Annotated in this window: 53 protein-coding genes and 1 pseudogene (2 of these 54 only partly in view); 30 read left to right on the top strand and 24 right to left on the bottom strand. The window is 61.9% G+C overall.

Annotated elements, in window-relative coordinates; all coding sequences use genetic code 11:
- The 3 genes from BRAGE_RS0115530 to BRAGE_RS0115520 form a co-directional block, all read left to right on the top strand.
- Positions 1-408 carry the end of a sugar phosphate isomerase/epimerase family protein gene (locus BRAGE_RS0115530; protein WP_028146292.1) on the top strand. Its footprint begins 411 nt before the window's first position, so only the last 408 of its 819 coding nucleotides appear in the window; its start codon lies off the left edge, out of view; the stop codon is at positions 406-408.
- 16 nt (positions 409-424) lie between these two features.
- Positions 425-2,137 (top strand): FAD-dependent oxidoreductase, encoded by a 1,713-nt coding sequence (locus tag BRAGE_RS0115525; protein ID WP_028146291.1) that lies wholly within the window; start codon positions 425-427, stop codon positions 2,135-2,137.
- Between the two features lie 86 nt (positions 2,138-2,223).
- Positions 2,224-3,039, top strand: coding sequence for a hypothetical protein (locus tag BRAGE_RS0115520; protein WP_027558073.1), 816 nt, complete (start codon positions 2,224-2,226; stop codon positions 3,037-3,039).
- Between the two features lie 202 nt (positions 3,040-3,241).
- On the opposite strand, the gene BRAGE_RS0115515 is transcribed toward BRAGE_RS0115520, so the two are convergent.
- Both BRAGE_RS0115515 and BRAGE_RS0115510 read right to left on the bottom strand, forming a co-directional pair.
- Positions 3,242-4,438: a M24 family metallopeptidase gene (locus BRAGE_RS0115515; RefSeq protein ID WP_027558074.1), complete on the bottom strand. Its 1,197-nt coding sequence runs from the start codon at positions 4,436-4,438 to the stop codon at positions 3,242-3,244.
- Between the two features lie 141 nt (positions 4,439-4,579).
- The gene (locus tag BRAGE_RS0115510; RefSeq protein ID WP_027558075.1) at positions 4,580-5,557 is read right to left on the bottom strand and encodes a LysR family transcriptional regulator; all 978 of its coding nucleotides are present in this window, start codon (positions 5,555-5,557) and stop codon (positions 4,580-4,582) included.
- A 227-nt stretch (positions 5,558-5,784) separates the two neighbouring features.
- On the opposite strand from BRAGE_RS0115510, the gene BRAGE_RS0115505 reads away from it, so the two are divergent.
- The 3 genes from BRAGE_RS0115505 to BRAGE_RS0115495 are packed head-to-tail and all read left to right on the top strand — an operon-like array spanning position 5,785 to position 8,257.
- Positions 5,785-6,993 (top strand): ABC transporter substrate-binding protein, encoded by a 1,209-nt coding sequence (locus BRAGE_RS0115505; protein ID WP_027558076.1) that lies wholly within the window; start codon positions 5,785-5,787, stop codon positions 6,991-6,993.
- Entirely contained in the window at positions 6,990-7,739 is a 750-nt protein-coding gene (locus BRAGE_RS0115500; protein WP_035729746.1) for a nitroreductase, read from the top strand. The genes BRAGE_RS0115505 and BRAGE_RS0115500 overlap by 4 nt, the downstream gene beginning before the upstream one ends.
- Positions 7,718-8,257 carry a DUF4863 family protein gene (locus BRAGE_RS0115495; RefSeq protein WP_027558078.1) on the top strand — a complete coding sequence of 180 codons (540 nt, stop codon included), beginning with the start codon at positions 7,718-7,720 and terminating at the stop codon, positions 8,255-8,257. Before BRAGE_RS0115500 ends, BRAGE_RS0115495 begins: the two co-directional genes overlap by 22 nt.
- Positions 8,258-8,506: 249 nt before the next feature.
- Here the strand turns inward: BRAGE_RS0115495 and BRAGE_RS0115485 are convergent.
- Positions 8,507-8,691 (bottom strand): annotated as a pseudogene (locus BRAGE_RS0115485) (3'-5' exonuclease); the annotation flags it as partial.
- Between the two features lie 136 nt (positions 8,692-8,827).
- On the opposite strand from BRAGE_RS0115485, the gene BRAGE_RS0115480 reads away from it, so the two are divergent.
- From BRAGE_RS0115480 to BRAGE_RS48690, 5 genes are all read left to right on the top strand, one after another.
- A complete protein-coding gene (locus tag BRAGE_RS0115480) occupies positions 8,828-10,603 on the top strand; it encodes an adenylate/guanylate cyclase domain-containing protein (RefSeq protein ID WP_027558080.1) in 1,776 nt (591 codons plus the stop codon).
- 681 nt (positions 10,604-11,284) lie between these two features.
- On the top strand, positions 11,285-12,316 hold the full coding sequence (locus tag BRAGE_RS0115475; RefSeq protein WP_027558081.1) for a TRAP transporter substrate-binding protein: 1,032 nt from the start codon (positions 11,285-11,287) through the stop codon (positions 12,314-12,316).
- Between the two features lie 16 nt (positions 12,317-12,332).
- Entirely contained in the window at positions 12,333-14,222 is a 1,890-nt protein-coding gene (locus BRAGE_RS0115470; protein ID WP_027558082.1) for a TRAP transporter large permease, read from the top strand.
- Between the two features lie 20 nt (positions 14,223-14,242).
- Complete coding sequence (locus BRAGE_RS0115465; protein ID WP_027558083.1) at positions 14,243-15,904, top strand: acyl-CoA synthetase; 1,662 nt, start codon at positions 14,243-14,245, stop codon at positions 15,902-15,904.
- Positions 15,905-16,141: 237 nt separating this feature from the next.
- Positions 16,142-17,587, top strand: coding sequence for an autotransporter outer membrane beta-barrel domain-containing protein (locus BRAGE_RS48690; protein WP_051377891.1), 1,446 nt, complete (start codon positions 16,142-16,144; stop codon positions 17,585-17,587).
- Between the two features lie 51 nt (positions 17,588-17,638).
- Here the strand turns inward: BRAGE_RS48690 and BRAGE_RS0115455 are convergent, their stop codons facing one another.
- The 6 genes from BRAGE_RS0115455 to BRAGE_RS0115430 form a co-directional block, all read right to left on the bottom strand.
- Positions 17,639-18,436 carry an MBL fold metallo-hydrolase gene (locus tag BRAGE_RS0115455; RefSeq protein ID WP_027558084.1) on the bottom strand — a complete coding sequence of 266 codons (798 nt, stop codon included), beginning with the start codon at positions 18,434-18,436 and terminating at the stop codon, positions 17,639-17,641.
- A 13-nt stretch (positions 18,437-18,449) separates the two neighbouring features.
- Positions 18,450-19,226 carry a TatD family hydrolase gene (locus tag BRAGE_RS0115450; RefSeq protein ID WP_027558085.1) on the bottom strand — a complete coding sequence of 259 codons (777 nt, stop codon included), beginning with the start codon at positions 19,224-19,226 and terminating at the stop codon, positions 18,450-18,452.
- A gap of 12 nt (positions 19,227-19,238) precedes the next feature.
- Entirely contained in the window at positions 19,239-21,248 is a 2,010-nt protein-coding gene (gene metG, locus BRAGE_RS0115445; protein ID WP_084334145.1) for a methionine--tRNA ligase, read from the bottom strand.
- 109 nt (positions 21,249-21,357) lie between these two features.
- A complete protein-coding gene (locus tag BRAGE_RS0115440) occupies positions 21,358-22,404 on the bottom strand; it encodes a DNA polymerase III subunit delta' (protein WP_027558087.1) in 1,047 nt (348 codons plus the stop codon).
- Positions 22,401-23,087 (bottom strand): dTMP kinase, encoded by a 687-nt coding sequence (gene tmk / locus BRAGE_RS0115435; protein ID WP_027558088.1) that lies wholly within the window; start codon positions 23,085-23,087, stop codon positions 22,401-22,403. The genes BRAGE_RS0115440 and tmk overlap by 4 nt, the downstream gene beginning before the upstream one ends.
- Positions 23,088-23,089: 2 nt before the next feature.
- Complete coding sequence (locus tag BRAGE_RS0115430) at positions 23,090-24,352, bottom strand: D-alanyl-D-alanine carboxypeptidase family protein (RefSeq protein ID WP_027558089.1); 1,263 nt, start codon at positions 24,350-24,352, stop codon at positions 23,090-23,092.
- Positions 24,353-24,505: 153 nt separating this feature from the next.
- Here BRAGE_RS0115430 and BRAGE_RS0115425 point away from each other — a divergent pair, with 153 nt between their 5' ends.
- Complete coding sequence (locus BRAGE_RS0115425; RefSeq protein WP_027558090.1) at positions 24,506-25,462, top strand: alpha/beta fold hydrolase; 957 nt, start codon at positions 24,506-24,508, stop codon at positions 25,460-25,462.
- On the opposite strand, the gene BRAGE_RS0115420 is transcribed toward BRAGE_RS0115425, so the two are convergent.
- Complete coding sequence (locus BRAGE_RS0115420; RefSeq protein ID WP_051377889.1) at positions 25,456-26,382, bottom strand: septal ring lytic transglycosylase RlpA family protein; 927 nt, start codon at positions 26,380-26,382, stop codon at positions 25,456-25,458. The two genes, BRAGE_RS0115425 and BRAGE_RS0115420, sit on opposite strands and share 7 nt — an antisense overlap.
- A gap of 969 nt (positions 26,383-27,351) precedes the next feature.
- Positions 27,352-27,642, bottom strand: a complete 291-nt coding sequence (locus tag BRAGE_RS0115405) for a hypothetical protein (protein ID WP_027558092.1) — start codon at positions 27,640-27,642, stop codon at positions 27,352-27,354.
- Positions 27,643-27,802: 160 nt separating this feature from the next.
- Between BRAGE_RS0115405 and BRAGE_RS0115400 the strand changes: the two genes are divergently transcribed.
- On the top strand, positions 27,803-28,384 hold the full coding sequence (locus BRAGE_RS0115400; protein WP_027558093.1) for a TIGR00645 family protein: 582 nt from the start codon (positions 27,803-27,805) through the stop codon (positions 28,382-28,384).
- 16 nt (positions 28,385-28,400) lie between these two features.
- Here the strand turns inward: BRAGE_RS0115400 and BRAGE_RS0115395 are convergent, their stop codons facing one another.
- Together BRAGE_RS0115395 and BRAGE_RS0115390 are read right to left on the bottom strand one after the other, a co-directional pair.
- Positions 28,401-28,721: a DUF1476 domain-containing protein gene (locus BRAGE_RS0115395; protein ID WP_027558094.1), complete on the bottom strand. Its 321-nt coding sequence runs from the start codon at positions 28,719-28,721 to the stop codon at positions 28,401-28,403.
- 404 nt (positions 28,722-29,125) lie between these two features.
- Entirely contained in the window at positions 29,126-29,317 is a 192-nt protein-coding gene (locus tag BRAGE_RS0115390) for a hypothetical protein (RefSeq protein WP_027558095.1), read from the bottom strand.
- A gap of 585 nt (positions 29,318-29,902) precedes the next feature.
- On the opposite strand from BRAGE_RS0115390, the gene BRAGE_RS48685 reads away from it, so the two are divergent.
- The 4 genes from BRAGE_RS48685 (at position 29,903) to BRAGE_RS0115375 (ending at position 32,929) form a co-directional block, all read left to right on the top strand.
- The gene (locus tag BRAGE_RS48685; RefSeq protein ID WP_035731236.1) at positions 29,903-30,190 is read left to right on the top strand and encodes a DUF3551 domain-containing protein; all 288 of its coding nucleotides are present in this window, start codon (positions 29,903-29,905) and stop codon (positions 30,188-30,190) included.
- 311 nt (positions 30,191-30,501) lie between these two features.
- Positions 30,502-30,945 carry an SxtJ family membrane protein gene (locus BRAGE_RS0115385; protein ID WP_035729744.1) on the top strand — a complete coding sequence of 148 codons (444 nt, stop codon included), beginning with the start codon at positions 30,502-30,504 and terminating at the stop codon, positions 30,943-30,945.
- Entirely contained in the window at positions 30,945-31,097 is a 153-nt protein-coding gene (locus tag BRAGE_RS55855; RefSeq protein WP_092217276.1) for a DUF5989 family protein, read from the top strand. The genes BRAGE_RS0115385 and BRAGE_RS55855 overlap by 1 nt, the downstream gene beginning before the upstream one ends.
- Before the next feature lie 2 nt (positions 31,098-31,099).
- Complete coding sequence (locus tag BRAGE_RS0115375; RefSeq protein WP_027558097.1) at positions 31,100-32,929, top strand: carbamoyltransferase family protein; 1,830 nt, start codon at positions 31,100-31,102, stop codon at positions 32,927-32,929.
- A 4-nt stretch (positions 32,930-32,933) separates the two neighbouring features.
- On the opposite strand, the gene BRAGE_RS0115370 is transcribed toward BRAGE_RS0115375, so the two are convergent.
- Positions 32,934-33,911 carry an SGNH/GDSL hydrolase family protein gene (locus BRAGE_RS0115370; protein WP_141263139.1) on the bottom strand — a complete coding sequence of 326 codons (978 nt, stop codon included), beginning with the start codon at positions 33,909-33,911 and terminating at the stop codon, positions 32,934-32,936.
- Between the two features lie 987 nt (positions 33,912-34,898).
- On the opposite strand from BRAGE_RS0115370, the gene BRAGE_RS0115365 reads away from it, so the two are divergent.
- Positions 34,899-35,120 (top strand): hypothetical protein, encoded by a 222-nt coding sequence (locus tag BRAGE_RS0115365; RefSeq protein ID WP_027558099.1) that lies wholly within the window; start codon positions 34,899-34,901, stop codon positions 35,118-35,120.
- The gene (locus BRAGE_RS48680; protein WP_027558100.1) at positions 35,117-35,482 is read left to right on the top strand and encodes a hypothetical protein; all 366 of its coding nucleotides are present in this window, start codon (positions 35,117-35,119) and stop codon (positions 35,480-35,482) included. Before BRAGE_RS0115365 ends, BRAGE_RS48680 begins: the two co-directional genes overlap by 4 nt.
- Before the next feature lie 140 nt (positions 35,483-35,622).
- Here BRAGE_RS48680 and BRAGE_RS48675 read toward each other — a convergent pair whose 3' ends face one another.
- Positions 35,623-36,771 (bottom strand): serine hydrolase domain-containing protein, encoded by a 1,149-nt coding sequence (locus BRAGE_RS48675; RefSeq protein ID WP_051377887.1) that lies wholly within the window; start codon positions 36,769-36,771, stop codon positions 35,623-35,625.
- A 547-nt stretch (positions 36,772-37,318) separates the two neighbouring features.
- Between BRAGE_RS48675 and BRAGE_RS0115350 the strand changes: the two genes are divergently transcribed.
- Positions 37,319-38,104 (top strand): hypothetical protein, encoded by a 786-nt coding sequence (locus tag BRAGE_RS0115350; protein WP_027558101.1) that lies wholly within the window; start codon positions 37,319-37,321, stop codon positions 38,102-38,104.
- A gap of 1,441 nt (positions 38,105-39,545) precedes the next feature.
- Entirely contained in the window at positions 39,546-39,794 is a 249-nt protein-coding gene (locus BRAGE_RS0115340; protein WP_028146289.1) for a hypothetical protein, read from the top strand.
- A 626-nt stretch (positions 39,795-40,420) separates the two neighbouring features.
- On the opposite strand, the gene BRAGE_RS48665 is transcribed toward BRAGE_RS0115340, so the two are convergent.
- On the bottom strand, positions 40,421-40,603 hold the full coding sequence (locus BRAGE_RS48665; RefSeq protein ID WP_035729741.1) for a hypothetical protein: 183 nt from the start codon (positions 40,601-40,603) through the stop codon (positions 40,421-40,423).
- A gap of 759 nt (positions 40,604-41,362) precedes the next feature.
- Here BRAGE_RS48665 and BRAGE_RS48660 point away from each other — a divergent pair.
- Together BRAGE_RS48660 and BRAGE_RS54555 are read left to right on the top strand one after the other, a co-directional pair.
- Entirely contained in the window at positions 41,363-41,623 is a 261-nt protein-coding gene (locus BRAGE_RS48660) for a hypothetical protein (protein WP_141263143.1), read from the top strand.
- 117 nt (positions 41,624-41,740) lie between these two features.
- The gene (locus tag BRAGE_RS54555) at positions 41,741-42,016 is read left to right on the top strand and encodes a hypothetical protein (RefSeq protein WP_141263145.1); all 276 of its coding nucleotides are present in this window, start codon (positions 41,741-41,743) and stop codon (positions 42,014-42,016) included.
- A gap of 1,211 nt (positions 42,017-43,227) precedes the next feature.
- On the opposite strand, the gene BRAGE_RS52830 is transcribed toward BRAGE_RS54555, so the two are convergent.
- A complete protein-coding gene (locus tag BRAGE_RS52830) occupies positions 43,228-43,437 on the bottom strand; it encodes a hypothetical protein (RefSeq protein ID WP_231164025.1) in 210 nt (69 codons plus the stop codon).
- A gap of 98 nt (positions 43,438-43,535) precedes the next feature.
- Between BRAGE_RS52830 and BRAGE_RS0115305 the strand changes: the two genes are divergently transcribed.
- Positions 43,536-43,754, top strand: a complete 219-nt coding sequence (locus tag BRAGE_RS0115305; RefSeq protein ID WP_027558105.1) for a hypothetical protein — start codon at positions 43,536-43,538, stop codon at positions 43,752-43,754.
- Between the two features lie 948 nt (positions 43,755-44,702).
- Positions 44,703-44,912 carry a hypothetical protein gene (locus BRAGE_RS48655; RefSeq protein ID WP_036055559.1) on the top strand — a complete coding sequence of 70 codons (210 nt, stop codon included), beginning with the start codon at positions 44,703-44,705 and terminating at the stop codon, positions 44,910-44,912.
- A 19-nt stretch (positions 44,913-44,931) separates the two neighbouring features.
- On the opposite strand, the gene BRAGE_RS0115290 is transcribed toward BRAGE_RS48655, so the two are convergent.
- On the bottom strand, positions 44,932-45,114 hold the full coding sequence (locus tag BRAGE_RS0115290) for a hypothetical protein (protein ID WP_027558106.1): 183 nt from the start codon (positions 45,112-45,114) through the stop codon (positions 44,932-44,934).
- A gap of 2,154 nt (positions 45,115-47,268) precedes the next feature.
- Positions 47,269-47,511, bottom strand: a complete 243-nt coding sequence (locus BRAGE_RS0115275) for a hypothetical protein (RefSeq protein WP_027558108.1) — start codon at positions 47,509-47,511, stop codon at positions 47,269-47,271.
- 450 nt (positions 47,512-47,961) lie between these two features.
- Here BRAGE_RS0115275 and BRAGE_RS0115270 point away from each other — a divergent pair, with 450 nt between their 5' ends.
- Positions 47,962-48,207, top strand: coding sequence for a hypothetical protein (locus BRAGE_RS0115270; RefSeq protein ID WP_027558109.1), 246 nt, complete (start codon positions 47,962-47,964; stop codon positions 48,205-48,207).
- 473 nt (positions 48,208-48,680) lie between these two features.
- The gene (locus tag BRAGE_RS54550) at positions 48,681-48,896 is read left to right on the top strand and encodes a hypothetical protein (protein ID WP_027558110.1); all 216 of its coding nucleotides are present in this window, start codon (positions 48,681-48,683) and stop codon (positions 48,894-48,896) included.
- 421 nt (positions 48,897-49,317) lie between these two features.
- Here BRAGE_RS54550 and BRAGE_RS0115250 read toward each other — a convergent pair whose 3' ends face one another.
- From BRAGE_RS0115250 to BRAGE_RS0115235, 4 genes are all read right to left on the bottom strand, one after another.
- The gene (locus BRAGE_RS0115250) at positions 49,318-49,611 is read right to left on the bottom strand and encodes a hypothetical protein (RefSeq protein WP_141263147.1); all 294 of its coding nucleotides are present in this window, start codon (positions 49,609-49,611) and stop codon (positions 49,318-49,320) included.
- 179 nt (positions 49,612-49,790) lie between these two features.
- Positions 49,791-50,000 carry a cold-shock protein gene (locus tag BRAGE_RS52810; RefSeq protein WP_018321049.1) on the bottom strand — a complete coding sequence of 70 codons (210 nt, stop codon included), beginning with the start codon at positions 49,998-50,000 and terminating at the stop codon, positions 49,791-49,793.
- 593 nt (positions 50,001-50,593) lie between these two features.
- On the bottom strand, positions 50,594-50,959 hold the full coding sequence (locus BRAGE_RS0115240; RefSeq protein WP_231164027.1) for a response regulator: 366 nt from the start codon (positions 50,957-50,959) through the stop codon (positions 50,594-50,596).
- Between the two features lie 15 nt (positions 50,960-50,974).
- Positions 50,975-51,964, bottom strand: a complete 990-nt coding sequence (locus tag BRAGE_RS0115235) for a sensor histidine kinase (RefSeq protein WP_027558113.1) — start codon at positions 51,962-51,964, stop codon at positions 50,975-50,977.
- A gap of 487 nt (positions 51,965-52,451) precedes the next feature.
- Between BRAGE_RS0115235 and BRAGE_RS0115230 the strand changes: the two genes are divergently transcribed.
- From BRAGE_RS0115230 to BRAGE_RS54545, 3 genes are all read left to right on the top strand, one after another.
- Positions 52,452-52,835: a DUF1330 domain-containing protein gene (locus BRAGE_RS0115230; protein WP_027558114.1), complete on the top strand. Its 384-nt coding sequence runs from the start codon at positions 52,452-52,454 to the stop codon at positions 52,833-52,835.
- Between the two features lie 378 nt (positions 52,836-53,213).
- Positions 53,214-54,416 (top strand): ABC transporter substrate-binding protein, encoded by a 1,203-nt coding sequence (locus tag BRAGE_RS0115225; protein ID WP_027558115.1) that lies wholly within the window; start codon positions 53,214-53,216, stop codon positions 54,414-54,416.
- A 745-nt stretch (positions 54,417-55,161) separates the two neighbouring features.
- Positions 55,162-55,329 carry a hypothetical protein gene (locus BRAGE_RS54545; RefSeq protein ID WP_156950859.1) on the top strand — a complete coding sequence of 56 codons (168 nt, stop codon included), beginning with the start codon at positions 55,162-55,164 and terminating at the stop codon, positions 55,327-55,329.
- 38 nt (positions 55,330-55,367) lie between these two features.
- Here BRAGE_RS54545 and BRAGE_RS48640 read toward each other — a convergent pair whose 3' ends face one another.
- Positions 55,368-56,243: the 3' portion of a hypothetical protein gene (locus tag BRAGE_RS48640; protein ID WP_141263149.1), read on the bottom strand. Its footprint extends 294 nt past the window's final position; 876 of the gene's 1,170 nt are visible here — the last part of the coding sequence; its start codon lies beyond the right edge, outside the window; the stop codon is at positions 55,368-55,370.

The following is a 56,243-nucleotide window of genomic DNA, read 5'->3' as shown; positions in this document are numbered from 1 at the left end:
ACCTGCGTCCCGGACCTGAAGACCGCAATGCGGATCGTCGCCGAGGTCGATCATCCCGCAGCCGGCATCCTGGTCGATGCCCTGCATTTCGATCGGTCGCAAAGCTCTCTCGCGGATCTTCGCACCATCGAGATCGAGCGGCTTCACTACTGGCAACTCTGCGACGGCCCTGCCGAACGTCCGGCGACGGCTGAGCAGCTCATCCATGCCGCGCGCGAGGAGCGGATGTTTCCGGGCGAGGGCGGCATCGATCTCGTCGGCTTGACGAAGGCGATGCCGGAGGGCCTGACCATCAGTATCGAGGTGCCGACCGTTCAACTGGCGAAGACCGTCGATGCCGAAACGCGGGCGCGCCGGGCTCTCGCGGCGGGCAGGGCCGTGGTCGAAAGGGCGCGCGCGGCGGCGTGAGAGAAGGTGGCTCGGGATGGCGCAAGCCGATCGCTCCTGGGACGTTGAAACCGATCTCTTGGTCGTCGGCGCCGGTGCGGCCGGCATGACCGCCGCGCTGGTTGGTGCCCTCGAAGGGCTCAACGTCATCCTCTGCGAGAAGTCGGACATGGTGGGCGGGACCACCGCGACCTCCGCCGGGACAGTCTGGATTCCGGGCAACCGGCAGGGACAGCGCGCCGGAACGCCTGATACGGTCGAGGCCGCGCGTACCTATCTTGCCGCGATGCTCGGCGAGCAAGCGACCGACCAACGCGTGGACAGGTTCCTCAAGATGGGTCCGGTCGTTCTCGACTATCTCGAGCAAAAGACGAGCGTCCGGTTCGCGGCGCCCCCGGTCCACCCCGACTACAAGCACCTTCCGGGCGCCGCGATCGGCGGCCGCGCACTCGGAGCCGTTCCGTTCGACGGCCGCAAGCTCGGCGACGATTTTGCCCGCATCAGGCCACCACGCCGCGAGTTCATGGTTCTCGGCGGCATGATGATCGGCAAAGCCGACATTCCCGCGCTGCTCGCTCCCTTTCGCAGCTGGGCGAATTTTCGGCACGTCGCCGGTCTGCTCACCCGGCATGCGCTGGATCGCATCAACCACAAGCGCGGAACGCGCCTGATCATGGGCAATGCGCTCGTCGCGAGGCTCTTTGACAGTGTGCGCCGGGCCGGCGTCACTGTGCGGTTTGAGACCGGGCTTCGCGAGCTCATATGCGACGGCGACGAGATCGTCGGTGCGGTTCTTTCGTCTCCGGCGGGAGAGCTGAGGATACGCGCCCGCAGAGGCGTGGTACTGGCAAGCGGAGGCATCGGCTGGAGCCGCGAGCTTCGCGAACGGCTGTTTCCGGAACCGGCGCGCCGCTTTTCGCTCGCGCCGACGTCGAACACGGGCGACGGTATCCTGGCAGCCGAGCGCATCAACGCCGCCATCACGCGTGACCTCGACAGTCCGGCCCTGTGGATGCCGAGCTCGGTGATGGCGCAGGCGGACGGCCATGTGTCGGTATTCCCGCACATCATGCTCGATCGGGCCAAACCGGGACTGCTGGCCGTCAACAGATCGGGCCGCCGCTTCGTGAACGAGGCCGATTCCTACCACGACTTCGTGGCCGCGATGCTGCGATCGAACGCACCGTCTTCAATTCCAGCCTTCCTGATCTGCGATCGGACCTTCATCAGGGATTTCGGCATCGGGCTCGTTCACCCCGGCACCCGGAACCTGAATGAGTTCGTACAAGCCAATTATTTGGTCGAGGCGGAGACGATCGCGCAGCTGGCGCAAAAGATCGGCGTCGATGCCGGGCAGCTTGCTGCGACGATGGAGCGATACAATCGCTACGCCGACTCCGGGGTCGACGAAGATTTCGGTCGCGGTTCAAGCCCGCTCAATCGCTTCAACGGCGATCCCCTGGCCGGCCCCAATCCCTGCCTGCGGCGGATCGGCCCGGGTCCGTATTATTCGGTCGCCGTGTGGCCGTCGGATCTTGCCAGCAGCGCCGGCTTGCGCACGGATTCGAGCGCACGGGTGTTGTCTCGCGATGGGAAGATCCTGTCCGGACTATACGCGGTCGGGACCGATGCTTCCTCGATCTTCCGCGGCACGTACCCGGGGCCCGGCACGATGATCGGGCCCGCCATCGTGTTCGGCTGGTGTGCTGCGATGGATGCGGCCGGAGGCAGCTGTGCTACGCCGGAGTAGGGCTCCTGCAATTCTTTGCCGGATGAACCTTCGCGCCCGGCGCCGGCACAAAGACTGGAGATCGCTCCGACCCGCCTGGAATTGCCATGAGATCGCTTGCCTTGCTGTGCCTGCTAGCCCTGGCCGCGCCTGCTCATGCGGCCGCGCCCGAGCAGCACTATCTCGACCTGCGCGACCGCTACATCGCAAAATTCTCGAAGGCCAAGGAGAACGACGAGACCTATAAGCAGCACGATGCGGCGCTGAAGGAGCTGGCCGGCGTGCTGCGCGGCCTGGTCGGGCCGGTCACGATCAAGGGGCTGCCTGCGGAGGGAACGTCGAACGTCGATACGCTGTTCAAGGACGACATCGGCTTCGGCCATCTCGACGGCCTCGGCTTCGCCACCGAAGGCGACAAGCTGCAGGCCGTCGTGACCACGACCGGGCTGCTCAAGCACTGGCTCGCCGAGCATCGCGAGGACGGCATGCCGCAGGAGGCGGGCGCCGCCTTCAAGTCGGACCGCTTCTACTATCAGGCGATCCAGGACGCGGCCTTTGCCAAATATGCGGAGCTGCCAGTCACCAAGCCCGCATCCGCGAGCGCCGCGGTCGCCGTGCTCGGCATCCGCGGCAACGGCGATTTGAAGGGAGCGCCGCACGAAATCGACGTCGTCGCGATCGTGGGCGACAAGGTCTACTTCCTCGCCGCAAGCGAGGCCGTGAAGACGGCCGAGATTCCCGCTTGCGAAAAGGTCTGGAAGCAGATGATGGCCAGGAAGACCCCACAGGACGCCATGGCCAAGGAAAACCAGGCGATGGACGCCTACACCAAGTGCTTCGCCAAGGAAGCGCCGAACCAGAGCTGGTTCGCGGCCGCGGTGAAGAAGGCGCAGAGCCAGCTGGAGATGCTACTGGCGCGGTAGTTCAGATCATTTTGGTCGATGCGCTGACGGCTGGCTCCCTTAACCTCGCCCGCTTGCGGGAGAGGTCGGCGCGAAGCGCCGGGTGAGGGCTCTCTCCTCTCAGGGAGTCTCTCCAGCGGAGACACCCTCTCCCCAGCCCTCTCCCGCAAGCGGGAGAGGGGGCGCACCTTCTCCGCGGCTCGCACCAGATAGTCTGCGAGATCTAAAGGCCCCGCCCGCCCAAATTCCACCCGCGGCCGCCCTCGCCAAAAATCTCGTAGCCCGCAGCCGTCACTGCGACCGTGTCCTCGAGCTTGATGAAGCCGCGCTTCGGATGCTTCATCGTGGTCTCGATCGAGACCACCATGCCGGGCTCGAGCGGCAGGCGGGCATCCGTGTCGTCGTAGGGGACCGGACCCGTGGCGGTCAGGCGAGGGGCCTCATGGCTGACGAGGCCCATGCCGTGGGCCAGGAAGTCCGTGCAGTCGCGCTGGGTGATCTTTGCGAGCTCCCGCTCGGCCGCGACGTAGATGTCGCCACCCATGGCGCCCGGCCGGACCGCCGCAAACGCGGCGCGCTGCACCGCTTCGATCTCGGCAAGGCAATCCTTCAGCTCGCCGTCGGGCTCGCCGAGCACGGCCATGCGCGCGAGGTCGCCGATATAGCCGTGATAATTGCCGCCGGAATCGAGCGACAGCACGTCGCCTTGCTCCCAGCGTTGCGATGAGGGTGCCCGGTTGTGGCTGCTGCCGCAGGCGAGCAGGCAATATTCGAAGGTCAGGCCGCGATTGGCTTCGGCGATGCGTAAGGCATCCGACAATTGCTGCTTGGTCGTGCCGGGGCCATGCTTGCTGATCACCTCCAGCATGGAGGTGATGACGAGCTCGGAGGCCGTCTTGAGCTTTGCCAGCTCGTCCGCCGACTTCACCGCGCGCAGCCGCTCCAGCACCAGCAGCGCGTCCTTGAGCTCCGCGCCGGGCAGGGCGTCGGCCAGCGCCTTGCCGGCATCCATCGGCAGGAACGCCATCTCGACCCCGACCCGCTTCAACGGCACGCCCGCGTCCTTGATCAGGCCCACGGCCCGCGTCACGGCATCGACCGAGCCGTTGGACTCGGTCCGGACCTGCGGCACCCATGGCGGCGCCACGGCGCGCTGATGGGTCTCCAGACGGTGCCCGATATAGACGGACTTCTCCGGCGCGCCCTTGGGATAGACCAGCACCGGCAGATAGCGGCTGACGCCCATGGCATCCATGTAGTCGAAGAAGATCGCGCGCTCGGCGCCCAGCAGGTACTGCACATTGTGCTTGGAGGTCGCGACCAGCACGTCGAGGCCGGCGGCTTCCATCAGGCGGTCGAGCTTGGCGGCATCGAATGGAAGCGCGCGCGAGCGGCCTGCCTGGGCGACGTTCTCCTGCATGACGAACTCCCTGAGTGGCGGTTCAGACCGCCTTGTTGATCTCTGTTAGGACTGCGAGCCCAGTCTAGCACAACCTCCACACCAGCGCGCCCACCTGGTCGCATTCATGAAACATGGAACCAGGCCGCGGGGCGCGTTCAGCTAGCGTCCACGCCTGAGGTCTTCGGTCGCGCGCCTCAGGGTCTCGTGGAGCCAGTCATGCGATGGCTCGCCTTCGATACGTTCGTGCCACAGCAGCCGGACCTCGACAGGAGTTGTGGCGTAAGGCAGCTCGCATGTTGTGACGGCATGCGCGCGTTCGAATGCCCGCGCCAATGGACGCGGAACGATGGCTGCGAACTCGGAGTCCGCGAGCAGGGCGGGCAAAGCGAGGAAATGCGGCAGCGAAACGGCTATGCGCGGCGGCCGGTCGCTTTCGGACAGGGCGCGCTCCAGCGCAGCGCGATCGTACATTTCCGATCGCCTGGCAAGGCCACGCTCGGAGATGAAGCCTCCGATTGCGCCCTCCTGTTCGCCGCCGAAGGAGACGACGACCAGCGGCATGCGGGCCAGAGCCGCGTTGTCGATGCGGCCGAGCTTGCGCTTTCCGCCGACGATCAGCACGTCGTCATATTCGAACAACAGCGAGGTGCGGAAGCGGCTCGGCGGATCCGAGAAGACGCCGATCGCAACGTCGATACGGCCAAGGTCGATCTGCTCGGCGAGGTCGATCCGCGTCACCGGCTTGATGATGAGGTCGATCGCCGGCGCTTCAGCCTTCAGTATCTTCAGGAGCGGTGAGGCCAGCACCATCGTGGTGAAGTCGTTGGCGGCGAGGGTGAACTGCCGGGTGGAGGCCGCCGGAACGAAGCTCGGCTGTTCGACTGCCGCCTCGAGAGACCGCAGGGCCTCGCGAACCTGTGGCGCCATCGTCAATGCGCGCGCCGTCGGCTGCATGCCGGTCGCCGTGCGCACGAACAGATCGTCTTCCAGCATCTCGCGCAGCCGGGCGAGCGAATGGCTCACGGCGGATTGACTGAGGGCCACCCGCTGGCTTGCCCGCAGCACGCTGCGCTCCTCCATGACGGCGTCGAAGACCTTGAGCAGGTTCAGGTCCAGGGTCTTGAAGGAAACAGCCACGAGCAGCACACCGTCTCAAGGCGGATCGCGCGCCCGTTGCGTACCTGCGATCTGATCCAGTTAAGGCCAACCACGCAGCGGACGCAACCGAGCAGGTTGCCGGACCCGACGCCTGGCCGTTCGCCGCACCAATCTGAAGGTCGTTCAGGATCACTCTGCAAGAGTTTCACTTCCGCAATTGCGCGATCCCGTCATGATCCCGACGCCGGATTTGGAGGAGACGGGCAATGCAATCCTGCGGAATGTCGATCGGAGCTATTGGAATAGCACTGGCGCTGTTTACGGCCTCGGCGGTCGCACAGGATGGTCCGGTGAAACTCGGCGTCCTCACCGACATGTCCTCGCTCTACGCCGACAATGGCGGCCAGGGCTCGGTCGTCGCCGCGCAAATGGCCGTCGACGATTTCGGTGGTCAGGTGCTGGGGCGCAGCATCCAGATCGTCGCGGGCGACCATCAAAACAAGGCCGATGTTGGCGCGACCATCGCCCGGCGGTGGCTCGAAAACGAAAACGTCGAGGTCATTCTCGACGTTCCGAACTCCGCGGTCGCGCTGGCGGTGCAGGGCATCACGCGCGACAAGAAGAAGCTGTTCCTCGCCACCGGCGCGGCCACATCCCGCCTCACCGGCGACGAATGCTCGCCGACCGGCATTCACTGGACCTACGATACCTATGCGCTGTCACAGGGAACGACGCGGGCGATGTCGCGTCTCGGCGCAAAGTCCTGGTACTTCATTTCGGTCGACTATTCTCTCGGCGCGCAGCTCGAGGCCGACAGCCGCAAGGTCATCGACGCCATGGGCGGCAAGGTGCTCGGCGCCGCGAAACATCCGATCAACACACCGGATTTCTCCTCCTTTCTGCTCCAGGCGCAGTCCTCGAAGGCCGACGTGATCGCGCTGGCCGATTCCGGCGGCGACTTCATCAACGCGGTCAAGCAGGCCGGCGAATTTGGCATCACGCAGCATCAGAAACTGGTCGGGCTGCTGGTGTTCATTGCCGACATTCACAGTCTCGGACTGCCGAGCGCCCAGGGCCTGATGCTGAGCTCGGCGTTCTATTGGGACCTGAACGAGGACACGCGGGCGTGGTCGAAGCGCTTCATCGCGCAGACCCAGAAGGTCCCGACCATGATCCACGCCGGCACCTATGGCGCGGTGATGCACTACCTCAAGGCAGTTCAAACGGCCGGCACGCTGGATGGACCGGCCGTCGCCGCCAAGATGCGCGAGCTGCCCGTGAACGATTTCATGACGCGAAATGGGCGGATCCGGGAAGACGGCCGGCTGGTCCGCGACATCTATCTGTTTCGCGTCAAGTCGCCCGAGCAGTCGAAATACAAGTTCGACTATTACGAGCTGCTGGCGACGATCCCGGGTGACGAAGCGTTCCGGCCGATGGAGCAGGGTGGCTGTCCGCTCTTGAGGAAGCCATGACCGGCGCGGGGGCGGCTGCGCAGAACCGTATCGACGAGATCATCGCGGGCCGTTTTGCATGCCGCGATTTCTCGGGCGAGCCGGTCGGGCGAGGGACCATCGAGCAGATTCTCCGCGTGGCGCGGTTTGCGCCAAGCGGCGCCAATATCCAGCCCTGGCACGTCTACGTGCTGGCGGGCGCCGCCAAGGACAGGGTGTCGGCGGCACTGCGCAAGGCGCACGAAACCGCCCGCGACGCGCACGTGTCGGAGTACAGCTATTACGCCAGCGACCTGCCCGAACCCTACCTGCAGCGACGACAGGAGTTCGGCCGGTTGTTCTACGGCTCGCTCGGCATCGCCCAGACCGATAGTGACGCGAGGAGTGCCCAAACCGCCAAGAACTATGCGTTCTTCGGCGCGCCCATCGGGCTGATCGTCACCATCGACCGGCGCCTGCAGGTCGGGAGCTGGCTCGACCTCGGCATGTTCGTCCAGAACGTGCTGCTGGCCGCGGCAGGCCACGGGCTTCAGTCCTGTCCGCAGGAGACCTTCTCGAAATACCACGGGATCCTGCGGCCGCTGCTGTCGATCCCGGCGGAGCAGATGGTGGTGTGCGGCATCTCGATCGGCCGCGCAAGGCATCAAATCACGGGCAGGCTGATGCCGCGAGCTGATATCGCGGAGTTCGCTTCGTTCGCAGGCTTCAAGGAACAAAGTGCAACCCAGATGGAAAGGACAAGACCATGGGAAGCCGAGACGAACTGATTGCGTGCAGCATTCCGTTTCTGCGCGAGGTCAAGGACATGACGCCCGGCGCGGAGATGGAGCGGTGGCTCAATGACAAATACGGCGAGGGCAGCCAGCTCTATCAGGACCTGGCCCGCCTGATTAAGTTCGGGGTCGCCGAAGGCTGGGCGGCGAACCAGGAGGTCGACGGTCCGAACTACCGGCGCAGCCGCATCCTGGAGCCGGTGCCCGAGACGTTCCAGTTCAGCATCACGGCCGTCTACATGAACAGCGCCGATCCGCGCCGCTTCAAGGACGAGGACGACCACGACGTTCTGCGCGGGCAGTATCACGGTCACCCCTATGGCGAGCTGAACCTGGTCGTGCCGCTGGACAAGGGCGCCGAGCTGAAGGGGCTGCAGGGCTGGCAGGGGCCCGGCTGGACCGCGCCCGATCCCGGCAGCCGGCACTATCCCGAGGTCCGCGGCGGCGCCGTCATCGCGCTGTTCTATCTGCCCGCCGGACGCATCTCGTATGACTTCGCAGCGCCGTCCTGATGGACGGCCAGACGATTTCGGGTGACGCCGTCTGCGAGCGTCACCCGATGTGAAGAAGGCACAGCCAGGTCCGCGCGGCGGCGATCCGTCGCGACGGCCACGAGCTGTAAGCCCGCTGGCCATGACCCATTGCCACACCGCTCCGCCGTTTGAGTCTGAGATGCGGGAATGGCTCAGTGTGCTCCACTCTTTCGACAACTCGACGCCGATCGCCGACATCGCGAACACCTTCGCGCGGCTCTAGGTCCCGATCGTCTCCCTGCGCGCCGTCTCCAGTAGGATGGCAAGCGCGGGCGCGTTCGTCGTCGGAAGCTCGAAGGCGAGAACTTCGAGAAGCGCGTGGCAGTCGTCGACGGCCCTGTCGGCCTGATGGAAGTAGCCGACGCCATTGAGCAGACGCGCCAGTCGACCTCGGTCGCGCTGCAGGCCCAAGAGCTCTAACAATCCTACGGACCTCGACATGCCCTGGAACCACCTGCTAGGCTGAGCGGTCCCTGGTGGACGCTTACAGGGCGGTCCCGTGTAGAGAAAGGCGTGGTAAGCCCCACCTTTAGCTTCACGGAGCACGGTATGGCCGAAATCCGAAAGATCGCCGCGATCCTTGCCGCTGATGTCGTCGGCTTCAGTCGTCTGACGAACACGGACGAGGATGGCACGCTGGCGCGGCTTCGGGCACTTCGGAGCGAACACCTCGATCCAACCGTTGCAGCCCACCACGGCCGCGAGTTCAAGTGGACGGGCGACGGCTTCTTGGCCGAATTCAGAAGCGTGAGCGACGCCGTCTGTTGTGCGCTCGACATCCATGCGGCCATGCCGGATCGCAATACGGGTTTGCCAGCTGACCGTCGCATCGAGTTTCGCATCGGAATCCACCTCGGCGAGATCATTGAAGAAGACGATGGCGACCTTATGGGGGACGGGGTCAACATCGCGGCCAGGCTCGAAAGCATCTCGGCCCCAAATGGCATCTGCATCTCAGCCGCCGCATACGATCAAGTTCGCAACAGATTGAATCACGACGTCGTCGACCTCGGCGAGCGGGATCTCAAGAACATCCAGCGCCCCGTCAGAGCTTATCTGATCGGGGGAAAGGCGAACCATGGGAGCGCCGCCGCGGAGAGGTCGATTGGCTCCGCAACGGGTCGGTCCCAGGCGGAGAGGCCCTCTCTCGCGGTGTTACCCTTCAAGAATCTCGGGGGCGACCATGAGACCGACTATTTCGCGGATGGTATCGTTGAGGACATCATCACAGCCCTAAGCCGCACGCGATGGCTGTTCGTCATCGCTCGCAATTCGTCATTCATCTACAAGGGCAGGCCCGTTGACGCTCGCCAAGTCGGGCACGAACTCGGTGTGCGCTACCTCGTCGAAGGCTCGATCCGGAAGGCGGGACAGAGGGTCCGAATCTCGGGACAGTTGATCGAGGCCGCAACGGGGCGCCATCTCTGGGCTGACCGCTTCGACGGGGATCTCGCGGACATCTTCGATCTACAAGACAGGATCACCGCTTCGGTGGTGGTAGCGATCGAACCAAGCGTTCGCCTGGCCGAGATTGAGCGCGCCCAGCGGAAGCCGACGGACAACCTGGACGCCTACGACCTGCTCCTCCGCGCGCTCCCCCCGATAAACGCCTATACGCGAGAGGGGTTCGTGGAGGCTGAAACCCTGCTGCGTCGCGCGGTGGCGCTCGATCCAGCCTACGCGGAAGCGCTCGCGGCCCTTGCGGAGTGCCTGGTACGAATGACGCTCAACGGCTGGGTGGCGAACAAATCGGCTGCAACGGCCGAAGCCGCCGACCTCGCGGCGAGAGCCGTCACCCTTGATCCCGCGAACGCCACGATTCTTGCCATTGCGGCCTGGGCCTATTCGACGGTTGGCGTGCGGTTCGAGCAATCCCTCGAGCTTGCGGACCGTGCTCTCGCGATCCACCCAAACTCCGTTCATGTCCGTTCGTTTTGCGGGTGGGTGTACAACTATTTTGGGGAGAGTCTCAAAGCCATCGAGCAGTTCGAAGAGGCGCGGCGGTTGAGCCCGATCGATCCGAAGAGCTATTTTCCAATGCTCGGGCTTGCGGTGGCCCACTTCTTTGCTGGCCACTTCGAGGAGACCGTGGCGATCACAGGCCGTATCCTGGCGGAGGTGCCGACCCACAACGTCGCGCGCCGCTACCGAGCCGCAGCCTTCGCACACCTTGGTCGCTTGAACGAGGCTCGCGCCGCGATCGTCGATCTCCTGCAAGCTCAGCCGAGTTCGAGTCTTCGGAACTCCCGCAGCAGCGTGTTTCGGGATCAGCGCATGTCCGATCTTTACATCAGCGGTTTGGAAAAGGCAGGCCTCCCCGAGTGACAGCGGGATTCTGAGAACAACCGAAGCTCTTAGGCCAGCGTTACGCCTGACGTCGTGTTCTTCACCCGAAATGCCGAGCCCCTGGAAAGGCGGCTGGAGCAGGGTGCTGTTTGACGCCCGCTGCATAACTTGTGCGGCCACTGCGCGCCGGCGGAATTTCCAGCCGGAACTGCCCGCCTCAAAGCGCTTGGGCATAGGCCGCCGGTCTGCCGAATGGCGACCCGAATCCCACGGGCTTCTAAAGCTTCGCGGCTCCTGTTTGCCCGCCAGACTCAACTTCCGCAGCCAGACTCAGAGTAGGGCCCGTCAGACCCAATTTGGGTCAATCGCCACAGCGGCACCAGCCCGTACACCCATATCCACAATTCGCATAAGGTATATTATGGAATATATTTATACGTAATTAGATCAAATATTTAGGCGGAATTCCTGACACCATGCCTTCGCTCCGGCGCGTTTTCCGGCTTCCGGCTCGACCATGGCCTCAGCGCTTGACGGCTACTGTGCATGGGGTTGTTTTTCAGATTTTGAATCCGGCGCCTGTGCCGAAAGCCGATATTGCCGTGATGATGTCCGGCTGCAATAAGCGAGGCCTCGCGAGATCGCAGATGACCTTCTGACCGTCCGTCCGTATAGGTTTGCATCTCAGAACAACAACAAACCTTCCGAGGAAGCAGACCCATGGTCTTTTCGACGCGCTTTTCCCGACGCACGCTTCTCAAGGCCTCCGCCGCGACCGCGGTCCTGGGCGGCCTCAGTGCGCCCCATGTGGCCCGCGCCCAGAGCGCCGAGTTCACCTACAAATATGCCAACAACCTGCCGGACACCCATCCGCTGAACGTCCGCGCCCGCGAGATGGCGGCGGCGATCAAGAGCGAGACGAACGGCAAGTTCGACCTCCAGATCTTCCCGAACAACCAGCTGGGTTCCGATACCGACATGCTGAGCCAGATCCGCTCCGGCGGCGTCGAGTTCTTCACGCTGTCGGGCCTGATCCTGTCGACCCTGGTGCCGGCAGCCTCGATCAACGGCATCGGCTTCGCGTTCCCGGACTACGCCACGGTCTGGAAAGCCATGGACGGCGATCTCGGCGCTCATGTCCGCGGCGAGATCAAGAAGGCCGGCCTCGAGGTCATGGACAAGATCTGGGACAACGGCTTCCGCCAGACCACTTCCTCGAGCAAGCCGATCAACGGTCCTGACGACCTCAAGGGCTTCAAGATCCGCGTGCCGGTGTCGCCGCTGTGGACCTCGATGTTCAAGGCGTTCGACGCCGCGCCCGCCTCGATCAATTTCAGCGAGGTCTATTCCGCGCTGCAGACCAAGATCGTCGAAGGCCAGGAGAATCCGCTTGCGATCATCTCGACCGCCAAGCTGTACGAGGTCCAGAAGTACTGCTCGCTGACCAACCACATGTGGGACGGCTTCTGGTTCCTGGCCAACCGCAGAGCCTGGAGCGCGCTGCCGGAAGACGTGCGCACCATCGTCGCCAAGCACATCAATGCCGCCGCGGTGAAGGAGCGCGAGGACACCGCCAAGCTCAACGCCAATCTCCAGCAGGAGCTCGCGGGCAAGGGTCTGACCTTCAACCAGCCCGCTGTGGCGCCGTTCCGCGACAAGCTGCGCTCCGCCGGCTTCTATGCCGAGTGGAAGGGCAAGTATGGCGACCAGGCCTGGGACCTCTTGGAAAAGGCCGTCGGCAAGCTGTCGTAACGCGTTGGGAGCCGTCATGGCTCATGTCGGGGTCGAAGCGAACGAAGTTACGGGCGAGGCTGCTGCTCAGTCCCCTCGCCGACCTTCGCTGCTGGCATCGCTCGAGCGCTGGCTCGGCCTCCTCGTCGAAATCCCGGCGGCGATCCTGGTCGTCGCCGAGATCGCGATCCTATTTGCCGGCGTGGTCGCGCGCTACGGCCTGCATCGGCCGCTGATCTGGTCGGACGAGCTCGCCTCGATCCTGTTCCTGTGGCTCGCCATGCTGGGCGCGGCGGTGGCGTTCCGCCGCTCCGAGCACATGCGCATGACCGCGGTCGTCGCCAGCGCGGGCCCGGCGATGCGGGCCTGGCTCGATCTGGTCGCGGTCTGCGCGGCGCTGGCGTTCCTGGTGCTGATCGTCTGGCCGTCCTGGGAATACGCCTACGAGGAAAGCTTCATCACCACGCCGGCGCTCCAGATCTCGAACATCTGGCGCGCCGCGGCGCTGCCGGCCGGCATCGGCCTGATGGCGGCGTTTGCCTTGCTGCGGCTCGTGCGCGCGGCCGATTACCGGATGGTGCTGATGGCCGCGCTGTCCGTGGCCATCGTCGTCGGCCTGTTCTGGCTGGCGCAGCCTTACTTACGGCCGCTCGGCAATCTCAACCTCGTCATCTTCTTCGTCGGCGTCGCCGGCTTCTGCGTGTTCGGCGGCGTTCCCATTGCGTTCGGGTTTGGCCTTGCGATCTTCGGCTATCTGGCGCTGACGACGCGCACGCCGGTCATGGTGCTGGTCGGGCGGATGGACGAGGGCATGAGCCACCTCATCCTGCTTTCGGTGCCGCTGTTCGTGTTCTTAGGCCTGCTGATCGAGATGACCGGCATGGCGCGAGCCATGGTGGCGTTCCTGGCGAGCCTACTCGGCCACGTCCGCGGCGGCCTGCATTACGTGCTGGTCGGTGCCATGTACCTTGTCTCCGGCATCTCCGGCGCCAAGGCCGCCGACATGGCCGCGGTCGCGCCGGTGCTGTTCCCGGAGATGAAGCAGCGCGGCGCCAAGCCCGGCGATCTCGTCGCGCTGCTGGCTGCGACCGGCGCACAGACCGAAACCATCCCGCCGAGCCTCGTGCTGATCACGATCGGCTCGGTCACCGGCGTTTCGATCGCCGCCCTGTTCACCGGCGGCCTCTTGCCCGGCGTCGTGCTCGCGGTCACGCTCTGCATGCTGGTGTGGTGGCGCTACCGCCACGAGGACATGAGCCATGTCCGCCGCGCGACGGGTAGCGAGATCGGCAAGACCTTCATTGTCGCCCTGCCCGCACTCGCGCTGCCCTTCGTAATCCGCTACGCCGTGGTCGAGGGCATCGCCACCGCGACCGAAGTGTCCACAATCGGCATCGTTTATGGCGCCCTCGTCGGCCTCCTCGTCTACCGCCGCTTCGACTGGCGGCGGCTGTTTCCGATGCTGGTCGAGACTGCGGCGCTGTCCGGTGCGATCCTGCTGATCATCGGCACGGCCACCGGCATGGCCTGGGGCCTGACCCAGTCCGGCTTCTCGCGCTCGCTGGCATCCGCCATGACCGGCTTGCCGGGCGGAGCTGCGACCTTCATCGCCGTCTCGATCCTCGCCTTCACCATTCTCGGCAGCGTGCTCGAGGGCATTCCGGCAATCGTGCTGTTCGGGCCGCTCTTGTTTCCGATCGCCCGTGCGGTCGGCGTGCACGAGGTGCATTATGCCATGGTAATCATTCTGGCCATGGGCATCGGCCTGTTCGCCCCGCCCTTCGGCGTCGGCTATTATGCCGCCTGCGCCATCGGACGCGTCGATCCGGCTGAAGGCATCAGGCCGATCTGGGGCTATCTGCTGGCGCTGCTGGTGGGATTGATCATCGTCGCGATCTTCCCCTGGATCTCGATTGGATTCCTTTGACGTGGTTTGAGGAGGTGTCGATGAGCGAGCGGCAGAACCAGTACGATATCGGCCTCGACAAGACCCCCGCCAACTACGTGCCGCTGAGCCCGCTCAGCTTCCTCGCGCGCAGCGCCGCGGTCTATCCCGATCACGTCAGCACGGTCTATGAGGGCCGCAGCTTCACCTGGGCGCAGACCTTTGAGCGCTGCAAGCGCTTTGCCTCATATCTCGCCGGCAAGGGCATCGGCGTCGGCGACACCGTCGCGGCGATGCTGCCGAACATCCCGGCGATGAACGAGGCGCACTTTGCCGTGCCGATGACCGGCGCCGTGCTCAACGCGCTCAACATCCGCCTCGATGCGCCCTCGATCGCGTTCCAGCTCGATCATGGCGGCGCCAGGATCATCCTGGTCGATCCCGAATTTTCCGGCGTGATCACCGATGCGCTGGCGCAAATGAGCGGACCGAAGCCGCTCGTGATCGACGTCGATGATGCCGCCTTCAAGGGCGGCAAGCGCATCGGCGAAATCGAGTACGAGGCTGCCGTCGCGCAAGGCGATCCGAACTTCACGGCGATCACGCCGAGCGACGAATGGAATGCGATCGCGCTGAGCTACACCTCGGGCACGACCGGCAATCCCAAAGGCGTCGTCACCCATCATCGCGGCGCCTATCTCAACGCCGTCAGCAACATCCTCGCCGGCAATCTCGGCCAGCATCCGGTCTATCTCTGGACGCTGCCGATGTTCCACTGCAACGGCTGGTGCTTTCCCTGGACCATCGCGGCGGCCGCCGGCATCAATGTCTGCCTGCGCAAGGTCGAGCCGACGAAAATCTTCGAGCTGATCAGGCAGCACGGCGTCACCCACATGTGCGGTGCGCCGATCGTCTACAACACGCTGATCAACGCACCCGATGCGCCCAGGGAAACGTCAACCGGCAATGCCGCGCGCCGCGTCGTCGGCCTGATCGCCGGTGCTGCGCCGCCGGTCGCGGTGCTGGAAGGCGCCGAAAACATCGGCATCAAGCTGACGCATGTCTACGGCCTGACCGAGGTCTACGGCCCCGCCTCCGTCTGCGCCGAGCAGCCCGGCTGGGACGAGCTTCCCGCCGCCGAGCGCGCACGCATGAAGCGACGGCAGGGCGTGCCCTACCCGCTCGAGGAAGCTGTCACCGTCATCGATCCGCAGACGATGCAGGAGGTGCCGCGCGACGGCGAGACCATCGGCGAGGTCATGTTCCGCGGTAACATCGTGATGAAGGGTTACCTGAAGAACGAGAAGGCGACCCAGGAAGCATTCGAGGGCGGCTGGTTTCACACCGGCGATCTCGGCGTGCTCGACGAGCACGGCTACGTCACCATCAAGGACCGCTCGAAGGACATCATCATCTCCGGCGGCGAGAATGTTTCGTCCGTCGAGGTCGAGGACGTCCTCTACAAGCACCCTGCCGTGCTGTTCGCCGCCGTGGTCGCCAAGCCCGATCCGAAATGGGGTGAGGTACCGTGCGCCTTCATCGAGCTGAAGGACGGCGCGAGCGCGACCGAAGCCGACATCATCGCGTTCTGCCGCACGCAAATGAGCGGCTTCAAGACGCCGAAGGCCGTCGTGTTCGGACCGATCCCGAAAACCTCCACCGGCAAGATCCAGAAATTCCTGCTGCGCAACGAAGTCGGCTCGGCGAAGGCGATCTCGGCCTGAGGCCGTCCCCGCGCAGAAACATTCGGAAATAAAGCTGCGTTCGCGTGACGATTGCGTGTTGTCGCGAAACCGACTGTGTACGTTTGAAGACATCGCGACACGTCAGGAAAAGATTGGAAAACGTTAGAGACGCATTTACGTTTCGCTCCAGTCGGATTCGCTGCTTCCACATGATTCGCCGCGCGGGCTGCGCGGCCGGCGACCGGCGCGGTTGGGGCGCTTCATGCGGCTGGTGTCGTGAGCATCGACGTGCGTGCGCGTCTGGCGCTGCTGCTATTGACGGCTGGACTGCTGCTGCCGCGCGCGGCTGACGCACAGGTCATGCGCGAGTTCGGCGCCTTCGGGGCGACCGAGAATTTTGGCTCGGGCCCGAACGGGCCGGCGAACGTCGTCAATTTCAACATCGTCAGCAATGCTGGCGTCGGTATGGGCGGCCCCATGTATATGAGCGGTCCCATGTACATGGGTGGCGCCATGTACGGTGGCCCGCAGCTGATATCGGGGGGCGGCGGCGCGCCTCTCGGCAACGGTAATGGCGGCGGCGGGATGCCGCCGAACTACGTCGGCAGCGCTGATCCGGCGGGCGTTTCCACTGCGCGCTTCGGCATGCTGCAGGTGTTTCGTGCCGGTTCCAACGGCAACGCTGCGCAAACCGAGACGGCCCAGGCGACGTTCCTTGCGATGACCCAGTTCACGCAGACCCTGCTCGATCCCGCCATTGACGGGCGCGGGATTGGCCCTGCCGAACTGGACGCAGAGCTCGCCGCCTACGCCGAGATCGGAAACGACCGCACGCATGGCGGCATCGGACGCGAGGCCTATGCAGCGACCTACGGCAAGCCCTCGCTCTCGGCGCCGCACTGGAGTGTCTGGGCTGCCGGCTTCGGCGGCTCACAAGTGTCGACCGCTGGCAGCGGCTCGGCCAGCCGCAGTTTCGGCACGGTGGTCGGCGCCGATTATTCTCTCTCGCCGCAGACGCGGATGGGCTTTGCACTCGCCGGCGGCGGCACCGGCTTCGTCAATAATTTCTCGAGCGGCCGCTCCGATCTGTTCCAGGCCGGCACCTTCGTCAGGCATTCGGTTGGATCGGCCTATGTCGCGACTGCGCTCGCCTATGGCTGGCAGGCCATCACGGGCGATTATCAGGTGACGCCGGCGGGCACCGATCAGGCCAGCGCAGCCACCAACGCCAACGCCTATTCGGGCCGCATCGAGAGCGGCTATCGCTTCGCGACGCCATGGCTCGGCATCACGCCTTACGCGGCCGGTCAGTTCACCATGTTCCGCCTTGCCGCCAATGCCAACCAGTCGGCTTACATGGTTGACGGCTCGGCGACCTCATCCGGAAGCGACAGCTTCACCGACACTCGCAGCGAGCTCGGCCTGCGCGCGAGCACGTCGTTCGTCGTCGCCGGCGGCCTGCTCGATCTGCGCGGCCGTCTCGCCTGGGCGCACGATTTCAGCGCGGCTCGATCGATGCCGGCGGTCTTCCAGGCCGTCTCTTCCCAGGGCTTGATCGCGGGCACCACGGCATTTGCAGTCGCGCCGAACTCGGCATTGTCTGGCGTCTCGCTCGAGCTGCGAGACATGAAGGGCTGGTCCGCGTCGGCGAATGTCGACAGCGAGCTGTCGAGCCTCGTGCGCTCCTACACCGGCAGGGCCGTTCTGCGCTACGTCTGGTGATCCTGCCCGCGCCGGACATGCGCGTCAGGAGCTACATCCGACCCGCTGCCTTTAGTGCGTCTCCAACCGCATCCCGTCATAGGCCGGCACGACGCCCGCGGGCAGCGATTGCCTGATGACCTCGTAATCGACATCGGCGGTCATGTTGGTGATGACGGCGCGCTTCGGCTTGAAGCGTTCGATCCAGGACAGCGCGTCATTGATGCTGAAATGACTGGAATGGGTGATGTAGCGCAATCCGTCGACGATCCAGAGATCGAGGTTCTCCAGCGCCCCCCAGCTCTCGCGCGGGATGTCGTTGAGGTCAGGCGTATAGGCCGCGTTGCCGATGCGATAGCCGAGCGCGGGGATCTGGCCGTGCTGCACCAGGAAGGCCGTCATCTTCACCGCGCCGCCCTTCCCCAAGATGGTCTGGCTCTCGCCGGCCTCGATGGAATGCCGCGTCAGGATCGGCGGATAGTCGCTGCCCTCCGGCGAGATGAAGCAATAGGAGAACCGCGCCATGATGTCTTTCGCGGTCGACTGATTGAAATAGGTCGGAATGCGCTTGCGCATATGGAGCACGACCGAGCGCAGATCGTCCATGCCGTGGGTCTGGTCGGCATGCTCGTGGGTCAGGAAGACCGCATCGATGTGATCGACATTGGCGTCGATGAGCTGTTCGCGCAGGTCAGGCGAGGTGTCGATGACGATCCGCGTAGTGCCGTGCTCGCCGGCCTGCTCGACCATCAGTGAGCAGCGGCGGCGACGGTTCTTGGGATTGTTGGGATCGCAAGCACCCCAGCCGAGTGCCGGGCGCGGCACGCCGGCGGAGGAGCCGCAACCCAGGATCGTCAGCGTCAGCGTCATGCGGCTCCCAATCTTACGCTTTCACCTTGGAGAACAGGCGGAAGAAATTGTCGGTGGTCTGGCGCGAGATCTCCTCGAGCGACACGCCGCGCGTCTCGGCGAGCACCTTGGCGACCTCGACCACATAGGCCGGCTCGTTGCGTTTGCCCCGGAACTTGCCGGGCGCAAGATAGGGCGAGTCTGTTTCAACCAGAATACGGTCCGACGGCAGTTCGGCCGCGAGCGCGCGCAGGGCCTCCGACTTCTTGAAGGTCAGGATGCCCGTGAAGCCGATATAAAGCCCGAGCGACACCGCCTTCAGCGCCAGATCACGCCCGCCGGTGTAACAATGCAGCACGGCGCCAAACGATCCCTTGGCCGCCTCCTCTTCCAAGATGCGGGCGCAATCCTCATCCGCCTCGCGTGTATGGATCACCAGAGGCAGGCCGGTCGTGCGAGCCGCGGCGATGTGGGCACGAAAGCCCCTCGCCTGCGCCTCGGGCGAGCCGTTGTCGTAGAAATAGTCGAGCCCGGCCTCGCCGAGCGCGACGACCCTGGGATGCTGCGTCAGCGCGATCAGCTCGTCCGGCGTGATGCCGTCCTCTTCATCCGCGTTGTGCGGGTGTGTGCCGACCGAGCAGTAGACGTCGTCGAACCGCTCGGCGATGGCGAGAAGCTGGTCAAGCTTTTTCACCCGCGTCGAGATCGTGACCATGCGGCCGATTCCGGCCGCACGCGCACGCGACACGATCCCGTCGAGATCTTCTGCAAAGTCGGGAAAATCCAGATGGCAGTGGCTGTCGACCAACATCGAATGAACGCCTTACGCCGCCGGCTCGATGTAGCGCGGGAAGGCCGGCGTCGGCGCGGGCAGCGTCGAGCCAGGCGCGATCCGCTTGTCGCCGCCGAGCATCGCAAAATCGCGCTCACCAGCGGGGATGCCGAGGCTGTCGAGCAACAGGCTGGACGCGGTCGGCATCGCCGGCTGGGCCAGGATCGCGATCTGGCGCACGACTTCGGCGGTGACATAGAGCACCGTCTTCTGCCGCGCAGGATCGGTCTTGGCGAGCGCCCACGGCGCCTCGCCCGCGAAATAGCGGTTGGCTTCCGCGACCACCGCCCACACCGCGTTGAGCCATTGATGGATCTGCTGCGTCGCCATCGCCTCACGTGATGCGGCGACCATGCCGTCGGCCAACGCCAGAATTGCCTTGTCGTTGTCACTGAACTCGCCGGGCTCAGGCAGCACGCCGCCGAGTTGCTTGGCGATCATCGACAGCGAGCGCTGCGCAAGGTTGCCGAGATCGTTGGCGAGATCGGCGTTGATGCGCGCGACGATGGCCTCATGGTTGTAGTTGCCGTCCTGTCCGAACGGCACCTCGCGCAGGAAGAAATAGCGCATCTGATCGACGCCATATTGGTCGGCGAGATTGAAGGGGTCGACCACGTTGCCGACCGACTTCGACATTTTCTCGCCCCTGTTGAACAGGAAGCCGTGGGCATAGACCCGCTTCTGCACGGGAATGCCGGCCGACATCAGGAATGCCGGCCAGTACACCGCGTGGAAGCGGATGATGTCCTTGCCGATGATGTGCACGTCCGCCGGCCAATAGCGCCAGTTCTTGTCGCTCTCGTCGGGGAAGCCGACGCCGGTGATGTAGTTGGTCAGCGCATCGACCCAGACATACATCACGTGCTCTTCGTCGCCGGGCACCTTGACGCCCCAGTCGAACGTCGTGCGCGAGATCGAGAGGTCGCGCAGACCGCTCCTGACGAAGCTCATCACCTCGTTGCGACGCGCATCCGGGCCGATGAAATCAGGATTGTCCGTGTAGAGCTTCAGAAGCTTGTCCTGATAGGCGGACAGGCGGAAGAAATAGCTCTTCTCCTCGACCCACTCGACCGGCGTGCCCTGCGGCCCGAGCCGCACGCCGTCGTCGTTCAGGCGCGTCTCGTCCTCGGCGTAATAGGCCTCGTCGCGCACGGAGTACCAGCCGGCATAGGTATCGGCATAGATGTCGCCGTTCGCTTCCATGCGCCGCCAGATCTCCTGGGTCGAGCGATGGTGCTGCTCCTCGGTGGTGCGAATGAAGCGGTCGAACGACACGTTCAGCCGCTCGTCCATTTCCTTGAACCGGCCGGCGTTGCGGGTCGCGAGCGCGGCCGGTGTCAGGCCTTCGTTCTGCGCGGTTTGGACCATCTTCAGGCCGTGCTCGTCGGTGCCGGTCAGGAAGAACACGTCCTTGCCGTCGAGCCGGGCAAAGCGCGCCAGCACGTCGGTGGCTATCGCCTCATAGGCGTGGCCGATATGCGGCTGGCCATTGGGATAGGCGATCGCGGTCGTGATGTAGAAGACGTTATCGCGCGCAGCAGCGACTGCGGGCGCGGCAGCTTGCGGAACGGCAACGGGCTTCGGCGCAGGCGGTGCCTCAGGCTTCGATACCTCAGGCTTCGATACCTTGGGCTTCGACACCTTCGGCTTCACAGCCTTCGGCGGCGTGGCGACGGGAGCCGGTGCGGCGGTCGCGACGGGCGCAGTCACCGCCGCCTTCTTGGCCACCTTCTTTGCCGGAGCCTTGTTCGTCGCCGGAGACTTGGCCGGTTTTTTGGCAGCCTTCTTCACTGCCTTCTTTGCGACGGCCTGCTTCTTCGCAGCTTTCTTTCCGGCCTTCTTCGCCGTCTTCTTCACACCCTTTTTGGCGGCAGCCTTCTTGGTCTTCTTGACCTTCCGGGCGCCTTTGCGCGCAAGCGCCTTCGCAGCCTTCTTCGTGGCTTTCTTCGCAGTCTTCTTGCTGCTCTTGCCCTTGGCAGTTTTCTTAGCTCGCGTTGCCACGACGAATTCCTTTACCGGCTTCTCAAAATCTGGAAACGAACCTGCGTTCGGTTATTGTTTTGAGCATGATCCTTTCGGAAAACCGCTCCGCACTTTTCCGGATCATGCTCTAGCGCGTTGCGTCCGCCAGCCAGCCGAACACCGAGAAAACCAAGGGCTTGCGCTCCAGATTGTAGGTTTCGGTGTCGCGCGCGGCGCGGACGATCTTTTCCCATACCTCAGCTAGGCGCGCAAGGCGCGGCAGGTTCTGGTTGGCACTGGCCTCGTCCGCATGCAGGCGTTCCGCGATCCAGCGATCGATGCCGTCGATGAAGGCCGCGAGCGCGACACGGTCGCTGGTGCCGAGGGAATCACCGAGCGCGTGCAATTCGCGCGGATCGACCTGGGGCAGACGCGCAAGCAGTGCCGCCGTGCGCTGCTGGAGTTTGAGCGCGTCACCACCGAGCAGTGTCAGCGCGCGCGCAACACCGCCCTCCGAAGCCTCCGCCGCCTCGCGCAGCGCCGGATCGTTCGCATCGAGGTCAGCCGCGAGAGCTGCCGCGCCGATCACGTCATCGGTGGCGAGCGGCCGCAGACGCAGCTTGCGGCACCGCGACTGGATCGTGGCAAGCACGCGCGCCGGCGCGTGACTCACCAGCAGGAACAGCGATTGCTGCGGCGGCTCCTCCAGGATTTTCAGCAGCGCGTTGGCCGCATTCGGATTGAGCTCGTCGACGGTGTCGACGATGCAGACGCGCCAGCCTTCGGCGGCCGCGGTGGAGCCGAAAAAGCCGATGGTCTCGCGCGTCTCGTCGACGGTGATCACGGTGCGCATCACGCCGCGGTCGTTGGCGGTGCGCTCCAGCGTCAACAGGCCGCCATGCGAGCTCGCGGCGACCTGCCGCGCCACGGGGTCATCAGGATCGATCGCGAGATCCTCGGCGCGCTGCACGGAAGACGCCAGCGGCTGGCCGTGCGCAAGCACGAAGCGCGCCATGCGATAGGCTAGCGTCGCCTTGCCGATCCCCTGCGGCCCGCCGATCAGCCAGGCGTGCGGGATGCGACCGCTGCGATAGGCCGTCAGCAATGCGCTTTCGGCCTCGCGATGGCCGAACAGCCTCGATGTCTCGCGCGGATGCGGGATGGCCGTCTCGCGCTCGGCCTGGCGCGGACTCATGCTGAGATCACCGAAGCCGGCGTGGGAAGGAGGCGGTCGCGGACTGCGGCCCAGACTCTTCCAGCGACCGTGTCGAGGTCGGAATTAGCGTCGATCAGCACGCAGCGTCCGGGCTCGTCCGCGGCGATCTTGCGATAGGCCTCGCGCAGGGCTTGATGGAAAGCGAGCTTCTCGCCCTCGAACCTGTCAGGCGTGCCGCTGCCGCGCCGCGCGGCGGCGCGCTCGAGGCCGATCTCGACCGGCAAATCGAGGATGATGGTGAGGTCCGGTTTGAGATCGCCGATCGTGACCCGCTCCATCGCGTTGATCAGCCCGGCCGGAACGCGGCCGAGACTGCCCTGATAGGCGCGTGTCGAGTCGGCGAAGCGATCGCACAGCACCCAAGCGCCCTGGTTGAGCGCGGGCTCGATCAGGGTGCGGACATGGTCGTCGCGCGCGGCCGCGAACAGCAGCGTCTCGGCCTCGGGCCCGAGCAGCTTGCCCATGCCCGACAGCACCAGATGGCGCATGATCTCGGCGCCCGGCGAGCCGCCCGGCTCGCGCGTGACGAGGATCCGCATCCTCGCCGCCTTGAGGCGGTCGGCGAGCTTCTTGATCTGGGTCGACTTGCCCGTCCCCTCGCCGCCTTCAAAGGTGATGAAGCGTCCCCGTCCGGACGGCCGCTTGACCGCGCTCTCACTCATGATCAGAGCTTCTCGGCGCCTGCGCGGAACATGCCGATCACCAGCTCGCTGGCGCCGTCGATCGCGCGCCGCATCGTCGAGCCGGTGCCGATCGCCTCCGCCGCATAGACCGGCGTCTCCACCGCGATGTTGCCGCTGCGCCAGACCTTGACCACGCCGACCTGCTGGCCTTCCTGCACCGGCGCGCGCACCGGGCCGCTATAGACGATGCGCGCGATCAGCTTGTCGCTGCCGTTCTTGTGCACCATCACCTTGACGGGCGTCTTGGCCACCAGCTTCACCGAGCGGCTCTCGCCGCCGAATACTTTGGCGTAGCCGACCGGCTGGTCGGCCGCGATCAATGTCCGCGTCTCGAAATTGCGAAAGCCCCATTCCAGCATCTTCTTGGCTTCGGTGGCGCGATCCTCGGGGTCTTCGAGCCCGTTGACGACGACGATCAGCCGCGTGCCGTTCTGCACGGCCGAGCCGACCATGCCGTAGCCGCCTTCCTTGGTGTAGCCGGTCTTGAGGCCGTCGGCGCCTTCCATCGAATTGAGCAGCGGATTGCGGTTGGGCTGCCGAATCTTGTTCCAGGTGAACTCCTTCTCGCCGAACAGTTTGTAGAATTCGGGGAAGTCGAGAATGATGTGGCGGGCGAGGATGCCGAGCTCGCGCACGGTCATCTTGTTGCCGGGGTCGGGCAGACCGTTGGAGTTGCCGAAAGTCGATCTGGTCATGCCGAGCTCGCGGGCGCGCTTGGTCATGAAGTCGGCGGCAAAGATCTTCTCGTTGCCGGCGATGCCTTCGGCGAGCGCGATGCAGGCATCGTTGCCGCTCTGGATGATCGCTCCATGCAGGAGATCGTCGACCGAGACCTTGCTGTTGATCGCGGCGAACATGGTCGAGCCGCCCGAGGGCGCCCCGCCCTTGCGCCAGGCATTCTCGCTGATCCGATAATCGTCGGTCAGCTTCACGTCGCCCTTCTTGATCGCGTTGAAGACGACTTCCGCCGTCATCAGCTTCATCATGCTGGAGGGCGCGCGCAGCTCGTCGGCATTCTTCTCGAACAGCACGCTGCCGCTGGAGGCTTCGATCAGGATCGCGGTCGGCGCATCGCCGTCGAAGCCGGCCTCTTCCGTCTTCTTGGCGCCCTGCACGCTCTGGTTGGCGGCGTGGAGAATCCCGCCCCAGCCGACGCTCGCCGCCAAAACTGTCGCGATCAGCCCACGCGCCAGCGCTCCGGTGGTGCACCGGCTGCGACGGAGCGGAATGAGACGAAATGCCATGGCCAAGCCCTGAGAGCGGCGTTCTAACAGTTGGAACCGGCGCGAACAACACGCGGCTGGGTGCCGGCACCCGAGTTTGCACGATTCGCGCCACGCCCCTATCGTGGCACCTCATGTTTGACGACCAAACCCCTGAAACAAGGCGGAAAAGCGATGTCCTCCACCCGCGTGATCAAGGCCAACGGCATCGACCTCTTCATCCGCGAAGCCGGCCAGGGACCGCTGGTGGTGCTGTGTCATGGCTGGCCGGAGCTCTCCTATTCCTGGCGCCACCAGATCCCGGCGCTGGCAGCCGCCGGGTTTCACGTCGTCGCCCCCGACATGCGCGGATACGGCCAGAGCGCGGCGCCGGCCGAGATCGACGCCTATTCCATCCTCGACCTGGTCGGCGACGTCGTCGGCCTCGTGCAGGCGCTGGGCGCGACCAAGGCGATGGTGGTCGGCCACGACTGGGGTGCGCCGGTCGCCTGGCATGCGGCGCTGTTCCGGCCTGAGATCTTCACGGCGGTGGCGGGCCTGAGCGTGCCGCCGCCGTTCCGCGGCCGCGGCAGGCCGCTCGATCTGTTGCGCCAAGGCGGCATCACCAATTTCTACTGGCAGTATTTCCAGACGCCCGGCGTCGCCGAGGCCGAGTTCGAGCTCGACGTCGCCCGCACCATGCGCATCGTCCTCGGCGGCCGCGGCCTTGCCGATCCCAGCGCCGCGATGTTCGTGCAGGAGGGCAAGGGCTTTCTAGGCCACGCGACCAGCGAGGAGCCGCTGCCGGACTGGCTCAGCGAGGCGGATCTCGCCACCTTCACCGAGAGCTTCCGCAAGTCGGGCTTCCGCGGCGGGCTGAACTGGTATCGCAACCTCGACCGCAATTGGGAGCTGACGGCGCCCTGGCAGGATGCGCAGATCCGCCAGCCCTCGCTCTTCATTGCCGGCTCGACGGACGCCGTCATCACCGGCCTGATCGGCGCCAAGCGCATCAACGAGCTCGAGCGCGTGCTGCCCAACCTCCAGCGCAAATTGATCATCGACGGCGCCGGGCACTGGGTGCAGCAGGAGCGCCCCGACGAGGTCAACGCCGCGCTGGTGAAGTTCTTGAAGGAGAGCGCGGCTCAGTAGAGGCCGCGGCCGCTCAGGATGCTGCGGGCCTCGGCAGCGCCGTCCGAGGTATTGGCAGCGCTCTCGGTCGCATAGCGGCCGTTCTCGTCATAGGACACCGCGCGCGCGTTCTGGAGCGCCCGGCCCCGGCTGCGGCTCGAGGCCGACATCTCCGAGGTCGCATTGAGCGAGGCCATGTCGGCGGAGGTGTTGCCGAGATTGTAGGGCCGCCCCTCCGGCATCGGGACCTCGCCGCGAATGGCGCCGCGGCTCGATGACGGCAATTCCGGCACGAATGGCCTAGCGGACGCGACCCGCACCATGGACGGCGACGGCGCCGGAATGCCGGTCCGCAAGGTCGCGATCAGCTGGCGGTCGTCGGAGCCTTCGAGCGGTGCCCGGCCGACATATTCGACGCGGACCTTGGCGACGCCATTGCCTTTGAATTCAAGCAGTTCGGCAGCCTTGTTCGAGACGTCGATGAGCCGGTTGCCGTGATAGGGACCGCGGTCGTTGACGCGGACGATCAGCGACTTGCCGTTCGACATGTTGGTGACCCGCGCATAGGACGGCATCGGCAGCGTCGGATGCGCCGCTGTCAGCGAGCCCATGTCGAACACTTCGCCGTTGGCGGTCAGGCGGCCGTGGAAATCATCGCCGTACCAGGACGCCATGCCTTCGGCACGGTAGTTGACGTCCTCCTCCGGCACGTAGGTCTTGCCCGCCACGACATAGGGCTTGCCGACGCGGTAGGTGCCGCCGCCCTTCGGGACCGGGTCGCCCCAGGCCACGACGCGCGGGCTCGAGGACACGCCGTATTTCGGATCGACGCGGCTGGCGAACTTGTTGGACGAGGCGCAATTGGCGAGCGCGAGGCAGGTTGCGACTGCCGCAACACCGCGCGCGGCCCGCAAAACCGAATCTGACCGTCGGATCCCCATGTGCCCCAAATACCACTTCGCCGGAGGCGTACCCAACCCGCTTTGGCTACGGGGGAGCGCTGTCCGGTCCTTCAAATCCGAAGCGGCCCACCACCGCGTCGGAGCAGTAAGGATAACGCAACCCGAACACGGCGGAAATGGGGAGCCCGCGGCGATCACAGCGGAATGGTAAACGGGGCGTTCGCTTCTCCCCGTTGATCTACGGACCGCAGGCGCCCTTTGCTGTGCCACGGCTGGACATGCTGTTGCGCCAAAACCTCACTCCACCCCCATTGTCGCGCGCCGCCCTGGAATTCTTTTGACTGTGCAAGGCCGCCCGCGTCTTCTCGGCTGGCAGGGGCGGATTGGAATTTAACGATGATCGAGACGGTTTCGGCACTGATGGGTCTGGTAAGCGCGGGGATCTTCCTGGCCCATGCGTTTGAAGGTTACCGCACGAGGGCCTGAGGCACTCGCGCGGTCGGCAAGCATCACCTCTTTCAAGGGCGGCACGTTCGGACATTTTTAATCAATCCGACCGAGCATCGAAAACGAGAGTGGCAGGTGTCCCATGCGCAACCATGATCTGGTATCGGATAGCTTCTTGGTGCTGACAGCCGGTGGCTTGGTCCTTCTCTGCTCGAGCCTTGTGGCCCTCGCCTTCGGCTGAGCGCGATCGCAGTTTCGCTTTTTCCGACCACGATTACGCCGCGACGCAGCATGCAGCTGCTGCCCGCCATAGCCCCTCTCCCGTTTAGTTGATTGAATTCCTACGCGCGGCGCCTCGACTTAATTTCAAGAGGCCATCACCAACGAGGGTGACGCAAATGCTTGCAGAGAAATTTTTTCTTGTTCTGGAATCTCTGATCCGCGGCGACCGCATTTACCCCGACGGCAGCCCCCGAACCGTTAGCTCCTCCCCGCACGTGCCGGTGAAGCTGCCGAACCAGAAATAACCGGCGTCGGCCGAACATCCGAATCACGCGCCGCTCAGCGCAGGCCGAGCAGCGAGCGGCGATAGAAGCTGTCGCGGGCCTCGCTCCGGCACACGAAGCTGCCGTCGAAACCCTGGCCGTAGCGCTTCTGGCCCTTGCCGTAGTAGACGCCCTTGCGGAAATCGAGCCAGACCACCTGGTCGTGCGGGCAATGGCGCTGCGCCTGCGCCTCGTAGCGAAACGGCGTCAGCGGCGTTGCCGCAACGTCCGTGGCGCCGGCGCCAACCAGGACCGCGGCCGCGAGCACAATCCCGCCCACTGCCTTGCCAAATCCATTCCAGGACACGCCCGCCCTCCCGATCCAGATCGCCTGTACTGCGGCCGCCGGCAGGGTAACACGAGACGTCACGGTCCGCGAACGGCAGCCCCGGCCTCGCGTCTTCCACCGGCCATCTTGCCGGGGTACATGAATGCAAGGTCATTTCGCTCGCAAGGATACTGCCTGAATGTCGGTTGAGCCTGAGCCCAACACTGGCCCACATTCCCTGCCCGCGCCGCGTCTCGGCATCCTGCCGATGATCATCTTCGGCTCGCGCTGGCTGCAACTGCCGCTCTATCTCGGACTGATCGTGGCGCAGTGCGTCTACATCGCGCTGTTCCTGAAGGAGCTCTGGCATCTGTCCTGGCACGCGCTCGACCTCACCGAGCAGCAGATCATGATGAGCGTGCTCGCGCTCATCGACGTCGTGATGATCTCCAACCTGCTGGTGATGGTGATCGTCGGCGGCTACGAGACCTTCGTCTCGCGGCTCGACCTCCAGGGCCATCCCGACGAGCCGGAATGGCTTGGCCACGTCAATGCGAGCGTCCTGAAGATCAAGCTCGCCATGGCCATCATCGGCATTTCCTCGATCGCACTGCTGCGCACCTTCATCGAGGCCGGCAATCTCGGCTCCAGCCGCGCCGGCTTCACCGAGACCGGCGTGATGTGGCAGGTGCTGATCCACATCACCTTCATCGTCTCGGCGCTCGGCATCGCCTATGTCGACAAGCTCAGCGATTCCGGCATGCGCAGGCACGCCGAGTGAGGCGCAAAGGCCGGGCCTATTGCTTGTCTGCTTCGAGCTGCGCGAGCGCCTGGTGCAGGCACTCCTGAAGCTTGGCCGCGACCTGCTCGCGCGCCACGCCTCTGGCGGCGAGATCGCCCGAGACCTTGTTCACGACCTCGTCGATCGTCTGGCTCCCCAGACTGTCCGTCACCAGCGCCGTCGCATAATTCGAAGCCGCATCGCCGCTGAGCCCGAGCTGGCCTGCGGCCCACAGCCCGAGCAGCTTGTTGGACCGCGCAGCGGCCTTGAACATGAGCTCCTCGTCGTGGGCGAATTTGGCTTCAAAGCCCTGCTCGCGCTTGTCGAACGTGGTCATGGTCAGCTCCATCTCGTTTTCGCGTCAAGAGGATCGAAACTGGCTGGGAGCAATCGTCTCCGTGGGTTCACGTCAGTTCGGGATCATCTGAAGCTTCCGGCGGAAGCCAAACGCCGTCAAGCCTCTCCCTGCATGGCGGGAAGATCGAGCGCTGACGCTTGAACAGCGACCTTGCGGGAGTTTCGACGGCTTGACCGGATATGCCCTTGGCAGGCGGCCCTCTCCACCCTGGACCTCGCGCGCAGCCGGTTGCTCGATGTCGCGAATGATTGCCGCATCGCAGCCGAGGCAAGCGAGGCGCTCGAGCTCGCTTTGAGCGCAGCACGGGGCGATGGCCGGCACTGGCGCCGGCACCGGCCGCAAGATCTCATCGAGAGCCATTTCGGCGCGACGCGTGGGATCCGTCAGGCCTTCGCGGCGGCGGCCTCGCGCGCAAGACGTTCGGCCTTGAGCCGCTCCTTGTTGGCGTAAAACGCCTTCTGCGCCTCTTCATGATCGCGCATGGCCTTTTCGGCCTCGATCCGGCGCGCCGCATCGCGCGCCTGGCGCTGTTCAGGGGTCAGGGGTTTGCGTCGGTAGGAAAGGTCTTCAGTCATGGCGAGACAACGCGACGGTGAGGAAAGAGTTCCGCCCCCTCACCCCCACCGGGGGGCCCGGCCAAACCGAAATGTCCGCTTATTCAGGACTTTAGTGGTGACAAACCGAGTTGGACTCGAAGCCATCCGCCTTGCCGGCAGGGCGCTCAGACAAATATCGAAAACAACCCCATGCACAGTAGCTAAGTCGAGCTGGCACAACGCTTTTTCTCATCCGCCGCGGAAAGCCGTTTGACTCGTCGGGCAAAACAGTGGCATTCTGCCGACTTCGGAAAATCCGCCACGGAGTTGCCCGCCTCGCGTTGCGGCGCTTGCCTTTCCGCCTCTCGCCTGACCGGTGCCTGGCGATCGCCGGCGGGCAGGTCTTTTCAGGGCCGGACTGGACTTGCGAAGTCAAGCGCGACCGCTAGCTCATATTGGTCGTCCGGGAAGACAAGCGCGTGTGCCTGTTTCTCGCAATGGCACCGGTTGGACCAAGAACCGGAGACATTCTGCAACGGGACGCGAGCTGCGACACTGTGGACATTGTCCGAAGGCGCCACTCAAATTCGATTGGCGAGACCAAATCAGGAGGTGAATATGAACATCACTCGCCTGCTTCTCGCGATTGTATCAGCTGGCTCAATTCTGGTATCGGCTGGTTCGATCTCGCCTACGACCGCACGGCAATATCGCCAAGGCTACATTCCCCAGAGCGGCCCAGCTGATCTCTACTGCTTGCAGGGGCGGATATGGGGCTACCCCGGCAACTGCCAATTCGCAACCTACGAGCAGTGCATGGCAACCGCATCGGGTACGAACGCCTATTGCGGTATAAACCCGCGCCATGCCTTCGCCGGCAGCGGCTATCGCGGTCAATGGTATCCCTACTAGGCCAGCGTGACCCGCGCGTGTCGGATCAAGACCCTACGCGCCCCACCCTGCGCATCCCGAAAAGGCCGATTGACGCGTCGGGCAAAACAGCTGCGCAAATGCGATTATTCCGACGTGGTCGCGCTGCCCGCCCTCAGCTCGCGACCGTGACGCCGCTTTGCCGAGACCGGCAAACCTCCACGTTACCATGGACATTGCCGAGAGCTCCCGTAATAGGCGCTGTACCGCCCGCCATTGTTGGATTGACTCGACACATCCTTCTATGGAATGGGCTACTTTTGCGGTATTCAGACGATTTCTGATACCTAAAGATGGGCTCGGATCAAGCGGTGAGACAAACCACTCACGAACCTCTCTCCCAAAAGGAGAAACTCGTTGTTGGCTCTGATCGGTCTTTTGGATGGGTGATGGCCGCTGCTCTCGCGGTCGTCAGCCTTCTCAACGTCTGGCACTCCGGCCACTTGTGGCCATGGACCTCGGCTTTGTCCGCAGTGTTCGCACTTTTCGCAATCGTTCGTCCGGCGATGCTGCATCCACTCAATCGTGCCTGGATGAAGCTCGGCTTGCTTCTGCATAAGATCGTGAACCCGATTGTGATGGGGCTCATCTTTTTTGGTGCGATCCTGCCTACCGGCCTGGTGATGCGCTTGCGCGGCAAGGACCCGCTGCGCCTGAACCGCGACGCGGGCGCGGAGAGCTACTGGATTCGCCGGACGCCCGGTCCCGCGCCCGAAAGCATGCGAGATCAATTCTAATGCTCGACTTCGTCTCCGAGATCTGGCGCTTTCTCCGCGTCCGGAAGAAATTGTGGCTGCTGCCAATCCTGGTCATGATGGTCATATTCGGTGGCCTGGCCATCCTGGCCAAGGGGTCGGTCGTCGCTCCCTTCATCTATACCCTGTTCTAGGAATGCGGATCCTCGGCATCTCGGCTTTCTACCATGACAGTGCAGCAGCACTTGTCGATGACGGCCGTGTCGTTGCGGCCGCACAGGAGGAACGTTTCACACGGAAAAAGCATGACGCCGCGTTTCCGCAGCACGCAATAGCGTCTTGCCTGGAGATATCGGGAGCAAAGCTATCCGACATCGATCATGTGGTGTTTTATGATAAGCCGTTCCTCAAGTTCGAGCGGCTTCTGGAAACCTATGTCGCACTCGCGCCGAGCGGGTTCCGCTCTTTCCAGATGGCGCTACCGCTTTGGTTGAAAGAGAAGCTCTTTCAAAAAAGCCTGCTACGGAAGCATTTGGCTGAATTCGACCCGGAGTTCGCTCTCGATCGCCTCTTGTTCGCCGAGCACCATCTGAGCCACGCGGCATCGGCCTTTTTTCCATCGCCGTTTGAAAAGGCCGCGGTCCTGACGATGGACGGCGTTGGAGAATGGGCCACGACCTCCGCGGCGCACGGCGATGGCAACCGCCTGGAGATTTTTCAGGAGATCCATTTCCCGCACTCGCTCGGCCTGCTCTACTCTGCCTTCACTTATTACACGGGCTTCAAGGTCAATTCCGGCGAGTACAAGCTGATGGGGCTCGCGCCCTATGGCGAGCCAAAATACGCTCAGCGCATTCTCGACTCCCTGATAGACCTGAAGGCCGATGGATCGTTTCGCCTCGATATGTCGTATTTCGACTATTGCACCGGGCTGACGATGACCAACGAACGGTTCGCTCAGCTTTTTGGCGAGCCTGTCCGCGAACCCGATCAGTTGCTCACCCCGTTCCACATGGATATCGCAGCCTCGATCCAGTCAGTCCTCGAGGAAGTCGTTCTCCGTCTGACCCGCAGCCTTGCCAGCCAAACCGGCGCGCGCAATTTATGCCTTGCAGGGGGCGTTGCGCTCAATTGCGTCGCGAACGGCAAGGTGTTGCGTGACGGCAAGTTCGATTCCGTGTGGATTCAGCCCGCCGCCGGAGACGCCGGAGGGGCAGTTGGAGCTGCCCTGGCCGCTTATCACCAATTCAAGCAACAGCCGCGTCGCGTTGTGGCTGGCGACGGTATGTCGGGAGCTTTTCTGGGACCTGAGTTCTCGCAAGACGAGGTCGAGCAGCGGCTGTGCGCCGTTGGTGCGCGCTTTGACGTCCTGACCGAAGAAGCGATGATCGAGACGACCGCGGCAGCGCTCGCCGACCAACTCGCGGTTGGATGGTTCCAAGGCAGAATGGAGTTCGGACCGCGCTCGCTTGGAGCACGATCGATCCTTGGCGATCCGCGCTCCGCTTCGATGCAGAAGAACCTAAATCTCAAGGTAAAATATCGCGAGAGCTTCCGGCCGTTTGCACCTGCGGTGACCCGCGAAGACGTCGCCGACTGGTTTGAACTAGATAGCGACAGCCCCTACATGCTTTTCGTCGCTGACGTCAGGAACGACCGACGTCTTGCAATGAGCGAAGACGAGCAGGCACTTTTCGGCATCGACAAGCTGAATATCGTGCGGTCGAGCGTCCCCGCCGTGACGCATGTCGACTACTCCGCCCGCATCCAGACGGTCAGCGCCGACACAAATCCGTTCTTTCATCGTCTGCTGGTCCGCTTCAAAAGCCTCACGGGATGCCCAATTCTGGTCAACACCAGCTTCAACGTGCGTGGCGAACCGATTGTTTGCACGCCGGAAGATGCCTTCCGCTGCTTCATGGGCAACGAGCTCGACATGCTGGTGGTCGGAACCTGCGTCCTGAGAAAGCAGGACCAGGATCCAAGCCTAAAGCAGAGCTACAATTTAGACCTGCCACCAGATTGAACGGTTACTGTCGACGCTCGGAAGCAATAAGCCGCTGTACCTGTTCAGCGACCAAATCGTTGCCTCGTTCAGTCAGGTGACAACATTTGTCGACGAACACGTCGTCTTCCGGATAGTTCCTCAAGAGCCCGATCGTGTCGAGAAAGCTTGTGTCCGTGTGCCTGACGGAGAGTTGCTTGGTTTCATCGTTCGCCGCATCGATCGCGGAACGAAGTGCTGGAGGCCACCTCTGATACGAGCTGTATGGCACGGTGATCGGCGCAACGATGAGCTGCTTCACGCCGGCCCGGACGGCCAGATCATGTAAGCGCTCCAGCGCTTGCCGAATTTCGAGCCGGTACCGGTTGAGCGATTGCTCGTCAATTGGGGTTATCACGTCCAAACGCAGCAATTGATCACGGATCAGTTCAACTGAAGCAATGGGCTGCCACTTCTTCTTGACCAGCACTGCTTCGGTCGTCCAGTCAACTTCCGGACGCCAGTCCGCGCCGAGGCGCGAAAACTGCGTCGCAGGATCGAAAAATTGAAGGTAGAGCGCGCTTACATTGAACTTGCCCGCGATCTCGTGCTCGAAGCGCGCAACGGCCTGGAACAACGAATAGGATGGAATTGCCGCATTGATGACGCATCGAGCGTCATTCGCCTTCTGCAAACGTTCGAACAGTTTACTGGGCATCGATGCGTTGTCAGGCTCGCCATACCCGAATGGAACGGAATCCCCGATGAACACGACGTTGGGGCAATTTGGCTCGGTCCGCTGTGCGCCGCGGCGAAAGCCATATGCATCGGTCGAAATTCCCCAGCCATTTCCATAATTCGGATTTGTTGAATCCGGAACTGCTGTAACGTGGCGAGCGTCGTCTACAAGCCGTGTAAACGAGCGCACCTGGAACGTCTCGGTTGCAACGGGAATCCGCGCGTTACGCACATAGCGCCAAAGCTGCGCCATGCCTTCTACCGACAGAAGGACGAACACGAACATGATGACGTAAAAGATCGCCTTCTTGGTTGGACTTAGTTCTGGCGATGTCGACTCCCGGCTACTCAACCAAAGCTCCCCAACGTTCAGAGATTCCAAACCTGCCGCACCAAAAATCCCGCCTCTGCGCAGATTTCTTTTGCATAGCTGACAGCCGCCGGGACGGTCAACTTCCGGTGGCCCAAAAGCCGGCCATCGACGATCGGCTCGGGGAGATCGGAAGACTGATGACGTTGCGGCGAACACGATGCGATCGCGCGCGTGCTGACGCGATCAAGGTGGCTGAAGGCACGCGGCGATGGTTTCGTCAGGCGGCTAGAGTACCGCAGCCAGAATATAGCTTAGAGCCAGTGGAAGCCCCGAGCTGGCCATGCCAAATGCAATTGCAAATCTACGACGCTGCCTTTTCACAACCCTGGATGGAAATGCTCAGCTTCTGTCGCAAGTTCGGGCCGAAAACCGTCCGTCGTCACGATCCGTGTTCGGCGATCGATTTGCGTAAACAGCTAAATCCGGGGTGGCTTGGCAGATTACCCGACAGTCCATAATTCATTTCCCAGCGTCTACCGAAACGCCTCCGCTAATCAAAGGAGTCGACCGCTGCGCGAGGACAGAGTACCTCGCAAGAACTTCAAAAGAGCAGCTTTGCAATAATTTCGCGACTTCCAGCCGATCAAATTCGGACGTAACTTACCTCGGCACAATTTCGATATCCGCACTTGCCGCGTCGGAAGTCGATCTGTTTGGGGCGGCCTGTGCCATAGGCCATCACATTTATGGCCATCGGCCACGCCCGGCAGTCGGACAGGCAATCATTGGGCTATTCGGATCAAACAACGTCACGCGAAATGAACCAGCTATAGAACGGCGAAGTTCCTAGCGTGTGAAGTCGACTTTGGCCGCCGCCAAATTGGGGAGCCACTCAGCGGTGTTTAGGAAGCTATCTCACGCAGCGCACTTCGCCTCACCGTAGCTAGCTGGGGGTGCAGCATGAAGAGAACGGATGCCGGGATTTGTTTGGATGCGTTGTGGCGTGCGCGCGTTGCCTTGAGCAAGGACATCAATCCGGTGAATACTTTTGAGGCCGCAGGGGCCCTAGATCAAATAGTCGATTTCATTGATAGCGAAGAAGTTGATGCGGCTTTGTCGCGGATCAACGCGCGCGACCATTTCACGGTCATGGAGTTCAGATATCGCGAGGCTCCCCGATGACTGAGTCAGTGTGGTTGTACGTCAACGTGCCCAAGGGAATCGTAAAAGTCTTCGGTTCTTACGATACTGCTAACGAATGGCTATGCCAGAATGATCCCTATGGCGTAGCCGTTGAATGTCCAGTGGAAGATAAGGCTAGGTCCATCGTGCCGAAGCGAACGGACGTGCAAGTTCTGCTTGGCGCCTTTCTGGATGCGCGGGCGATTTTGAGCGCCTACCTAGTGCCAAATAGTCCTCGTGACGCGAACGCCACGGTCGAAAAGCTGATGGACGCACTCATCAGTGATCATGTGTTAGCGGCGCTCAGTCGCATTGAGAGGCGGCGTCGTTTCGGCCTGGTCGAGGTAGAGCACACCAATTAGGAGCCCTGCTGCCCGCGCTGATCTCTGATCGATTGTACCCTTGCTCGGATCGATCAAATGGCTATCGACGACTTCAGAGAGACCACGCCGCTATTTGTGCCGGAGACGTCTTTGTCGGTTGCCTAGAAGGCGCAGCCAAGCTAGGGCCGGCCATCCGGCCAGTCATACTCCAATGCGATACTGTGCATGATCTCGCTGGCCAGTTGGCCACCGTTAGCTCCGTTCGTCATGACGACAGCGCCATCTCCATTCTCAAACAGGATCATCGAACTGAGAAAACCAGCATTGTCGCCTTCGTGCAGAAATCGTTGATGTGGTGAACGCCCGCGAACAACAAAGCCCAGCCCGTAATCGCCAAAACCGGGCGTGAGCATTTGGAGCGCCGTGGCCTGAGACAACAGGGACGTGTCGCGACCGGTCCATGCATCCCGAACACCCAGCGCAAAGTGCGCAAGGTCGGTAGGTGTCGTCCACAATCCCGCTGCGGCTAATTCGGGATAGGTGTGTGGACCTCCAGGCACGGGCGCTCCCGTTGCTTGATAAGGTGTTGCGGCAATTTGAGCGTCATTTTTTGGGAGAGGCTGGAAGAAACTACTGTGAGTCATTCCGAGCGGCTTCAGGACAACTTCTTCAAGCAGGTTTGGGAATGGCTTACCGCTTACGTCGATGAGCATCTGCTGCACAATGGTATAGCCCCCGCTAGAATACTCAAACTGTGCGCCGGGCTCGTGATGGACGACAATAGGTGCTGTATTCGCCGGCGGCTCCCCGTTGAGAATGTTGCGGAGTGAAGGAATTGGTGTGTCCGCAGCGTACCCAGGAAAGCGGCGGACCGTTACACCAGCCGAGTGATTCAGCAGTCTTCGAAGTGTAACCATGGATTGGGCGCTAAAGGAGTTGGCCGGAAGCTTCCAGTTTTTGAGGGACAGATTGACATCGCCATCAAGATTGAGTTTCCCGGCCTGAGCTAGTGCAAGCGCCGCCACTGCAGTAACCGGTTTGCTGATCGACGCTGCCTGGAACAACGTTTCAGGCAGGACCGGCGGACCACCGATGCTAGCGTGCCCGAACCCGCGAGCCCGGATCGCGCCGGCGTGAATGATAGCGATGCTGACGCCAGGCACGTGCAGTTCGTTCATCCGGTCAACAAGCGTCATCGGGCGGCCGCTAGTAGCCGGCCGCAGGCCATTCACAACGCGCTGGATGCGCTGCTCGAAATCGCTGTCGCTGGCTAAGGCCGCGTTGTCCTGAGCGCGTGAAGTCGGGAGGACAACGAGGCTACCTATCATCGCGAGCAAGGCTCGATGAATGATCCTGAGAACCGTCGACTTAGCGTTCCGCGGACAGACGACAGATCGAGACATAGAACAATCCTACCATAAGGCGCAAAGCTTCCCTCGACACGTCTTGCTCGCCCGTGGTGGATCGTGGGCGAGGATCGCCATATGCCTGAAGAGGCGAATGAAACCACATTCTCGGGCCGTAGGATTTGCCTGCGCCTCTTGACCAAATACGCACACGGAGGGACGGCTCAGTCCAGTGCCGGAGGCGTTTTGGTCATTCTTGCAGCGAGGTACCGGACCGGGGGCATTATTCGAAGGGTCAGTGCTGCTTCCGTAGTTTCAAGCCCCCGAACATAGTTCCGCCTTCTCGGCCGCGTTAAAACGTACAGAGCAACTGGCAGGAAAAACGATTGACGAGCACCTGCATGCTAATCCGTGGGAAGCCTCGCAAGCTCGAGACCAGTGCGTTCCGCTGCGTGTTAGCTCGCGCCGTAGCGCAGATGCGCCGATCACTCTCATGCGAATGCCAACGCATTTTGATACTGAGCATCAAATGAATTCCACGCTGGACGACGGGCTCGCGAAAGAGCCGATCGCAAGCTTGGAGGAGCAGCTGTCGAACCTGCTCGAAGCTGGATTCGCTCCTACGGCCCCGCCGGCTAGCATGAAGAGGCCTCCCGCTGCCCTCGCAACGATTCAGGCGCACTGGCACTATGTGGCTTTCGTCGGTTTGCTGTTGGCAGCATCAATAAGTGTGGCTGCCTGGTGGTGGTCATCCTCCGTTGATACGGCAAGGATGACTGCCTCAGATCCAGCAGTTCTGACACGCGCCGTGCCGGACGCCGCCGCACCGACTGCCGTTGCACTGAGCTCCGAGTTAACGCAGCAACTCCAACCGATGGCGCGCGATCTCGCTGCCTTGAGCCAAACGGTCGAACAACTCAAGGCGAGGCAAGAACAATTGATCCGCGACAATGACAATTTGGCGAGCCAACTCAAGGCGAGCCGAGAGGAGTTGGCACGCAACGACCGTATCATCGACCAGATCAAGGCCAACCAGATCGAAATGGCGCGCCAAAACATGACGCTTACCGAGCGGCTCGACGCAAATGAGGAACAACTCGCCCGCGTCCTCACCAGCGCTTCAGAGCCAAAGGCGACACCCGAAGCGCCGCCACAAGTAAGCCCCGAAGAGCCAACGGTGATGCCCGACGTACCGCTGCCGCGTCCGCGGCAGCCGGCCAGTGTCGCCCAAACGCAAAGGCCGCCGCCAACCCCGGAGCGATCGCAGGCCAAGAAGCCGCAGCCGTTATTGGCATGGCCATGGTCACAGCGCTAAAGCGGATATCGACGTCCCACCCCAAAAGCAAACACGCCGACCTCGACGACGAAGGCCGCAGCGAAGTCAATCGCTGCGGCCCGCGCAAGGTCAAATGAACCGGGTGAAAAGATCTAAGTGAAGTATGAGCCAGCCCCGGTGCCCAAACTAGAGCACTGCGATGTTTCGGCCGTATTTCGTCGCGCAAGAAAATACTGTTCCTTTTGAGGAACTTAGAAGGTGTGACATTAAGGTCAGAGCCGCTGAGGACATCGAGAAGCCGTCGGCCTTGGCCTGCGGCATCGGGCACTCGGCGGGCCTTGCGGAGAGTAGAAGGCCCCGGCGGTGGGGGATCACGCGGCCGGGGCAAGTCACCCATCGTTCGGCTCGGATCGCCCGAGCTAAGCGTCAACCCCGTATCCGACCGAAAAGTTTCGAGAACGCCAGCCACTTCTCAATTTCTTAGCCGATTACATAATCGTTCCGTTGGGGGAACGGCCGCCATGGACGACCGCGCTTACATCCTTGATGGTGACGGGCGGATCATCGGTGTGCACGAGCTGGATTGCGCCGACGACGAGGATGCGAGACAAAAGGCAGCCCAATTTCTAGATGGTACGACTAGAAGTCTGGCAGCGAGAGCGGCGCGTCGCGCGATTGAACACCACACCAGACAATAGCGCCTAACCTACCAAGGCGCCGCCTATCTCCAAAGACATACAGACCCCGTTGCCGAATCGCCCTAGACCCAATGTGCCTTGGCGCGCCCCATTACCGTCGAGGCTTCCAACGGCTCCGGCGTTGTGCCGGGGCCGTTTTTTTTGCGACCTGGCGGAAGGGGTGTCTTGTCAACCTCATTGATTCAACTGGATTTTTCTTGCGGCTCGGAAGAATAGCTACGGTGTTTGCAACGGTCGTCCCAGCAATATCTCAACCGTAGTTTTCCGCCCGTGAGCGAGGCTTGCGCCCTGCTGCCTTTTCTTCAAAAGCGGCCACGGGGCGGATCTATTTTTTGTTGATCGGCATTTCGTCCGAATAAAGAATGCCCCATCGGCATGCTCAATCATGGAGAAGAGAATTTCCTCCTCAAATCTCCTTGCGACGCACTAGAGGGAGCCGGAGCAGAGTGCGATGCTTTCCTGGGACGATTCCAAGCAGTGGCTGAAGCGGAGACCCTCGCGCTCACCGGCAGCGCCGGTTCCGATCTGAGCGCCTTGGTAGAGCAATCGCTGAAGGCCGTGGGCCCGGAGAGATGCAAGGTGACTGCCGGCCAGCAGTTCGCCTCGCCCATCAGTGTTCAAATCCACAGGTCTCCTGGCAGAGCAAACCGATCTGCCCCTGCGGACTGAGCTGAGGCTCCGAGCGAATAGATTGCCGCTGATCGCAGCCATTTGTCGCCTTTGCCCACCACTCGCCACTAACCCGCCCTCTATCTGGTGGCTTGGGGAGCGGTGAATTGAAAATGACTGGAGAACGTCCCTACTCCGACCTTGAAATTGCCGCGCGCAAGCTCCTCGAACCCGCCGCGAACGTCGAGGCGTCCAAGATGGGCGCATCCAAGATCAACGCGCCGTTTCTGTTTGCGCTGAAGGCCAGCGGAGCCGAATTTGGCGCCGATATCCGGTACGCCGTCGAGCACGGCTGGCTCGAGTTGCACGAGAACGGAACTTACGTCAGGCTGCTCAACAAAGACGGAGCGCGGCCTCTCTGAAGAAGCCATGGGTGCTGTTCTAATTAGGACACCCGTGAATTAAATTTAGGACATTCTATCATTTGAGACTCCGGGAGTGAACCCGGGCGGGACGCTATCGACCGGCGTGCCGCGTTGAGTATGGTGCGTCGGGCAGTCTCGGCGCGTCTCGGTCCAGCCCCGGAGATGCCCCGGGGGCGTTCGTACCCGCACAGGGGAATTAGGACACCAGATGTCGCCGGACTTCGCCGGGCGGCATGTTCAATGAAGCGGTCAGGTCCGCATCCAACTCCCGTTCAACTAGGCTCGCTGCCCAGCCTTCTGGGATGGCGTCGAGCACTCTATCCACAGCGGCGCCTCGCTCCGTCGCTGCCAGCCAGAGCTGGCGTTCGCCGCTGTCGGTTGTGACCCGAACCAAATAAACCCGTTGCATCCCGTATTAGTAGCAAAACGGGCGTAGGTTTCTATAGGCTGGCCCTAATTCATCTTGCCGCGCAGCCTCTGGATGATCTCGCGAAGGTCGTTCGCGTACTCCGCGAACATACGGCCCGGCTTGACTTCACTCTCAGTCTGTTCGGCGCGGTCGGACATGCCTCGATGGTCCGCTGCTAAGGCAAGCTCCGTTTGAGCTAGATCAAAGAGACACCTTACTCTGCTGCCTCTCGGACGGTGCGGATTTGCTCAGATCGACGGGCCAATTCGTCGTAGGTCTTGGCGACCTTGCGGAGTGTTTCTTTCGTCTTTGCGTGCTCCGAATTGTCCGCCTTTGCCCGAAACTCTTCCGCGCGGTCCCGAAAATACTTGGGGGTGTGGATACGCTCGATGCCCATGACGCCAATCCCCGATTGGTACGTTCATGCTCATTAATGGACGATCCGTCCAACTGTTCCCTTCGTCTTTAGTCGTCCCAGATCAGTGCTCCGCACTTGCATTTGAAGATGCGGATAAAACGCTTCGTCTCCATGTCCCAAATCTTGTCAGCCAAAGTGAGCGGCTGGCTGCATTTGGAGCAGCGGTACACCACAGGCGTAGGAGGTGATGCGAGAGGCATAGCCCGTCTCTTTATCCAGAGACGCACAATCGCCGCGGCTGTTCCAAACTTAACTTAAGATATTTTGGCAGCTGCTCCGGCGACTGTCCGGAGCCCGCATCAAGTACGCGGTCGAGCGCGGCTGGCTTGAGCTGCGCTACGTGCGGCTGCTGGCGCCGAAAGTCTGCTGACGAGAGCGTAAAAGATGCGTCCTGCGCGCTGGCTGCCCAACTGATCGGGACAAAGTTCGGTAGGCTCGTTCTGCCTGCTCCTTCGTCAGATTGGCTGCCCATTCGGTCCCGATCAGCGCAGGTCCCTTGCGCTCTCGATCGTAAACCATCCAACCTGTGCTTCCCTCCAAGCGATGAACCTGCTCGTCCTGCCCTCTTTCAATCACTATGGCCTCCCGGTCATTACTGCTCTAGGCGAGTAGGCCGCACTCGACCAGCTTCAGCCACGCCTCCTTGTCGACGCTCGATGGTACTGTACGTCTTCGCCTCCGAGTATCCTAAGTTGATTGGGCGAGTGTCCTTAATTCGTTTTGGGAACGGCTCCCCTCGTGTATCGTTTGGTGCACATGATGACGCCAGCGGAATACTTGGAATTGGCAGAGTGCTTCGCCTGGGCCGCAGATCACGCTTGGGACCCGATCTCTAAGTCCCAACTCGAAGCCTCGGATAAAAGCTACTCTGTGCTCGAGCGCGCCTTTCATCCAGTTTGCACGAAAGCGTTTGCACTCCGCATGGTCGAGGGCGGCTGGCTGACGAAGAACGGCGATCGATACGAGCTGACTACCCAGGGACGTGAAGCGCCGGACTGAATTCCGGCGGCAGAGCAACAGGCAGTGAAACTCGAGCGTGTACCCATTTTCGATACAGGTGATCAACACGGAGTACGGCCACTCCAGCGTGAACCGGCGGGCCAGGGAGTAGAGATCTTGGCGGAGACTGCATGGCTACCGCTGGTCGCAATGCTGAAGTTGCCCCACTGGCTGATGATCGCAGGGGCGTTTCTTGTGGTCACCGGCTCTATTGGTGTTCTCGTCGGCGCAAAGAAAACAAAGAACACGGTGGACGCGAATACACATCCCGACGCCGCTACCGATACTCCGCGCCGGCAGATGGCGCCTTCGCCGAATCTTCTCGATTCTAAAAGAAAACCCCGCAAGAATGACGACGGCAGGACATCAAAAGAGCAAGGCCCGCCAGCGTGAACGGGTCGCAGCAGCGTTAAATAAGCACGGCTCCAGCTTGGGCAAAACCGGAGCCGCTATTTCCAATCTTCTGACCACGGAGTTCGGGGGCCAGAAGCTAACGGTAAACTGTGGACCTAGAGATCGGTTCCCACTGGCACCAGTAGAAAGCGAAAGGCCGCCCGGCCGCCAATTGAGGCGGCCTCAACGCGCACGTCGTTCTTCATCCTCGATAGCTGCGAGCCTATCGTACTGCTTGGCGAGTCCTATGAGGCTCTTCGCGATGTTCCTAAGTACGGTGGCGGTTCGTGGAGTGACGCCCGCGACCTCCGCCTTGCTGCGATAATCCATCGCTAGCGTCAGACATTCTCGGCAGTCCGCATTTCAAGCTCCGTGCCTATCGAGCCGACATCGCTGATCTACTGCAACGGACGACTTAGGAAAGTTCAAGAATGAACTTAGGGCGCTTGGCCTGCCAGCAGGAACCGGCGAAGCAGAACGTTCGCTATTCACATTTGTTGTAGCGGGAACTGGAGGCTCTCCGAAGATTCGGCAAAGCCGGGGCTGGCTCATACTTCACCTAGAATCTTTTCACTCGGCATTTTTGACACGGCGCGGCCGCAGCGATTGAGTTCGCTGCGGCCTTCGTCTTGGGCCGTGCCGTGAGGCCCCGCTGCCGATCACGCTGGAGTGCGCCCGGAAAATCGGCGACATCATGAAGTATGTCAGCGCGACCGAGAAGCCACAGGTTAGCTACAGTTTTTACATGTAGCGCAGAAAGCGTCTCTTTCTTGCTGCTTCGAAGGAGGTTGACTTGTCTGCGGTGCGGCAGGTCGCGCGGATGACGGAAGCAGTAGCAGTAACCTGCTGCTGAGCGGAGACCGGCTGCTGATCGCGCCACCATGCGGGACACACGTCCCCACGTCTGGTATCCTGTGCTCAACATCGCGGCCGATCATCGCATCACGAAATCTCGCCTGGCCGCAGGTTCAGAGGAACGCTGGCCGAACCTTGCCGTTCATGCGTCATGATGACCGCTCAGGAATACCTCAAGCTCGCTCACAACTTTGACGAAGCCGCCGAGAATGCGCGGGATACGATTTCCCGGCAACAGTTGCGGGCATTGGCAGACAGCTACCTTGTGCTTTCAAAAAGCGCAGCAGTCCTTGAGCGGTCGCAGGGAGCGGTAGCGGCACTGCCGCAGCGGGAGCAGCCGCCCCTTGGAACTCGACCTAACGCGACTCATTCAGTTCACGAATGATGTGGTCTCGATGCTGAACATGAAGCGCTTGCGATTGTTGCATCGTGGCGAGGATATCGTTGGCCGCTTGCGTGTCGTGACCATCGCGATGAAGCTCAGCGACCAACTCTTCCTGCCTTGCAAGGTGCCGCTCGCCTTCTGCCACGTGGCGTTCCGCTTCGTATAGGTGGCGCAGCAGCATTGCCCTATCCATCAAGCATCGTAGCACGCCGCTCAACTCATTAACACCGGATACTGTGGCGGCGCTCGCAAGGCGCTATCATCTTTGTAGGGCAGGCGATGAGCGCATTGACGAAGTTGACGGCTGACATGCCGGAGAGAGAAGCAAAGCCGCTCCTCGATGCCTATAACCTTGTCCTGACCAGGCTCGGCTTAATGGATCGGGACGACCCTCTTACGCTCATGATTGGCAAGCGTGTGATGAAGGTAGCGCGATCCGGCGTTATGGAGCCGAACGCGATTGCGGAGCAGGTTCTTCGTGACTTCCCCGCCAACTGACATCGGTATCCTGGTTAGGAAACGGTTCGTAAGTTTGACGGCGGAGAAAAGTATCAGGGGGGCTGACGGACAGGAGTCGGCTCCAATCAGTCAAACGCTGGGCCATTTGCTTTCGCTTTCTGGCCCGCTGGTCATAGAGGTTGCCGGCGCGGAAGATCGGAGCCATGGCAGACATCCTGTTCTACCCACTGAACACCCTTCACCCCTTCCCGGTTCACAGGAACCCAGCCCGCTATTCGTTCTTGAAGGCAGCGGAGCGGCGTGCCCATGCACGGGACGGAACGTGATCTCCTGCTCGCGAGGGCAGATGAGGCTATCGCTGAGGCTCACCGATTGGTAGCTGACGCAGACCGCCTGCTCGCCACTGCCTCAATGATATGCCGTTATGCAGACCAGTCCAATACCTTGCTGACCGGATTGCCTCTGACGTGGGCGATTGCCATTCGGTCGCGTAGGTTGAGTTATTTCTCCTGAACGGACCGCGAGGCCCTGCGCCAGAGCAGAGCCGCAACAGTCGGTGGTCTCCTCAATGCAAGAAAAACCCGGTCAACATTGCTGGCCGGGTTAGTCAGAGGGGAAGGAAAACCAGTACGCCGGGTCCGGCAACGGAGCGTACCCTCAGCCGTTCCTTCGGGAACGCGAACTTTCCCGCCGCGTGTGAAAACTGTTTGATGCACGTTAATCCCAAGTCGAACGGGTGAGAGTAGGAACGCCGGCACCTTCGATGGCTTGGTCCCTATGAGAACCCCGCGAATTGGCTGAGCGTTGCAGGCTCGCAAGGTTGGCCGAAAGAAAGGGCAGCCAAACATGCGCTCGCGTCCCTTGAGCACAGCCATTCACGCTCGCCAACAGCGCCGAAGTTGTTGCGCAAGCAGAGGCCCGCTTAGCTGTTACGAAGAGCCTCAAGCCGCCTAAGAAATAGAACCTGTACTGCCGGAGACCGATCAGATGATTGACGCTTTGATGCACTTCATTGAACGCGCTCTGACGTTCGAGCAGCTTGCTGACGAGGAGAGCAATCCCGACCTGAAGGAGATGTTTGAAAGTCAAGCGGCGGCATACCGAGAGCTTGCTGCGTCGCAAGCGCAAGAAATGGGCCTGCCACCACCAAGCACGCCTTCGCGCCGGTTAAGCCCCGTGGCAAAGCGGACGACGTGAGATTGGGGCAAAACGCAGTTCACCCGCTCGCCTTCCGCTGTTCCAACATTTTCTGCTCGACGTGGTCGGCAAGAATGGTCAAGTGGCTTGCGAGGCGCTCAAACAACTCTCGCTTGGCCCCGTCCGTCGCCAAGTCGCGGATGAGGGCGCACTCGGCGGCTTCCCTACGCAGCTTCTCTAGGTGTTCCTGATAGTCCTTCATCCATGACCACTGGAGCGTTGCCAACTGCTCCCGCATGGTTGGGCGAAGGAACCACCAATTCAATATGCGAGCGCCCTCGCGAGGGTTTCGGCCAAGTTGTAGGTGGCTCAGCCCTCAGGAGCGCCCGCGACAATTCCAGCAGTTCTCGCGATCTGGCTAGCATAGTCCGGGTGAGTTCAGTTCCGGCTCTTGTGCGCTCACTGGCGAATGCCACGCAGTCGCGAAAGACTTCCACTTCCCGGAGTATCCGCATGGCAGCCTCCCGGTCGTCGTCCAGTGAAACCAACATACGTTAAGAACTGGAAACAGGAAACTCGGAAATTCGAGTTGGAGCAGGACACCACTTCGTAAGGCGGCACGGACATTGGTGTAGGCCGAACGGTGCTACCCTTCTGGTAGTGCAATAGTAGTCGCGTCACGGGAGAAATCGCCGCCTGTGCCGGCAAAAGATCGCACTTTACAGCTTCCCAGCGGGGGCGTGCGTCAATACAGCAAGGAAGGCCCCTCTCCTGCTCGCTTGAATGGAATAACGCAAATACCGCCACGGAAGGAGCAAGAGCGCCGTCTGTCCGAGTGTCTCCCGAATCCGAACCATCACGCCAGGTCCTCGTCCCGTCCGGGTACACCTGCGACCACATGGATCGCAATCGACGCTTACCTCGACGCGATCCGGCACATGGAAGAGGATCATGACCATGTTCAATTCGCCGTTCGGGCTGTCGATCTGGCGGTCCTAATCGGTGACAGGGAACGTGTCGAACGCACGCGCTCCGCGATGAGCGTGCATCGAGCGACTAGGAAAAAAGGACGCGGCTTGTGGTGGCGTGCGGTCGACCGGTTGCTCAAAGACAAGAATGCGGGCGTCACCGACGAAGAGCGCGCTGAGTTGGTTGCAGACCTGGAGAGCATGCAAGCGAAGGCGCCGGTGAATACAGGCCACGGAAGCTCCTATTGTTCGCGCGACGCATTTGCGGCGGCGATGAGACGACGCAAGTCGATGTTGTACTGCGGCACGAGGGGCCTTCCCTTTCCTCCTTCGAATGTAGCTCCGGGTTTGGCGTACCCATTCGTAGTTCGTCGCCGTAGCTAGTCGCGAGAGTCCGAACCGGACAGCCGAAAATCGCCGAAACGCCAATGTCTTGTCTATTCAGTGAGGAGGAGTGGATATCCTCTGGCCTTCGAGAATTGGAGTCTATCACTAGCCGCAACGTGTACGCCCCCAAACCACGCCACCCGCTTCTCCTTGAGGGCCACGTCAGTTGGCGGCCTCTACCTCCAACGCTAGGCACAAGTGCGAGAGAGCGATGAACGATGAAGCAAAAGAAGCGGGCCTTGCGGCGCTGATCAGCCGCATTCTGGGCGGCAAGCGCGCCGACGAGCAAGCTTCCGCGGCTATCCGCTCGCTGAGGCTGGTCGCCGCACCTCCGGCGCCGGCGACGCCGCCAACGCTCCAAGGGGAGCCAGCGACCGCGGCAGCGCCGCCAGAAAAGCCGGTCGTTCCTTTGTCCGCCGGCGGCCCGATGAAGAACGAGCGCGATTGCCCGCGGTGGCGATCGCCGATCTCGTCCTTTGGCGAGCTTCGAAAAATGGATGCTTTCCGAGATCCGGACTCTCGATCACCGTCTACGAAAGTCGACCTTGGAATGTCATGATCAGGTTCGCACCGCTCTCGACCACTTCCCAAGACGCTGCACGCCTACGACACGCTTTGCCCGACATCGTCTTCAGTCTTCAGCAGTACGTTGAGCTCGAAAAGTAGATTCTGTCGATCATGTTCTGCCAAACTCGACGGTCCTGCCCCCCGCGCTCGGCGTGACTTTCGTTAATTGGGCATTATCGAGGGCGAAGTCCGCTTCGCGCCGAGAGCTGCCCTTCCTGCGAAGTCGCACTTTGACCCATTGCGGCCCTGTGGCTAATCTGATGCCGCTCTAGGCAGCCCGAGAAAGCGTGAGCAATGAGATGGCGGCGATCAGCGCGTGTCTAGCGTTTGACCGTGGCCTTCTTCTCGAGTTCATTGATTCTGTCCAGTGCGTTGCTGAGGAGCTCGCCTAACACCAGCAATGTTCCTCTCGCATTGCCATAGCCGTTCTCGCAGTGCCTTTGGTGATTGGAGCAAAGATGGATGCGACTCCGTCGGCTCTGTGCAAGTCGAATTCACTTGCGGCGATCCCGCTCAATCCGGTTGGCGGTCGCGAGTTTTCCCTCTATGTACTGCTTTAGATCACCGATCTCTGCCTCAAGGGCCTCTCGCGGGATGTTTTGCGTCTTGGCCCCCTCAACGAGGCGGTCAACCAGTACGTCCACGCTTTGTGGGGCGCCCGGCGCCCCATATTGCTCCGCAGCGTGAACGCTGTTCTCGATCCAAAAATCAATGTACTCGCGTGTCGTCGTTGGCATGTGAAGTTTCTGCCAGTATCGAATTGAGCTTCGCGTGGAAAGTAACTAGAGGAGAGTAACTATATGCAGAGCTGGGGGCAAGGCGGCGCCGGCACAGCCGTGCCAGGCTTAGCTATCGGGGCCTGTATCTCCCGGCTTCACGGCTATCCTGCTTCCATCCTCAGCGGCCTAGTTCAATTTTCGCAGTGGCCTGTTTCGCCTTTTGAGCGCATAAACGGGCATGCCCGATTCCCACTACCGAACCTGCCACTGTGGAGCGATCTATAGCCGAACCGAGGCGATGGCCCCGGGTCGGCAGATCGCCAGCTTCGAGTGCTCGGTTTGTGGCGCGACCATGGAATCGTGGAACACCGCTTGGGTGCCCACCTATAGATTGATTGCTGGCCCCGTCCGCCTTCCGCGACCCAGCTAGCAATTGCAACTCTCAGCAATTCCGCGGATTAGCCATCGATGGCAGAGTCGTTCGGCACTTCATTCACTATCGTTGAGGTGACCTCAGACGACGCTCCGCGGCCAACGAAGCAGATGTGGCTCGCCTTAGCCAAGCCTAGTCAGGCATTGACGCTAGTCCTCGCTGCCGTTCCCGAAGGCTGGACTGCGGAAGTTGTGCCAACGGTCCTCACTGAAAAGCAGCAGAGGATGTTCGAGGAACTCAACCTCAAACCCGGCGATGTTTACAGGATCGCTCCAGAGTAAAGCGTCCTCGGTGGCGGCGGGGCGACGTCTGCTATTGCCATTACTCCAGGCCGAATATGGCTGAACGGGGTTCCCTTTTCGGCTGCCTTCGTACATAGTTCGGCATGGCAAAAACAAAAGTCAGCTTCAAACCAGTTCGTAAATCCGAGGGCGACTGGGCTATCATCGCCGAGTACCCGGGCGCAGAAGCACGAGAGATTACAGGCTTCACGAGCAAAGCCGAAATTGACGAATGGATGAATGGGGAGCGTCGGATCGCTTGGCTCCGATCACAGGGTTACGCGAAGTGACTCGATGAATCCTTCAGCGTGCGTCAGTTGCTCCTGGCGCGGTGAAGGTCTGGACTCGCTTGTTATTCCAGCTCACTCAACCAAAGCGCCATTCTCGCGGCGCGGCCGAGACTCTCTCGCGGCAAGCAGAGAGTGCTGAACGCTTGTGGCCCGTCGAAGATCCCTGCGGCCAGGAGAACCAACATGTCGACCTACAAGAAGTGTCAGACTCGCTTTCAAGTTGGCAGCAGCCTTGAAGTGGGCCATCAGCGCTATGAGGCGAGTTGGCCAGGATCGATGAGCCAAATGATCCTACGCAAACGGTGGGACCTCGACCAGCGTTCCGGTCACTCGCAACAATGCTTGCTGTTCCAGTCCCTTCCCATCAGGCAAGAACTCGCCCAGCGCGATGTGAGATAGCCGGCCAGAGGGCGCATTGGGCTGGTGGATAATGAAAGCGTAACCGTTTGTGGGCTCGCGTGCGACGAACCATGCGTCCCCGTTTGGGCTCCGATAGAGCTCCCGCCGGTCTGACATTTTTCCTCCCTGCTGCCTCCGGGCACCGTCTGATCAACGTTTGCGGGAAAGATGCGGAGATCAGTGAAAATACGAAAGCTGATCTTCCGTAACCACGCGCTCAATGTTCTCGGACCTGCACTTGATGCGATATCTTACTCGTCCATCGGACTCGATCGGCATGCACTGTACGATCGTGTAGATCTTTGGCAGTTCAGTTGCGGCGCGTCCTTGGGGACCCTGGGCGTGGTGCCGAACCTCTTCATTTAGCTTATAGACGTATGACATATTTTCCTCGACGTTTACGGCTCTCTCGGCGGTCTTGCTAGTCTTCGAGAATGGATTTTGTCGCCTCGAATATCTGTTCCGCGGTGCCCTTAATCGTCCCCTTTGCCCAAGCTTGGAACACTGTGACGTATGCGTTCTTGTAAGCCGCTTCGTCCGCTGAGAAGTAGACTTCGTCTGTCGCAGTATCCAAGACAAGCGCTCCTGTATCGATACAAATCTCCTCAATCAGGACCATGCGTTCTTCTTGCTCGGCCAGATGACGTTTTACTATGCTCATTGGATCTCCTGCTTGGCACTGAGGAATCACGTTCCCGATGCGGCTGGTGAACATGCCGACGTAGTCCACCGGACACAGGCGCAACAGTCAAGGAAGCCGCAGTGGCTCCCGCTTTTTGATCTTCTTGCCTGCTTGAATGAAAAACCCCGCCCCGATAACTCCGGGAGCGGGGCAGGACCACAAGCTCTGCCAGTACATCCGTGGCCAGAGCGACAGGTCTGTCGTGCTCTTAATTAAGCAGCACGAAGATTTTCGGCAGCGGACTTGCCAGTACGACGGTCTGCGACGACATCGTAAGACAGCGTCTGACCTTCCGTCAGAGTTCCCATCCCGGCGCGTTCGACCGCGCTGATGTGAACAAAGACGTCGTTGGTGCCGTTTGATGGCTGGATAAAGCCGAAGCCCTTTTGGGTATTAAACCACTTCACTGTACCGGTGTTCATCAGGTTTTTCCTTATACGCGCAGGGCCTGGCGCGCGGAGTTGCCGCCAGCCGTCCGGTTAGTCGATGATGGAGAATGTCTGAAACGTGCGCGCCGTCAGGATCTGAGGCGAAAGCGGAACAGTTGTTCGGCCAGTATCGATGCGTGGGACAATACACTAGCAGTTGACAGACTTCAAGAAGGAAACCAGCGGTGCGTCAGCGTGGTAGTGCACCCATCGTCTGTGAGAACCGACCAGCGCCGGCGAGGCTTGAATGGCCGAAGCCGGATCGGGAGCATGGCATGTTGCACATGTCGGGATCAGCGAACTCCGACGGCGTTCGGTATCGCAAGGCGTTGAGGCAACGTACCACAGCGTCAGCTGGTCTAATGCAAATATGCGCGTTGCCACCACTACCACAAAGGCTGCGGTAGAGATGGCTGATCAATCTGCGACTTCGCGCCCGTTCCGATTGTTTGGGCAGACCTGTCGCCGGACGAAGTCGAACTAGTCGTTCCGGCCACACAGGCTCGACGTCCTTGAGCCAGAGCCGAAATGTCGATGATCTTGAAGCTCTCGCAAGTGACGACAAGGGCCGGAGCGACCAAGTATCCTTACGTTTCACCCAGGGCGCTCCGAAGGATCTTGAGTAGATACTCACGCCTCCATGACTTTCCGACATTGACCGCGTCTCGAAGGGCGGGATGGGCTTGGAGGTCGGCGGCAACGTAGCCGCTGGCGAGAATGAACGGCACCGCCATCGCCCGGAGCGTCTCCGCGACCGGGGTGACCCATTCTCCGGCCAGGTTGACGTCGAGGATGGCAGCGTCGGGGCGGTCCGCCTTCAACAACTCCAAAGCGCTATCGATGTCTGGGACCGGGCCGACGACGCGGTACCCAGCACTCCTCAGTTCGGCGTCGAGCTCCAACGCGATAAGGTACTCGTCTTCGACCACCAGTATTCGGGGAGCTTCCGGCACGATTGTCCCCGGGGTTCAAGACTCCACAGGCGCGGTGATGTGAACCCTTAAACCGGTTGGCTCATACTTCAGTTCCACAGCGCCGCGTAAGCCTTGCACGGCGCTGAGATCGATCAGCCTGGAGCCGAAGCCGGAGCGAGTTGGCGGAGCAACTGGCGGGCCGTTTTCCTCTCGCCAGTCGATGTGCAGGAAGGTGTTGCCCTGCCCTTCCGACGTGCGCCAGCTCAAGCGGACCAGCCCTCCAGTGTTGGAGAACGCCCCGTACTTCCAAGCGTTGGTGACGAGTTCATGCAGAATGAGGCTCATCGGCATGATCTGCCGTGGATTGAGACGCACTGCTGGTCCTGGGGTTATCTGGTATCGCTCCGGGCCCGCGGCCTTCAGCGATTGCTCCACAAGGGCACTCAGATTGGCTTCAGCGCTGCTGGCAAGCGCGATAGTCTCGGCTTCGGCCACGGCCTGGAACCGTCCCAAGAAGGCATCGCGATATTCCTTGGCTGTGCGGCCCTCCACATCCGTCTGATTGGCAAGCGACCGTACGATCCCCAGAAGGTTCTTCATGCGGTGGCGCGTTTCAGTGAGGAGAATGTCTTTCTGGACGTCTCGTTGCCGCCTGTCGGTCACGTCCTCAAACAGGATCAGGAGGCTGGTGCTGTTATTGTCGGGGTGAACGAGACGACGTGCGCTGACCAGCATTGTGCGCGGACCGATCGTCGGGAACTCTGATGTCACCTCATATCCGACGACGGCGGTAGACCGGGGAATGATCTCGCTGACGAGGCGCCTGAGTTCGGGTATGTCCCATTGACTGCCACCAAGGGCGAATAGGCTGCGTCCAACCGTCTCATCCCGAGCCACCCTGAAGGTTTCGTAGAACCCGCGGTTGGCTGTAAGGACGCAGCCCGCCTGATCGAGCACCAGAAGGGGCTCCTCAAGTGTGTCAACGATCCCTTGCGCCTGGACATGCTCGCTGCGCAGAAGCCGGTACAAGTCTTCGAGATTCATCTGCCCGCTCACCTAGAAGGTTCCTCATAAGCTAATACGGGGCGGGGTCGTTCACAAAGGAAATTGGGCCAGTGTGCTGATAACAATGTCCGCACTTGAGTGCGGACCCGCACCAGCTAAGAGCCATTAAATGTGGCCCAAGCGTCCTGACACACTTACCCTCAGTTTGTTCAGGGCATCTGCGAGCGCTTCCGCTGAATGCCTCGTCGCGACCCTGCTTGTCACAGGATGTCTCCTCATGTCTCCTCCTGGCCGGTCGCGGCCAAACAGAATGCCCGTTGAGGCGTCGGCTGTCGGGCATAGAGCGGAAGCTGATCGCAGCAGTCTGGACCGCTGATTTGACCCGAAGTGGACGAAACTCTTTCATGTTGCGTTAGACGCCGAGTGCCGGACTATCCGAAGCCGGTGTCCTAGATTGCTCACTGCTCGGTCTTAAAAAGCAGTACTATTGGCTGCCGGATCATCGGCAAGCAACTGGGAGGAAGTCATGAGAATACAACATTCGATGACATTGCTCGCAGGCATCGCAATCGGCGCCATCGCTGTCCAGGGCCTCCACGCTCAAGGGGCCAAGCTGAAAGCCTACGTCATCAGCGAAAATGAAATCCTCGATGCTTCGGCCCAGGCCGCTTACCTGCCTACGGCCCGCAATCTGATAGCAGACGCTCATGGTCGCGCCTTGCGTACCGCAGCCGGAAGGGTAGTTCAGATAGAGGGGGGCGCACCCCCCAAGAGTGCAGCACTCACCGAATGGGACAGCGTAGATGACGCGGTGGCATTCTACAAATCGAAAGCCTGGGCGGACCTAGCTCCCCAGCGTGACAAGGCAGTCAAGGTCGTGCGCAGGTATGCCGTCGAAGTCGAGAAATAGCCCCCAGACCGCGTGCCGCAATAACTGACCAGGAGGCCGCCCGCCTTGGCGGCCTTCCTTCCAACGCCGACAGCGCGGCTCAATCGGAACAACGTCGGCCTCTCGCACAGTTGAACGTCGGCTCGTGGCCCCTCAGAGACCTGCGAACGGCCGGTCACAACGTCTGCTAGGGTAGACCGGAAGTGACGCCCGGGCCGCCAAAACGGCACTCATGACCGCCCCACACCGGACATGCCCGCCCGGTCGCTGCCATGCCGCGCTGAAGTGCGGCGCGAGAAGCAAAGGCCAACGCCCCGCTTTGCAGTGATGCCCTTCCCCTGTACCATCATGCCAAGACCACCGGCGTTCAGCGGTCGCTACGGGCAACGGGAGGTTTTCATGCGTCGCAACATCATCGCTGCGCTCCTGTTGTGGGGAGCGGGGCTGACCGCCTCCGCGGTCGCGCAGCCGGTTAAGCTCGGTGTCCTCAACGACCAGACGGGACTGTACGCGGATCTGACCGGCATGGGCTCGGTCCACGCTGCGCGCATGGCGGTCGAGGACTACGGCGGCAAGGTGCTGGGCCGACCGATCGAAGTCATCTTCGCCGACCACCAAAACAAGCCCGACGTCGGCGCAAACATCGCGCGGCAGTGGATCGAGACCGAGGGCGTCAACCTCATCCTCGACATTCCCAATTCGGCTGTGGGGCTCGCTGTGCGTGAGGTGACGCGCACGCACGACGCCGTTGACATCAACACCGGCGCCGCCACGTCGGATCTCTCCGGAAAAGCCTGTTCGCCGCACGGCGTGCACTGGAGCTTCGACACCTACGGCCTTGCCGCGACGATCGGGCAGGCACTGGTGAAGCAGGGTGGGGATAGCTGGTTTTTCATCACCGCCGACTACGCATTCGGGCATGCCCTCGAGCGCGACACCTCAGCATTCGTCGCGGCCGCCGGTGGCAAGGTGGTGGGGGCCGTGCGCCATCCGCTCAATACCGCCGACTTCTCGTCCTTTCTCCTGCAGGCGCAAGCCTCGAAGGCGAAAATCGTCGCTCTCTCGAATGCTGGCGGCGATACCATCAACGCGATCAAACAGGCCGCGGAATTCGGCTTGGGCCGCGGCGGCGACCAGCGCGTGGCCGCGCTTCTGCTACAATTTCCCGACACCCACGCGCTTGGCCTCGAAGCGGCGCAGGGCCTGACCGCGAGTGAGACTTTCTTCTGGGACCTCGACGACGCGACCCGCGCCTGGACCAAGCGCTTCCTCGTGCGCAACGTTGGTAAGCCTCCAAGCATGATCCATGCAGGGACCTACGGCGCGACGTTGCATTACCTCAAGGCGGTGGCGGCAGCTGGCACGACCGATGCGACAAAGGTAGTCGCCAAGATGAAGGAACTGCCGATTGACGACTTCTACACCAAGGGCACCGTGCGCGAGGACGGCCGTGTGATGCGGCCTTATTATCTGCTGCAGGTGAAGAAGCCCTCGGAATCCAGATACTCGTTCGATTATCTCAAAGTCCTTGCCACAGTGCCGGCTGAGAAAGCCGCGCGGCCGCTGAGCGAGAGCGCTTGCCCGATGGTGAAGCACCTCTGAGATCGGTCGCGGCGACGTGTCGGCGGCTCGCGTCGCTATCATCGGTCGTTCTCGACCTCGACCGGCCGGTTTATGAAGCTTCGGTGCCCGTCACGGACACTGTTCTGTGGCGAGCGGCCTTCGAAGGCCCGGCGCCCTGACCAGAGATGCATTGGTTCGCATGCGCTTTGAAATGGCCGGCTCTCGAGCAGAGCGGTTCGGGAATGACCGCTTCTGGCCCCGTTGGCGACTTCGCGCTTGCACGAAATGTCTGCTTCGCGCCAAGAGCGGTCCAAGCTTTCGATAGTCGGACGTTATGAAAGGGTTCAGCCAGTTGCTGCGATCTAGCGGCTTGCGAAGTGCCCTGCTCCTTCGAGTCGGGCGGGCGTGGTCGCAACGGGCGGGCAAATTTGTAGCTCGTCACCGTAGCTACTCACAAGGGGCGGAGTCCAATTGTCGAAAACCGCTGCCACTGCAATGTCTTGACGATTCTGGTGCGGAGGAGCGGTGATCCGCTGATTGGTCCGGGACCCCGCTTCGTCCGCTTTGCGCGCCATAAGCACCCCATCCCAGACGTCCGACGACTGAGGCATCTCCGGTAAGGGACAGTCAGCCCGAGAGGCTGGCCCGCCTCTTCGCGGCCAACCGCGCGCCTGAACGCTTTGCGTTCAGGCGCTCCAGCAGCGCTACTGGCAACACTCGCGCAACTGGTGCTTGATGCCGCCTAGAAGGCGGTCATCAACGCCGGCGCGGGGCATCCGATATCGTGCTCGTCACCTTGCTGGTGGGGCGCTCTCGGCAACCCGCCAGGATTCTCGCGGCCATCAAACGTACGATGAAGAAGGCGCAGGACTCTGATCTGGATGCGCGGCTGGTGAGCTATCTGGCAGCCGTCGGCGGAGCCGCGGGAGCTGGTGAAGGGCTGGCTGCGTGAAGTAGCCCCCGCACCTGAAAGCGCGCCTCGGCGCGGGGCTAGTCGGCTTGCAAGTCACCATCGGCTGCTGCGGGCTTGGTCATCGACTCCACTTGAATGCGCTGATAGGTCTTGCCCTGCAAGACGCGCTGCACCTGATCAACGTTCCTGGCGCCCACGGCCTCGAATATCTGTTGAGCCGTGCGTCCTTTAGCAGCCAAATTACGAATGGCGAGCACCTGCCCTGGCGTGAGCACATCAGAGCGCCCCGACAGCACCTTCAGGTAAAACTCGTCGTCGCGCCACAATTCGGCTAGGAACAGGTTCGGTACGCCAGCCCTTACCCCAACTCGGCGCACATACTCGGCGATGGCCTTGTCGCGCTCCTCTAGGCTGATGTCGACTCTGTCAGTCACCCGGTGCTCGTGTAAAAAGCGCATGCCCTTGAAACCGCCGGGGATCATGTTCAACGACTTTTTTGCTTCCATAACTGCATCGACCTGCTCCTCCTCCCAAGCCATGACGCCTTGGAAAGTGTGGTTCAAGACGATCAACTCAGAACCGAGCATTACGTTGGTATCACCAGCATACGCGCGCCAAGCAGCGTGGAAGCGCTTATTGCTGCCGCCTCGGACCTCCGCCAGGTGCTCCTCCATTCGGATCAGCCAGTTCCTGCCGGTCACGCCGATGTAGTACACTTGGTCGAGAATCTCACCTGTCGGGTCTAGGAAGGTAATACTGTGGGCGTAGCCTTGGTGTCCCTCGGCTACGTCACCATAGCCCACCATCAATGGCTGAAGAGGAACGCTAACACTGCGCATCAGCCCGCTCTCCTCCTTCACCCTAATGTGCAGAACCACACGCTGATGGCCCTCTGGACGAGCGAACTGCGGATGCTCGAAGTAAGCCTTCCACTGCATGTCGGTACGCTTGGT

Source organism: Bradyrhizobium genosp. SA-4 str. CB756 (genome assembly GCF_000473125.1).
In the GTDB taxonomy this organism is placed as follows: Bacteria; Pseudomonadota; Alphaproteobacteria; order Rhizobiales; family Xanthobacteraceae; genus Bradyrhizobium; species Bradyrhizobium arachidis.
The sequence above is the reverse complement of the archived record's forward strand: the minus strand, read 5'-3'. Positions and strand labels throughout refer to the sequence as shown.

Coding starts and splice junctions, on each gene's coding strand:
- BRAGE_RS48680 (WP_027558100.1), top strand. CDS start 35,117: ATGACTGAGTCAGTGTGGTTGTACGTCAACGTGCCCAAGGGAATCGTA.
- BRAGE_RS0115225 (WP_027558115.1), top strand. CDS start 53,214: ATGCGTCGCAACATCATCGCTGCGCTCCTGTTGTGGGGAGCGGGGCTG.
- BRAGE_RS48675 (WP_051377887.1), bottom strand. CDS start 36,771: ATGATAGGTAGCCTCGTTGTCCTCCCGACTTCACGCGCTCAGGACAAC.
- BRAGE_RS54550 (WP_027558110.1), top strand. CDS start 48,681: ATGTCGACCTACAAGAAGTGTCAGACTCGCTTTCAAGTTGGCAGCAGC.
- BRAGE_RS0115305 (WP_027558105.1), top strand. CDS start 43,536: ATGAGCGCATTGACGAAGTTGACGGCTGACATGCCGGAGAGAGAAGCA.
- BRAGE_RS0115340 (WP_028146289.1), top strand. CDS start 39,546: ATGACTGGAGAACGTCCCTACTCCGACCTTGAAATTGCCGCGCGCAAG.
- BRAGE_RS48655 (WP_036055559.1), top strand. CDS start 44,703: ATGATTGACGCTTTGATGCACTTCATTGAACGCGCTCTGACGTTCGAG.
- BRAGE_RS0115515 (WP_027558074.1), bottom strand. CDS start 4,438: ATGCAGGAGAACGTCGCCCAGGCAGGCCGCTCGCGCGCGCTTCCATTC.
- BRAGE_RS0115505 (WP_027558076.1), top strand. CDS start 5,785: ATGCAATCCTGCGGAATGTCGATCGGAGCTATTGGAATAGCACTGGCG.
- BRAGE_RS0115230 (WP_027558114.1), top strand. CDS start 52,452: ATGAGAATACAACATTCGATGACATTGCTCGCAGGCATCGCAATCGGC.
- BRAGE_RS0115420 (WP_051377889.1), bottom strand. CDS start 26,382: ATGGGGATCCGACGGTCAGATTCGGTTTTGCGGGCCGCGCGCGGTGTT.
- BRAGE_RS0115275 (WP_027558108.1), bottom strand. CDS start 47,511: ATGCCAACGACGACACGCGAGTACATTGATTTTTGGATCGAGAACAGC.
- BRAGE_RS0115455 (WP_027558084.1), bottom strand. CDS start 18,436: ATGACGCTGACGCTGACGATCCTGGGTTGCGGCTCCTCCGCCGGCGTG.
- BRAGE_RS0115450 (WP_027558085.1), bottom strand. CDS start 19,226: ATGTTGGTCGACAGCCACTGCCATCTGGATTTTCCCGACTTTGCAGAA.
- BRAGE_RS52810 (WP_018321049.1), bottom strand. CDS start 50,000: ATGAACACCGGTACAGTGAAGTGGTTTAATACCCAAAAGGGCTTCGGC.
- BRAGE_RS52830 (WP_231164025.1), bottom strand. CDS start 43,437: ATGCTGCTGCGCCACCTATACGAAGCGGAACGCCACGTGGCAGAAGGC.
- BRAGE_RS0115400 (WP_027558093.1), top strand. CDS start 27,803: ATGTCGGTTGAGCCTGAGCCCAACACTGGCCCACATTCCCTGCCCGCG.
- BRAGE_RS0115470 (WP_027558082.1), top strand. CDS start 12,333: ATGGCTCATGTCGGGGTCGAAGCGAACGAAGTTACGGGCGAGGCTGCT.
- BRAGE_RS48665 (WP_035729741.1), bottom strand. CDS start 40,603: ATGGGCATCGAGCGTATCCACACCCCCAAGTATTTTCGGGACCGCGCG.
- BRAGE_RS55855 (WP_092217276.1), top strand. CDS start 30,945: ATGCTCGACTTCGTCTCCGAGATCTGGCGCTTTCTCCGCGTCCGGAAG.
- BRAGE_RS0115250 (WP_141263147.1), bottom strand. CDS start 49,611: ATGTTCACCAGCCGCATCGGGAACGTGATTCCTCAGTGCCAAGCAGGA.
- BRAGE_RS0115375 (WP_027558097.1), top strand. CDS start 31,100: ATGCGGATCCTCGGCATCTCGGCTTTCTACCATGACAGTGCAGCAGCA.
- BRAGE_RS0115290 (WP_027558106.1), bottom strand. CDS start 45,114: ATGAAGGACTATCAGGAACACCTAGAGAAGCTGCGTAGGGAAGCCGCC.
- BRAGE_RS0115430 (WP_027558089.1), bottom strand. CDS start 24,352: ATGGCATTTCGTCTCATTCCGCTCCGTCGCAGCCGGTGCACCACCGGA.
- BRAGE_RS0115480 (WP_027558080.1), top strand. CDS start 8,828: ATGGCCGAAATCCGAAAGATCGCCGCGATCCTTGCCGCTGATGTCGTC.
- BRAGE_RS0115475 (WP_027558081.1), top strand. CDS start 11,285: ATGGTCTTTTCGACGCGCTTTTCCCGACGCACGCTTCTCAAGGCCTCC.
- BRAGE_RS0115395 (WP_027558094.1), bottom strand. CDS start 28,721: ATGACCACGTTCGACAAGCGCGAGCAGGGCTTTGAAGCCAAATTCGCC.
- BRAGE_RS0115235 (WP_027558113.1), bottom strand. CDS start 51,964: ATGAATCTCGAAGACTTGTACCGGCTTCTGCGCAGCGAGCATGTCCAG.
- BRAGE_RS0115350 (WP_027558101.1), top strand. CDS start 37,319: ATGAATTCCACGCTGGACGACGGGCTCGCGAAAGAGCCGATCGCAAGC.
- BRAGE_RS0115270 (WP_027558109.1), top strand. CDS start 47,962: ATGGCAGAGTCGTTCGGCACTTCATTCACTATCGTTGAGGTGACCTCA.
- BRAGE_RS0115465 (WP_027558083.1), top strand. CDS start 14,243: ATGAGCGAGCGGCAGAACCAGTACGATATCGGCCTCGACAAGACCCCC.
- tmk (WP_027558088.1), bottom strand. CDS start 23,087: ATGAGTGAGAGCGCGGTCAAGCGGCCGTCCGGACGGGGACGCTTCATC.
- BRAGE_RS0115425 (WP_027558090.1), top strand. CDS start 24,506: ATGTCCTCCACCCGCGTGATCAAGGCCAACGGCATCGACCTCTTCATC.
- BRAGE_RS0115385 (WP_035729744.1), top strand. CDS start 30,502: ATGGGCTCGGATCAAGCGGTGAGACAAACCACTCACGAACCTCTCTCC.
- BRAGE_RS0115365 (WP_027558099.1), top strand. CDS start 34,899: ATGAAGAGAACGGATGCCGGGATTTGTTTGGATGCGTTGTGGCGTGCG.
- BRAGE_RS0115500 (WP_035729746.1), top strand. CDS start 6,990: ATGACCGGCGCGGGGGCGGCTGCGCAGAACCGTATCGACGAGATCATC.
- BRAGE_RS0115440 (WP_027558087.1), bottom strand. CDS start 22,404: ATGAGTCCGCGCCAGGCCGAGCGCGAGACGGCCATCCCGCATCCGCGC.
- BRAGE_RS0115495 (WP_027558078.1), top strand. CDS start 7,718: ATGGGAAGCCGAGACGAACTGATTGCGTGCAGCATTCCGTTTCTGCGC.
- BRAGE_RS0115525 (WP_028146291.1), top strand. CDS start 425: ATGGCGCAAGCCGATCGCTCCTGGGACGTTGAAACCGATCTCTTGGTC.
- BRAGE_RS0115520 (WP_027558073.1), top strand. CDS start 2,224: ATGAGATCGCTTGCCTTGCTGTGCCTGCTAGCCCTGGCCGCGCCTGCT.
- BRAGE_RS0115370 (WP_141263139.1), bottom strand. CDS start 33,911: ATGTTCGTGTTCGTCCTTCTGTCGGTAGAAGGCATGGCGCAGCTTTGG.
- BRAGE_RS0115390 (WP_027558095.1), bottom strand. CDS start 29,317: ATGACTGAAGACCTTTCCTACCGACGCAAACCCCTGACCCCTGAACAG.